Source organism: Mycobacterium sp. D16R24, from assembly GCF_002013385.1.
In the GTDB taxonomy this organism is placed as follows: domain Bacteria; phylum Actinomycetota; class Actinomycetes; order Mycobacteriales; family Mycobacteriaceae; genus Mycobacterium.
This window is the reverse complement of the sequence record NZ_MAEV01000018.1, coordinates 56,080-113,750: the sequence shown is the minus strand read 5'-3', so window position 1 is coordinate 113,750 and position 57,671 is coordinate 56,080. Positions and strand designations below refer to the sequence as shown.

Genomic DNA, 57,671 nt, shown 5'->3' with positions numbered 1-57,671 from the left:
GGTCCGCACGAGTGAACGCCGCCCGTCTGCTGCGATGACCAGTGTGGCCCGGATCTGCAGTGCGCCGTCCGGGCCGCTGGCTCGCACACCCACCACGTCCTCACCGTCGTGGATCAGTTCGATGGCCTCAACTCGTGGTAAAAGTTGAAATCCCGGGTATCGGCGAGCGGCGGAGGCGATGAAGTTCAGCACGTCCCATTGCGGCATGAACGCGAGATAGCGGTACTTGCCGGGCAGCGCCCGAAAGTCGGCGAAGAGCAGTTGACCGGAATCGGTTGCTATTGGGAGTGTTTCAGCCTTGGCGTGGGGCAGGTCGAGGAACTGGTTGATCAGCCCCAGCTCATCCATCGCCTGCAGAGTCGACGGGTGAACGGTATCGCCGCGGAAGTCGCGGAGAAAGTCCGCATGCTTCTCCAGAACAGTGACATCCAGACCGAACCGGGCCAGCAGTAGACCAGCCATCAGCCCCGCCGGACCTCCGCCGATCACGCAGACATCGACGGCTACGCCAGGCATTCGGGCACCTGCCCATCGTTGTAGCTGACCATGTCATCGAACGCCGCGATCACGTCAAGGGGTGCCCCGAGCTCACTATCCCGTAGTGCCGCGCCCTGTTCGACATAGGCCCGGTACAGGTTGCCCACCAGCCGTTCTGAGTCGATCAGCCCCGCGAACTCGCCCAGCTCGGCACGGCGTGCGACCTCGAGCGGTCCAACACCGTCGGCAGACCCCTCGGCGGCCAGATGCTGGATCCAGGTCAGATAAGCAATGGTCTGCGCGAACACCTCGGGCCCCGTCAGCGGGCCATGACCGCACACCACGGTTTCGGCACCCAGTTGAGCCAGCTCACCGATGACGCGCAACGCACCCTCGACCGAGCCCATCAGATTAAAAGGGGTCGCACCCGAGAGCACGATATCCCCGGCGAACAGGATCTTGTCCTGCGGAAGCCACACCACCGCGTCGTTCGTGGTGTGCGCCGGACCGAGATGAATCAACTCGGCTGCTCGGTCGCCGATGTGTAGGTGGAGCCGATCGCTGAAGGTGACCGACGGCAAAGTGACTCTGACATCACCCCATTCGACCTCGGGCCACAGTTGGGTGAGCGCCAGGCCTGCCTCGTCCATCTCTATCCGAGCACGCTCGTGGGCGATAATTGTCGCCTGCGGGCCAAACAGGTGGTTACCGAAGTGATGGTCGCCGTGAAAGTGGGTGTTGACCACGGTGCGGCGCGAGCCCGGAGCCAATCCGTCGACCGCCGCCACCAGCCGCCGGTTACGGCTCTCCGTGGCCAGGGTGTCGATGACGACCGCGCCGTCCGGGCTCACCACGATTCCCGAGTTACTGAGGCACCAGCCCCCGGGTAGCTGCAGATACGCGTAGACGCCGTCCGCGATCTCGGTGATCCGGTCGGTGCCCCGTGCCGCCAGCCCGGAGGTCAACTGAGGTTTTCCGCGAGAGACTCTGCCCAGTAGCCGGCGTGGGCGAGGGTCGCTTTACTATTGGCAACCAGCGCATTTCGCAAGTACTGCTGTGCGTCGCCGATGCCCTGGCCAGCACCCAGCACCGGCGCTATTGCCGCCGGGTTGATGGCGACCATATGCCGCGAGGTGGCAACGGCGCCGTCTGGACCATCGGTGAACTCCCACACCCCGCTGTGCCCCAGCAGCAGCGCAGGCGGCAGTTGTTGCTTGTACACAATCTTGTTCGGGCTGAAGCACAGCCGCACCGACCGGGTGGTGTGGCTACTGCCGTCGCTGGTGACGGTATCCATCTCCATCTCCTGCACACCGTCTACGGTCTCCACCAGGTCGACCCGACCAACGTGTGGCAACCGCTTCGGCCACAGGTCACTGCGTTCCACGAATGTGTAGATATCGGCGGCGTGTCCGGGCAGCTGCACGATGTCTTCGAATAACTGGATGATTTCCCCAGGCAGGTAACCACATTCGGCCACCAACCCCAAGGCAGCCAGTTCCTTTTCGCTGTTGTTGTTGACAGCTGTGATGATGGATGCCTGCGCAGCATCGTCCCCGGCGACCGTGAAGTGATGGTCCAGCACCACTGTGGTGCGCCCGCCGGGCAGGCCGGTGAACTTCCAACTGCCGCCCATCGAGGTAATGGGCGCGGCGCTGCGCTCCTGGGCGAACTCGACGAGCATGGCCTGCGGGTCAAAGTTCCTCCGCGAGACCCAATCCCGCACTGCACCATTGACTGTCGCCCAAATGTGGAACCGCTCACTGGTGTCACTGTGCTCGAGCAGGTCCACGTATACAGTCGGGCCGAAAATGACCGGCCACCGGGTCACGTCCGCCACCAGCGAGTAAACCACCTCCGCGGGGGCCGCGATTTCTCGCGAGTGCGTCAAGGTATGTGTCACCTGATGTGTCATGCCACACCGGCCAGCTGAGAATTGATGACATCCAGCATCTGCTGCGGCGTGGTCAGGTCAGCCAGGTCCTCTTCGGCGATATGCACCCCGTACTCCCGCTGTAACCGGGCCGCGGTTTCCATCAGGGCCAACGAGTCGTAACCGAGCTCTTCGAACTCAATCGTCGCGCTCTCGGGACTGATCTCGGTGTCGTCATCGCCACCGGCGCAAGCCACCAGGATCTTATGCAGCTGAGCAAGCGTAACTTCGGCCATTTCTCTTCTCCTTCTGTAATTTTCGTGTTCAACGACGCACGACGACGGCGGAGTTGAATCCCCACCGGCCCCGCGCGAGAATCAAGGCGGCCGACAGTGACGCCTCACGTGGTTGACCCTGCACAAGATCGAGCTGATAGCGCTCGGGAACGTCGGTGGTACCGACAGTCGGCGGGACGACGCCGTCCCGCAGGGACAGCAGGGCCGTCGCCACATCCAGCGGACCACCGGCCGCATAGAGCCTGCCGGTCATCGACTTTGGCGCCGTCACGGGCACGCCCCGAGGCGAGAAGACCGCCGCGATGGCCTCGGCTTCCGCGGCGTCGGCGCCGGTCACACCGGCCGCGTCGGCGAAGACCACATCGATATCGGCCGGTGTCAACCCAGCGTCGGCAATCGCCATCTGTGCAGCACGGGCCAGACCGCCGGGTAGGCCCGACCCCGGGGCCGGGTCGAATGTCGAGGCATATCCGGCGATTTCCCCGTGGATGTTGGGGGCATTGCGAGCCGCTGCGGAATCTGCGTCTTCGCAGATGAGAATGCAGCCCCCTTCGCCGGGCACATATCCGTTCGCCCGCTGGTCGAACGGCAGGTAGCCCTGTGCAGGATCGGTTGCCCTCGTGACATCGCCGGTCGAGATGTGCGAGGTCCAGCCCCACGGGTCAAGAGCAGAATCCGCTCCTCCGGAGACGACCAGCGTGGTGCCACGCCGCACCGTACGGCGCGCATGCCCCAGCGCATCGAGCCCGCCCGCCTGTTCGGCAACCAAAGCACTACTGGGACCGCGCATTCCGTGTCGAATCGAGATTTGGCCGGTATTGACGGCATAGAACCAGGCAAACGATTCATACACACTGACGTGCTCGGAGCCCTGGGACCATAATTTCTGGAACTCCCGGTGGGTGAACTCGAAGCCGCCCGAAGCGGTCGAGGTGACCACACCCATCTCATAGTCGGTGAATTCCTCCGGGTCTACTTTGGCATCGCCCAGTGCCCACTCCGCGGCCACGAGGGCCAGCCGGGTAGAGATGTCGGTCTGCGGCAGCAGCCGTCCCGGCAGCAACTCCTTGGCGTTGAAATTGGTGAGCTGCCCCGCCAATGTGCTCGTGTACCCGGAGACGTCGAATCTGTCGAGCGTCGAGATACCGGTGTGTCCTGATACTGTTGCTTCCCAATAATTTTCGGTGCCCAGGCCATTTGGGGCCAGGATTCCGATGCCGGTGACCAGTACGCGTGTCATGCCGATGCCCCCAACATCTCGGTCGGGCGACTCAGCACCATCGCGGTCTGGAATCCGCCGAAGCCACTGCCCACGGTGAGCACGTGTTCGGTGTGGTGATCGCGTGCCGTGATCGGGACGTAGTCGAGGTCGCACTCCGGGTCGGCCTCGTGCAGATTCGCAGTCGGTGGGACTACCTGGTTCTTGATCGCCAACAGAGACGCCGCGATCTCGACGGACCCAATGGCGCCCAGCGAATGTCCGACCATGGATTTGATCGAACTCACCGGCGTGCGATAGGCGTGCTCACCCAAACTGCGCTTGAACGCCGCTGTTTCGTGGCGGTCGTTCTGGCGGGTACCCGATCCGTGGGCATTGATGTAGTCGATCTTGGTCGGGTCGAGCCGTGCTTCGTCCAGGGCGATCGTGATGGCTTCGGCCATCTCCCGCCCGTCGATCTTCAGACCGGTCATGTGGTAGGCGTTGCAACGGGTGGCGTATCCCGATACCTCCGCGTATATCTGGGCACCGCGGGCGCGCGCATGTTCAAACTCCTCCAGCACGAACATCGCTGCGCCCTCAGCGAGCACAAATCCATTGCGAGAGCCGTCGAAGGGGCGAGAGCCCGTCTCCGGGGTGTCATTACGCGTGCTCGTTGCCTTGATCGCATCAAAGCAGGCCACGACAATCGGCGTGATCGGGGTATCTGCGGCACCGCTGAGCATCACGTCGGCGCTGCCCTCACGAATCAACGCCACGGCATGCCCGACCGAGTCCAGCCCCGAAGTGCATCCGTTGGACACCATCGTCACCGGGCCCTGTGCCCCCACTGTCCAGGCCACCTCGGCCGGCATCACGCTGGGAATCATGTAATCGAACATGTGCGGCGACAAGGCCTTCTGGTCGGAAAGCCAGTTTCGCCCCGAATCCGACAGCACTAGATACTCCTGCTCCAAGCTGGTGGCCGCGGCCACTGCGCTGCCCAGGCTTACCCCTAGTCGATAGGGGTCGAGGGTGTTCACATCCAGGCCGCTATCGGCTACCGCCTCGCGGGTGCAGACCACCGCGAACTGAGTGGCCCGGTCCATGCGGCGAATCTCCTTGTGTGACAGGCCCTCCTGTTCGGCGTCGAAGTCGGCCTCACCGGCGATCCGGGACCGGTAGGGCGAAGCATCGAAGTAGGAGATGCCCCGGGTTGCGGTCCGTCCGGCGGCCAACAGTTTCCAGAACTCGTCGGCGCCGCGACCGCCCGGTGCGCGGACACCGATGCCGGTGATGACTACTCTTCGCTCCATCTCCCACCTCTCATGTGTATCGGTATTGCTGTCCGATACATTGTGAGGAACGGCTACTCAAAGACCGCTCAAGCAGTTGCATTCGCGATGAAACGGCCGACTCAGCGTAAAAAAATCCACCAGCATTGCTGGTGGATTTGGCCGTGCTAATTACTTATCAGGAAACCTGCGATGTCAGCCCGGTGACAGTGTGCGGAATTAGGCCCGTAAGGAACCTGCCGTGCTCGGTTCTCATTCTTTCAGCCACCGTATCATCGGACGAGGCCAAGATATCGCCATGCAATCTCTGCAATTTCACACAGGGCTCCAACCCGAGCCCTGCCGCAAGTGTTTTTCTCGCCAGCTGGAATACCCCGAGCGCCTTGTCACGCCACCCCGCGAGACAAAGCGCGTACATATAGTATGCGTACAGCCGCTCGTGATACGGAAAGCGGGACACCCATAGGGCAAGGTCGATCGCGGCTTCGCGATATCGTTCTAGACGCAATTGAGCCTCAATACGCAATTCCAGATTGGCCAGGAATATGCATTCGACCTGATCCTTCTCGGATGCGAGAAGGCGCCCCACCTCGATATCCACAAACGCGGGACCGGTCCATGTTTTCTCGGCATTGACAAACAACAGAACTGCCTGATGATCGTTTCCGGACTCTTTAGCGCACCGTGCGGATTCGATGAGACTTTGGTATCTACGCAGGTCAAGATTGATATCCTGTGGACTGAACAGGTAGCCCATGTTCTTGGTCTGCAACATAGACGACGCAACCTGAGCGACGCTCATATCAAACTCTTTAGCAATTGTCTTACGAATGCTGAGGATGTATGTCTGCACAACAGTTGTTGCACTCTTTGGTGGCTCGTCATCCCATAGTTCGTCGATGAGCACGGCGGCCGGCACAAAACGCCCAGTCCTTGCCAGAAGCATGGCAAGAACTTGACGTTGTTTCTTCGCCGATGGTGTTGCATCCCGCTCACCAGATGGCGAAGAAGTGGTCAGTGACAACGGACCGAGGATATTAGCCTCTGCGCGTACAACCATTCTGCATTACCTCCGCGTGGTACCATTCAGGGGCACGCCAATGTGCTGCTTGTCTATATTTATTGATGGTCTCTCAGTATCTTCCCAGCTTAACTGGTCGCATACACATCCGCTTAGTACGAGAGTTACTGTACGATTAACATCACATGATCTCGGTGATAATATGTGACAGACTTCGTTACATATGACATATTATCGCCCTACCTGTTGCTAAGTTCCGACCCGCCGTCCGCCGTAATAATCTGGCCTGTCATATAACTGACTTTCTCGCTAGCCAGAAATACCAGCATCTCCGCTATTTCCAATGGTGTACCTATTCGGCCAAGCAACGATGATTCGGCCTCCGTGCGACTCAACGGACTCAGGCCGGCGATCAAGTCGGTTTCGACGAGTCCCGGTGCCAGGCCATTGACTAAGATTTCCGGCGCCAGCTCCTTCGCGAGCGCCACGGTAAAGCTATTCAGTGCGGCCTTCGACGCCGAGTACGCCATGCCCCGTGCGGTGGCCATGGGCAAGTTGCCCCGCATGGAGGAGACATTCACGATCCTCCCACTGCCATCGCGGGGCATGTGCGGCGCCACTGTTTGACAAAAGTTAAACACGCCAATCAGATTCGCAGTCAAGTGCCGATCCCAGTCCTGCCTCGTCAACTCGGCGAACGCCCGCGGCGCCGCGACCCCGGCACAGTTCACCAGGGAATCGATACGGCCATGAGCACGAACGACTTCCTGAACCGCGCTGCGGACATCGTCATGATCGCCGACATCAGCGACGACGTGCAGGGCATCCATCTCTGCTGCCCTCTCACCGAGTGCGGCAGAAGCGGTACGTCCGTGCAGAACTACCTCGGCGCCGGCAGCCTTGGCAAGGCGCGCCGTCGCCAACCCGATCCCTCGCGAGGAGCCGGTGATGAGAACAACCCGACCCCGCATAACACCCCGTCCTTGAGCTTCCCTATTTCCTCCGCAGTTCGTCGCATCCAATGTCCCTTCGATAACTCAAGAACCGCTCAAGCACGTCCATCCGCCGACGGAGGTGTGTGAGGACCATTGACATACGGTTAGCGTGTCTGCCGGGACAATGCCCCCGCGAACTCGATAAGCCTGTTCATCTGTGCCACACCCTGGTTCGAATACTTTGAGAAACGGAAGTCCTCGACGCTGTGGCGATGCTCTTCCAACGATGTCTTCACACTCCGGTACGTCGTAGACGTGTAGATCGTCACGTGGACCGCGGTGAGGACCCGCGATCCATCCGCCTCCACGTCATATTCGGTAACCAGCGACTGATCGCTGATTTCCGAGAGCGGAAAGGTGCGCATCGTCACCGACAGTGTCGGGTGCGGAGCGCGCCCCCCATGCCCCGCACAGTGGCCGTCCTTACCGAACCACAGGATCATGCGGCCACCTTCGATCAATGCGACTTCGCACCAATGCATCTCGCCCCAGTTGTGCGTCTCGGTACCTCGGCTCAGCACGAACGCAGACACCCGCTCGAAGTCGACGACACCACGCAGCTGGTCGATCACCAGGTCTGCGTTCGGGGTAAACACCTCAACGGCGCTCTCCAGCCGCGGCACGGTCGCCCAATCTGCACCGGGATCAAACATGCTGAGCCACCGCCCGTCCGAATTGCAGGAGCCGTTCCATCTGTGCGAGCCCACCGTCGACGATCGACTTGGCGAAGTAGAAATCGTCGACCACCCATTCCGTCTCCGAGATTGAGACGGCACGTGTCTTGTCCGGTATCGCCGTGGATAACCAGAGTTCGACGGCCAACAACGAGCGCACGCCGTCAATATCCTGGTACGTGGTGCGCAACTCTTGCCCCGTGATGGCGGACAACGGCACCGTGCGAACCGTCGAGGTGAATTCCACGGTGTCGTACCGTCGGGACTTGTCCTCGCCGTGCCACATGATGAGACGACGACCGTCGACAAGCGCCACCTCCTGCCACAGCCCTCGGGAATCTTCGGTGGGTTCACGATCCAGGGTGAAGACCCGAACATCCGACAGGTTGACGACGGCAGTCAACTCATCAACGGCCACATCGGGATCGCGAAGCGCGATGGCGGCTGCCTCGACCAGCCCCGGGTAGGGGGCCCAATCGTGATAGTCCGGTGTGCCGATTCCACGCAGAGTGGCATCGACAGCACCGACGATGGCACGCCACTGGCTCGCATCGCCGTCCTCCCAAAGGTCCGCTAGTTCACTGCCGGTGCCGGTCACTCGCGCGATCGCCGCACTCGCCAGCAGTCCGAGGGCATGCGCTTGGGTTTGCTTGACGCGGATGTTGGCAACCTCTTCCGACCAGGGCACCACTGCCGGATCCACCGCGTCTGAACATAAAAGAGCAACTACCGCAGCGGCAGCCACGGCGGATGCGCCCTCGGGCGCCTCGACATACTCTCCGGTCGCCAGTCGTAGATATCGAGCCAGTTCCAGCTCGATATCACCGCTCTCTCTTAGGTCACTCAAAAAGTCTGCGGCATCGTCGTTATCAAACGGCCCTTCACCCCACGTACCCATGCAGCTAATCGTGGCAGAACACCTCGCATCATGCATTCCGGGGCGGGATCCCTACCCTGATCGGGCAATCTTTCGGTTGCTCACCTCGTGATCCACAACAGGCCGTTAGGCTCGACCCGTCACCGAGAGAATCGAGACCGCGATGACCGAAGCATCGGGCACCGAGCAGTCATTCAACGAGGCCAACATCGCCGAGTTCCGCGCCAACGGGGGCAAGGTCGGCGGCCAGTTTGAGGGGTTTCCGCTCCTGCTGCTGACCAGCACGGGCGCAAAATCGGGCGCACAACGCGTGAATCCGTTGGCCTACTTCGATATCGACGGTACGGCCTACATCGTGGGTTCCTCGGCGGGCAGGCCGAAGAATCCCGCCTGGGTGGCGAATCTGCGCGCCAACCCCAGCGTCGAGGTGGAGATCGGCGCGAACCCGAAGTCCAACGCCACGGCCGTCGAACTCCCCCGCGCCCAGCGAGATCGGGTATTCGAGATCGTGAAGCAGCGCGCTCCCGGATTCGCCGAGTACGAGACGTTGACCGACCGGGTAATTCCGGTGTTCGAGATCCAGCTCGGCTGAACTACTGCGCCGCTCTCGTGTACTGATACACGAGAGTTTCCACATACAGACCGAAAGCCTCTGTCGCCAGCGCACAATGTCGACGTGAGGGAGATCGCGCGGGGGTCCGTACGCCGTGGTGCAAAGCTGGCCAGCTTGCCGTTGGGGGCAGCGGGGCGAGCTGTCGTCGGATGGGGCCGCCGCGTCACCGGAGGTGATCCGGAAGCAATCGCTGCACAGTGGTCGGCGCACAATGCCGAGCAGCTCTTCGCGGTGCTCGGCGGGCTCAAGGGTGGCGCGATGAAGTTCGGCCAGATGATGAGCATCTTCGAGGCCGCAATACCCGACCAGTACGCCGAGCCATACCGGGCGGCACTGACGGGTCTGCAGGCCTCGGCGCCCCCGATCCCGGCTAAACAGGTGCACCGCGTGCTAGCTGAGCAGCTCGGCCAACGCTGGGGCGACCGATTCGCCGAGTTCGACAACGAGCCGATCGCCGCGGCCAGCATCGGCCAGGTATATCGCGCAACATGGCACGACGGCCGGGCCGTAGCGGTGAAGGTTCAGTACCCGGGAGTCGATACCGCCTTGCGGTCGGACCTGCGGCGAGTCGGCCAGATGAGTCGCCTCATAGATCCTCTGTTCCCGGGGATAGCCGTGCAGCCGATGCTCGCCGAGGTGCGTAAACGGATGGCCGAAGAGCTCGATTACCGTCGTGAGGCAGACAATCAGCGTGCTTTCGCCTCCGCGTTCACTGGCGGCCCGGCGTTTTTGATACCCAAAGTGGTGGCCTCCGCACCCAAGGTCCTCGTCAGCGAATGGGTAACCGGCCGCTCAATGGCCGACATCATCCGGCAAGGCGATCAAGAATCCAGAAACACCGCGGCCCGGCTACTCTTCGAATTCTGTGGCGCGTCGATGGCGAACCTTGGGCTGCTGCACGCAGATCCGCATCCAGGGAACTACCAGCTCACCGCCGATGGTCGACTCGCGGTGCTCGACTTCGGCGCCGTCACCGCAGTACATCGCAGTGCAGTGGGGTACCTCGACGCCCTTCGACAGGCCGAGCTCGCCGGGCAGATACAGCTGGACGAGCTGTCCGACGACCTGAGAACACTGGTTCTCGACGACGTGAATACCGCAATGGGTGAAGCAGGCTTCAGCCAGGCAGGTGCACAGGTGCAGCCCGAGGACCTACTGGCCTACTTCGGGCCGTTCGCCGAGCCGCTACGCATGCCTCGTTTTCGGTTCGACCGCCAGTGGCTGCAGCAAAACGCAGCGCGGATACCCGGGCTCGCGCGTGGCCAGGACTTCCTTGGCGGCGCAGTGCTCGAAATCCCTACCGAGCACGTGATGATGTTTCGCACCATCGCCGGCTTCGTCGGAGTGGCCTGCCAGTTGGAGGCCGAGATTGCCTTGCGGGACATCGTGATCCGCTGGTATCCAGAATTCGCGGAGCCTAAAATTCCACCCCGGCTCGCAAGCGCTCTGGGTATCGACAGTTAGTTACGCCCTACTCCGCAGAACCGGAGGCCGAACCGCCCCGAATATGCGGGGTCACCAGCATGAGCTGCCCCAAAACGCCGTTCACGAAGGCCGGCGAGTCATCGGTGGAGAGCTGTTTGGCAAGCTCGACCGCCTCGTCGACGGCGACCACCTCGGGTACGTCCTCGGCATGCAGCAGCTCCCACACCGCGACCCGCATGATCGCGCGATCCACTGCGGGCAGTCGGGCCAATGTCCAACCCTGCAGGTGCGAAGCGATCAGCTCGTCGATATGGACGGCATGCTCGGTGACTCCATGCGCGACAGTCACCGTGTAGGGATTCAGTGGTTCCACGTCCGACTTCGACTCCGCCAAGGCACGACGCTCGTCGGCCACCGCTGCGGCCGTCATATCCCGCGCCTCGGCCTCGAACAGCAGATCCACTGCCCTCTTGCGCGCCTTGCGACGGCCTCCCTTGGCAGCGGGCCGGCCGGTCGAGCCGGTTTCAGCCATTCACACGGCCGAGGTAGCTGGCGTCACGCGAATCGACCTTGAGGCGGTCACCGGTGTTGATGAACAGCGGAACCTGAATCTCGGCGCCGGTTTCCATGGTGGCCGGCTTGGTGCCCGCGCTGGAGCGGTCGCCCTGCAGGCCCGGCTCGGTGTGGGTGACCACGAGCTCGACGGTCACCGGAAGCTCGATGTACAGCGCGGCGCCCTCGTTGAAGGCGACCTGCACGGTCATGCCCTCCAGCAGGAAGCGCGAGGCGCCGCCGACCAGCTCTGGGGAAAGGTGGTGCTGCTCGAAATCCTGGCTGTCCATGAACACGAACGAGTCGCCGTCGCGGTACAGGTAAGTGGTGTCGCGGCGGTCCACGGTCGCGGTCTCGACCTTGACGCCCGCGTTGAAGGTCTTGTCGACGACCTTGCCCGACAGCACGTTCTTGAGCTTGGTGCGCACGAACGCCGGTCCCTTACCGGGCTTCACATGCTGGAACTCGGTGATCTGCCACAGCTGACCATCGATGTTGAGCACCAGGCCGTTCTTGAAATCGGCGGTTGAAGCCACAGTCGTCTGTCTCCTTGCGTAACTGTTCAGTACTACTCAATTAATGACGGTGAGTTCCTTGGGGAACCGGGTCAACAGCTCCGGCCCGTCGGGCCGCACCACGAGCGTGTCCTCGATCCGGACTCCGCCCCGGTCGGGCAGGTAGACCCCTGGCTCGACTGTCACCGCCGAGCCAGCAAGCAGTGTACCGGTGGCGCCGGCACCGATACCCGGTGCTTCGTGGATCTGCAACCCCACCCCGTGCCCGAGGCCGTGGCCAAAGTTCTGTCCATATCCCGCAGCGGCGATGACATCGCGGGCCGCGGCGTCGACGCCCTGCAGCGATGCCCCGGGCGCCAGCGCCGCCCGACCTGCCGCCTGCGCGGCCAGCACCAGTTCATAGATCTCCTGCTGCCAGGGTGACACCGAGCCCAGCACCAGAGTCCTGGTCATGTCGGAGTGATACCCGGCAACCAGCGCTCCGAAGTCGATCTTCACGAAGTCGCCATCAGTCAGCACCGCGTCGGTGGGCCGATGATGCGGTATCGCCGAGTGTGGCCCGGCGGCGACGATCGTCTCAAATGACGTGCCGTCCGCCCCGTGCCCGCACATGAGGTTCTCCAGGTCACGCGCCACCTCACGCTCGGTGCGCCCGGGCCGGATTCCGCCGGTCGCGATCAATGCGGACAATGCGGTGTCGGCTGCGGCACAAGCCCTTTCGAGTAAGAGCACCTCGGACTCGTCTTTCACCTCACGCAGTTTCTCCACCCGATTCGGCGCCCGGACAAGCTCGATATCCGCGGCTGCCGCCGTCAGCTTGTCGTATCCGTCGACGGTCACCACATGGCTTTCGAAACCCGCGCGCCCGGTCCCGGCCAGCGCCACCAGCGCCGCGCCGTACCCGCGGTCGATCAGGGCGCGCAGGTCAGGGACCTGTGCGGCAGCCTGTGTGCGGTAGCGGCCGTCGGTGCACAGCACGGTTGCCTGCTCATCCGGCCCGTCCCCAGCGGCCACCCACAGCGCCGCCGCCGACCCGGTGAAACCGGTCAGATAGCGAATGTTGACCAGATCGGTCACCAAAAACGCATCGAGCCCGTCCGCACGCAGCCCCTCGCGGAGCCGTTCCCTGCGGTCGGTATGGCTGAGGACGGTCGTCATAGGTGTCGACGCTACCGCGATACGCTGGGCCCATGCCCGACGGTGGAACACGTTCTATGACGACTCAATGGCTCACCCGTGGCGCCGTCTTCGCCATCCTCATGGTGCTGATCCGTGTGGTGCAGGGATTGGCCATCAGCGTATGGGAGACCCACGGCACCGTGATCAACATCGCGCTGGTCCTGGTGTTCGTCGCGGCGGTGACGGCCTGGGCGATCACCGACGGCCGCGGCGACGCCCAGCGCAATCCAGATCCAGATCGCCGTGAGGACCTAGCCATGTGGTGGCTGCTGGGCGGCATTTTCGCCGGGGCCGTCAGTGGCCTGGTGGTCTGGTTGATCAGCCTGTTCAACGACGGGATCTATGCGGCGAGCATCCTCGCCGAGCTCACCACCACCGCGGCGTTCGTGGCCCTGCTGGTGTTCGCGCCGGCCATGGTGGGCGTATTTGTCGGCCGACTGCTCGTGGACCGCAAGGAAAGGGAGCACGCGGCGCTACAGCAGTCCGATACCGACGTGTTCCAGGCAGTTCAGGAAGAAGTGGACGTCACGAAGTAGCGCAGCGCCAGCAGATATCCCTGGACGCCAAGCCCGACGATCACGCCGGTGGCGAGCGCACTCAGGTATGAGTGATGCCGAAACTCTTCGCGCGCATGCACATTCGAGATATGCACCTCGATGAGTCCGGCGGTCAGTTCGGCGCACGCGTCCCGTAGTGCCACCGAGGTATGGGTGAACGCACCGGCGTTAAGAATCACCGGATCCTTGGCGTCGGCGGCGGCGTGAACCCAGCCGAGAAGTTCGGCTTCGCTATCGGTCTGCCGCACCTGAACGTCCACACCCAATGCGCCGGCCTCAGCCTCAATGAGAGACACCAGCTCGGCATAGGTCACACTGCCGTAGACGGCGGCCTCTCGTTTACCGAGACGGCCCAGATTCGGGCCGTTGAGAATCTGGATCGTCACAGCATCACTCCCTCGCCAGAGCTTGGACTGGCCACCACCGAGTACGCGGCGGCCAGCAGTGACGGATCGGGACCTTCCAATCGTCCCGGCTTGGCCAACCCGTCGAGCACCACGAAACGCAGTATGCCCGAGCGGGTCTTCTTATCGCCCTGCATGGATTCGACGAGTTGTCCCAGCGCGTCGGCGTCGTAACGTATTGGCAGCCCGAGGGCCGAGAGCACCCGCGCATGGCGATCAGCGGTCTCGTCATCCAGACGACCGGCCAATCGCCCCAGTTCCGCGGCGAACACCAAACCGACCGATACCGCCGCACCGTGGCGCCACCGGTACCGCTCACGCCGCTCGATGGCGTGCCCGAGGGTATGGCCGTAGTTGAGGATCTCGCGCAGCTCGGCCTCCTTCTCGTCGGCCGCCACCACCTTCGCCTTGACCGCGATGGAGCGTTCGATGAGCTCGCGCAGCACCGGCTTGGACGGGTCGATCGCGGCCTGCGGGTCGGCCTCGATGAGATCAAGGATCACCTGGTCGGCGATGAAACCTGCCTTCACCACTTCGGCCATCCCGGCGACGATCTCGTTACGCGGCAACGAATCGAGGGTTGCCAGGTCCACCAGCACCGCCCCCGGCTGGTGGAACGCGCCGACAAGGTTCTTGCCCGCATCGGTGTTGATACCTGTCTTTCCACCAACCGCGGCGTCGACCATGGCGAGCAGTGTGGTAGGTACGTGCACCACCTTCACCCCGCGCAGCCAAGTGGCCGCGGCGAAGCCGGCCGTATCGGTGGCAGCTCCTCCCCCAAGGCTGACGACAGCGTCCTTGCGTCCAATCCCGATCCGGCCCAGCACCTCCCAGATGTAGCCGAGCACGGCCAGGTCCTTACCGGCCTCAGCATCGGGAATCTCGACCCGGTGCGCATCGATTCCGGTGTCGGCCAGAGTCTTCCGAATTTCTTCGGCCGTGACGGCAAGAGTGGGCTGATGCAGGATCGCCACCTTGTCGGAACCCTTGAGCGCGCCCACCAGCTCACCCAGCAGACCCGTCCCCACGATTACCGGGTAGGGCGGATTCACCTCGACGGTGATCGTTGTCGGCTCCGCGCTAGTCATTGTCGGCTCACTCCTTGGTTTCGCTTCCGGAAGGGTCGGTACGCGCGGGGGCGATGACGCCCGACGCACGCCGTCGTGAACGCGGACGCCGACGGGGACGTCGCCGCCGCGAGGAGACGGATCCTGTGCTGCCCTCGGGGTTCTCCAACCGGGAGACGATCATCCGCACCACGGCGCCGGGGTTTCGCCGGTCGGTGTTGACCTTGATGGTGGCGACCTCGCGGTACAGCGGCACCCGCTGCGACATCAGGGCGTGATACTTCTCGGCACGATCCGGTCCGGCGAGCAGCGGACGCACCACACTTCCCCCGGTGCGCCGAATCCCCTCCGCGGCACTGATTTCGAGATACACCACAGTGTGCCCGGCGAGCGCTTCCCGAACTCCTGGAGTGAGCACGGCCCCGCCGCCGAGCGAAACCACTCCATCTTGCTGATCAAGCGCCTGCCGAATCACCGATTCCTCGATACGCCGGAATTCCGGTTCGCCGTCGGCGGCGAAGATGTCGGCGATGGTGCGACCGGCCGCTGTCTCGATGCCATTGTCGGTGTCATAGATGTTGACGTCCAACGCTTTTGCCAGCCGACGGCCAATGGTGGACTTACCCGATCCGGGCAGCCCGACAAGAACGGCTTTGGGGCTCATCCCGCTGTGTTAGCCGCTCTTCGCGCAAGCTGCTCATCGGACGATTCCCGGCGCGGTTCCCGCTGCGCCACCGCATCCAGGTACGCACCGACATTGGTCTTCGTCTCGGACAGCGAGTCGCCACCGAATTTCTCCAGTGCGGCACGGGCCACCACCAGCGCGACCATCGCCTCGGCGACCACCCCAGCGGCCGGCACCGCGCACACGTCGGAACGCTGGTGGATTGCGACAGCTTCGTCCCCGGTGGACATGTCGACGGTGGCCAACGCCCGCGGCACAGTGGAGATGGGCTTCATGGCCGCCCGCACCCGCAGCGGCTGGCCGTTCGTCATGCCACCTTCAAGTCCTCCGGCACGATTGGTGGAGCGCAGGATGCCGTCGGGGCCCGGGTAGATCTCGTCGTGCGCGGCGCTGCCACGCCGGCGAGCGGTGGTGAAACCGTCGCCGATCTCAACGCCCTTGATGGCCTGGATCCCCATGATGGCCGCGGCCAGCTGGCTGTCCAGCCGGTCGTTACCACTGATGAAGGAGCCAAGTCCGACAGGCAGGCCCGCGACCACGACTTCCACCACCCCACCGAGGGTGTCGCCGTCCTTCTTGGCGGCTTCAATCTCGCCGATCATCGAAGCCTCGGCCTGTGCGTCGAACGCCCGCACCGGGCTGGCGTCGATGACGGCGAGATCCGCGGCGCCCGGAACCGGCCCGTCGTACGGCTCGGAGTCGCCGATGGAGATGACATGCGAGATGACATCCACGCCCAGGGCCTGCTTGAGGAAGGCCTTGGCAATGGTGCCCACCGCCACCCGGGCCGCGGTCTCGCGCGCACTGGCCCGCTCGAGCACCGGGCGGGCATCGTCGAATCCGTACTTGAGCATGCCGGCGTAGTCCGCGTGTCCGGGACGCGGCCGTGTCAGTGGCGCGTTGCGCGCGATGTTCTCCAGTTCGGCGGGGTCCACGGGGTCCGCAGACATCACGGTCTCCCACTTGGGCCATTCGGTGTTGCCGATCTCGATGGCCACCGGTCCGCCCAAGGTCAGACCGTGTCGCACGCCGCCGACCATGGTGACCTGATCGGCCTCAAAGGCCATGCGCGCGCCTCGGCCGTAGCCCAGGCGGCGACGCGCCAGCTGCCTGCCAATGTCCTCCGATGTCAGTTCGACACCAGCGACCATGCCTTCCAGGACCGCGATCAACGCGCGTCCATGCGATTCACCTGCCGTGATCCAGCGCAACACGTGAGCCATTGTCCCATGCGGGCACATCGGTCTTCCAAATCGATCGGGACAGTGGGTGATTCTTTGTCAGATGCCGGGTGCCAGGGTGAACAACCCGACGGCCAACGCGGTCGCCAGACACATCGACGGTCCGTGTGGAACCGACACTCCCCGACGTCCGCAGGCGAGGAGCAGCACGCCGACCAGGCCGGTGAAGAGCGGCGCACCGATCGCCGCCACAAACCACGCGTCCAATCCACATGCCCCCGCCAGGCCGCCGGTGCCGAAGGCGAGCTTCACGTCCCCGGCCCCCATCGCACGCGGCGACAGCAGGTGCGCCACCAGATACACGCCGGTCAGCGCCGCCGCACCCACCACCATCGGCAGACTGCGGTCGAGTACCGCCACCGCGACAACCACCGCGGCCGCGGGCAGCGTGAGCCAGTTCGGCAGCCTGCGGTACCTGATGTCGAAATACGACAGCGCCACCATCCAGCACAGCACCGCCACCCCCGCCCCGAAAATCATGTGGGGAATGTAACGCCGCGCGGCTAGATTTGGAGTAGTGACGAGGACATCGAGGACATCGAGGACACAGTGGAGCGCGCAGGAATACAGCCGATTTGGTGACGAACGCAGTCGCCCGTTCTACGAACTTCTTTCTCGGGTGCCGGCCTCGGATCCGCGTACCGTCGTTGACTTGGGTTGCGCCAGTGGAATCTTGACCGTCGACTTGGCCCGCCGATGGCCCGACGCTTCGGTGCTGGGACTGGACTCCTCCGCCGAACTGCTGGCCACCGCACCGGCCGACCTACCCGCCAATCTGCGTCTCGAACGAGGCGATATCGCGGACTTCCGGGCAGACGGAGTAGACGTGCTGTTCACCAATGCGGCGTTGCAATGGCTTCCGCAGCACCGCGAGCTCATCACCGGGTGGGCACAGCAGCTCAATCCGGGCGGCTGGCTGGCCTTTCAGGTTCCGGGCAACTTCGGCGCGCCCTCGCATGCGCTGATGCGCCAGGTGGCCGAATCGCCGCGCTGGGCATCGCGATTGGGTGGGGTGCTGCGTGGAACCGAGAGCACTGACGGGGCCGAAGGTTATGCGCGCCTGACGCTTTCCGCCAGCCTGGTCCCGGATGCCTGGGAAACGACATATGTGCACCTGCTCGCGGGCGAGGATCCGGTGTTGCGATGGGTGCACGGCACCGGACTGAGGCCTGTCGTGTCGGCGCTCTCGGTCGTCGAATTCGCCGAGTTCGAGGCGGAATACGCCGGACTGCTGCGCCAGGCATATCCGCCTTCCGGCGACGTCACACCGTTCGGATTCCGCCGGATCTTCTGTGTGGCATCCAAGCCGGAAGTGGGTCGATAGAATCGGGCGGTGCCGGATACCAATGCCAAGGAACGCTCGCTCACCGGGCATGAGGCACGTTGGGAGCGGCATAACTCCGCCCGACAGACCCGCATCGTGGAATCTGCCGTCGCACTGCTCGACGAAACGCCACCCGGCACCGAGATTCCCGTGCAGTCAATCGCCAAGCGGGCAGAACTGGCCAAGTCCGTGGTGTACCGGCAGTTTGAGGGCCGCGAGGACCTCGATCGACGTATTCGCTCGTATCTGATGGAGGACTTCGATACGACAATCTCGTCACAGCTCGACGTCACCCGAGGTTCCATCAACGACATCGCCACCAGAACCATTCGGGCGGTGCTGGATTGGATGACCGACTACTCGCATCGCTACGAGTTCATGGGATCGGGTACCACGGACGAGGATCCCGCCGTCGATGCGGTCAGTACGGTCAAGGTGCGCATGGAGCAGCGTGTCCGCGGAGTCTTGGTCCCGATCACCGAGCTACTCGGAATCGACTACAGCCCCTTCGAATCGGTCACTTATGCGGTCGTGACGATGGTCGAAGGAACCCTCTCCCGATGGTTACGGGAAACCGACCCCGTGCGCAGTCGCACCGAGATCGTCGACGACCTCGCCAACTACGTCTGGTATGTGCTGGACGGGGCTGGGCGCTCGATGGGCGTGTCCTTGGATCCGCAGACCGAATTGATGGCCGCGATCGCCGAACTGTCAGGCGCCAACCGCTAGCGGCGCGCCCATGTGTGAACGGTCGGGCTCGCTGCGGTAGCGCGACGGACGGCCATCGATGTGCATCAGCTTCCACAGCGGGCGCACCCACCACGGCCGCATTCCGATGTCCTCGGTGAGCTTGCGCATGTCCCCGAAGTACTCGGAAAGGGTGTGACGCGCATGCGCGCTACGCCAGAAGGCCTGCCTGAAAACCTCACGCGGGATGCCGAACTCGGCGGCGAAGGACCGCGGCGGAATCATGATCTCGTTCGCCAGTAACTTCATGACAACTGGGAACAAGAGGGTGCAGAGCGCGCGCTTGCGCGCGCTCATCAACGGCATGTGTACGCGCAGGAATTCACCCGCGAAGGAGATATGCCGCGCCTCTTCGGCGACGTGGATTTCCATCGTGCGCCGAACAGCACGCGGTAGATCGACGTCCTTGCGGATCAACGACTTCTGATAATGGTCGATGGGCTCCTCGCCGCCGAGGATTCCGATGAAGAGCACCACATGGGCCCAGCCACCCGCCACGCCGATGATCGGTGACAACCTGCGGAACCACTTACGCATACCGGGGACGTCGTCACCGATGCGGTTGACCAGCTCCTGGAACATCTGGATGTGGTTGCACTCTTCGGTCATCTCGTGGAGGCAGTAGCGGAACTCCGGCGAGCCGTTCGGCAGCTTCATGAGGTACTGCATCATGCCGCGGATCAGAATGCTCTCGAAGGCAAGCCCCACCTTGACGCTATTGGCCAGTCGCCAGCGGCCGATCTCGATCTGGCGGTCGAGCGGCAGATCCCGGTACCACTGCGTGGCGCCGAGGGTGTCCAGCTCCGGGTTCAGCACCCAGCGCGGATCGTTGCGATCGATTTGGTAATCGGGCGCATCCCAGTCGATGTCTGTGAAGGGATCGAAGTGCAGACGCACCGAGCCTTCGGACAGCGTGTGCAGGGTCTGCAGGTACTCCGCGTCAAAATCGCTCGGCCCGGGGACGGTGTATAGCGGCATTGCTTCCTCCTCGAATTACCATCCAATTTACTGGGACACGGCATCCCATGCAAGACCTGATGGGACCAAAAGTCCCATGAATTTGATTCCCGCAGGTCTTACCGCCATTCGCGAGTCTGAATCTCGCGACGGCCACTGGTCGGCACAGCCGAATTTCTGACCGTTCAGCGCAGGGCGGCGGTCATCGCCGCCCGCGGCGCGGGCTGCCCGGTAAACAGCTCCACCTGGGTAAACGCCTGGTTCAGGAGCATCTCCAAACCGCCGACCACCACTGCTCCGCGGCGGTGCGCCGCCGCTGCCAGTTCGGTGGGCCACGGGTGGTAGATAACGTCGAGAATCGCGGGAGCCGCCGCCAGGGACTCCGCATAGGCGGTGGCGGCTTCTGCGGGCACGGTGCTCACCAGCACGCCCGATGACGCGCACACCGACGACAGGGCCGCATCATCGAATCTGGTCACCGATGCCGGCACACCGACCCGTTCCGCCAATTCGAGAGCACCCTGCGCCCGGGCGGCATCACGGGCCACCACTGTCAGGGACCGCACACCCATCGCCGCGAGCGCGACGATCGCCGGCCGCGCGGTGCCGCCGGCACCGACGATCACCGCTGCGTGCCCGGAGGGATCGATCCCGGCGGCACGCAGCGCCCCGGATACGCCGTCGACGTCCGTATTGTCGGCATGCCAACCATCACGCGCGCGAACCAGCGTATTGGCGGCGCCGATCAATCGCGCACGCTCGGTGCAGCTCGAGGCGGATTCCAGGGCGGCGAACTTGCCGGGCATGGTCACCGAGAAACCCACCCATTCGGGCCCGGCACCGCCCACCACATCCGGCAACTGCTCGGCCGTGCATTCGATGCGTTCGTAGGTCCAATCGGTCAGGCCTAGCGCGCGATAGGCCGCCAGATGCAGATCGGGCGAGCGGGAATGCCCGATCGGTGATCCGAGGACCGCGGCACGGCGAACGTCAGCCGTGCTCATGCTCTTCACCCGAGAGGCTCATCGCGCACTGTCCAGGATGCCGTTTTTCTTGGCCAGCTCGATATTGGCCAGGTGTTCGTTGTAATCGGCGGTGAACAACGTGGTGCCCTCTGCATCGATCGTGACGAAGTACAGCCAATCCCCCGGCTCCGGATGCTCGGCCGCCTGTAGCGCTTCCGGGCTCGGCGAAGAGATCGGGGTGGCCGGAAGACCCTGCGACACATAGGTATTCCAGAGCGTCTTGTTTTCCCGGTCGTGGTCGGTGGTCGCGATTTCTTGGCGGTCCAACGGATAGTTCACCGTGGAGTCGAATTCCAGCTTCTGATGCTTGGCCAGCCGGTTGTAGACCACCCGCGCCACCTTGGCGAAATCGCGAGGCTTGGCCTCTCGCTGCAGCAGTGAGGCCACTACCAGCACCTCGTAGGGCGACAATCCGGCCGCGTCGGCCTGCAACAGCCCCAGCCGCTGGTACTGCGCCGTACTCTCCCGGATCAGGGAGGACAGAATCTGCTCCGGCTCAGCCATCGGGTCGAAGTCCCACCGCCCCGCGGCGATCAACCCCTCGATGCGGCGATGGTCGTCGCGTACGGCGTTGACCCCGTTGGACGCCCACTCCGGGACCGCAAGCTCGGCCTGCGACGCCGTCGTGGCGGCCTGTCGCAGGTCCGATGCGGCCACACAGTGCTTGTTGCCGTCCAGATCCACACAAGAGGCACGCGCGATGAGGGTGAAGATGCCCTCGGTGATCGCGCCATTGGCCACCGCGGAGACATCGTCGACCTGACGCCCCTCGGGAATGACAAGCAGACCGACTCGGTTGTCTTGCTCGGCCAGACGTGCGACGGCTTCCTTACCCGGAATCTTGGTGCGCAGCTTGTAGAAGCCGGGCTGAATCGCGGCGATGGCCTGATTGCCTTGCGCGGCATCGGTGAACGCACTGGGGGTGGCCACCACGCCCTCATCCTTCAGGCGCTGCCCAATGACCTTGGTGGTGTCGCCGGGATGTACCTCGAATACAAAGTCCTTGACTCCGGACCCCGAATAGTCGGTCACGGGGGCATCGGCACCGAACAGGCTGTCCCACAATGTGGCTCCGCCGACGACGGCCGCGACCGTGATGATGATGACCAACGCAAGGCCTGCGAGTCCGGCGTTGCGCCGACGCCGGGCCGCTGCCCTGCGCCGCGCCCGTTCACGACGAGTCTCCCGAGGGCGAGGACCGACCGCGACCGGTACGGCCCGGCGGCCGCCTCCCCAGTCGTCGTCGGGCTCCTGGCGATCGTCCCAGTCGCGCCAGTCGCTCAACGCGTGCCCCCTTCACTGCCGCACCGGCGCCGCTGCTCAAGCCAATCCTGCAGAATGGCCACCGCTGCCGCCTGGTCGATGATGCCGCGCTGCTGACGAGACCGTACTCCTGCCTCACGCAGGGAACGCTGGGCGGTAGTAGTAGTGAAACGCTCGTCCACTAAGCGCACCGGTACCGGGGCGATTCGCACGCCCAGCTCACGGGCGAACCCCGCCGCGTCGCGCGCGGACGCCCCCGTTCCCTCACGCAGGTTGCGCGGCAAGCCGACAACGACCTCGACCACGCTCATCTCCTCGACCAACTCCACAATACGGCGAAAATCGCTGTCTTCCTTTGTATCCCGCGGAACCGTCTCCACTGGAGTGGCAAGAATTCCGTCGGGGTCGCTCGATGCGATGCCGATTCTGACGGTACCCACATCTACTCCGAGACGACGTCCTCGGCCCGGGTCGTCAGGCCCGGGCCGATCCGGGGTGGGAGCTTCGCTGTCGGGCACTCGATTCAGGCCTGGCGGATCTGTTCACGCAGCGCCTGCAGCGCCGCGTCAATGCCGGACGGATCCTTACCGGATCCCTGCGCCGTGTCGGACTTACCGCCGCCTCGACCGTCCACGGCCGATCCGATGGCGCCCACGAGGTCGTTGGCACGCAGCCCCGCATCTTGAGCGGCCTTATTGACCGACACCACGAAGGGCACCGAGCCGTCTCCGGCCGCGATCAGGGCCACCACCGCCGGGTCACTGCCGAGTCGGCCCCGGATGTCGCCGATCAGGCTGCGCAGGTCACCCGCGCCGGTGCCATCGGGTAGCCGGTGCGCTACCACGGTGACGGTGCCGACCGAAGTGCCCAGGCGTTCGGCGTTGTTCACCAATGTCGCGATGGAGGCCTTCACCGAGGCCAAACGTGTTTGCTCCAATTCCTTTTCGGCCACCTTGAGCCGATCCACCAGGGTGGCGACCCGGCCCGGAACCTCATCGGAGGGCACCTTCAGCGTCGAGGACAGCGCCGCCATCAGGGCACGCTCCTTGGAGAGGTACCGGAACGCGTCGAGCCCGACATAGGCCTCCACGCGGCGGACCCCGGAGCCCACCGAGGACTCCCCCAGCAGCGTCACGGGTCCGATTTGGGAGGAGCTCGCCACGTGCGTCCCTCCGCACAGCTCCAGCGAGAACGGTCCGCCGATATCGACCACACGCACTCGGTCGCCGTAGTTCTCGCCGAAGAGCGCCATCGCGCCCATCGACTTGGCCTGGTCCAGGTTGGTGACGAAGGTGTTGACGGGGTAGTTGGCCTCAACCGCCTTGTTGGCAACGTCCTCCACCTCTTGCCGCTGTGCCTCTGAGAGCGCTCCCTGCCAGCTGAAGTCGAAACGCAGATATCCGGGCCGGTTCAGCGAGCCTGCCTGAACGGCATTGGGACCCAGCACTTGCCGCAACGCGGCGTGCACCATGTGCGTGCCCGAATGCCCCTGAGTGGCGCCGTGGCGCCACTGCGGATCCACCGAGGCCACCACCTGATCACCCTCTACGAACTCACCGGATTCCACCGTGACCTTGTGTACGAACAGGGTTTTGGCGATCTTCTGCACATCGGAGACCTTCGCCTGCGATGTCACGTTGGTCCCGTCTCCGCGAATGGATCCGATGTCGGCGATCTGGCCACCCGATTCGGCGTAGAGCGGGGTGCGGTCCAGCACAATTTCCGCTTTGGTGCCCGCTGAGGCAACCGGCACCCGGGCACCGTCGACAAAGATGCCCAGAATCGTGGCCTGCGAATCCAATTCGTCGAACCCGGTGAATTCCGTGGGCCCCGCGTCAACAAGTTCGCGGTATGCCGTCAGGTCCGCATGGGCGTGCTTGCGCGCAGCAGCGTCGGCCTTGGCGCGCTGCCGCTGCTCGTTCATCAGATCCCGGAAGCCGCTCTCGTCCACAGAAAGCCCGGCCTCGGCCGCCATCTCGAGGGTGAGCTCGATGGGGAATCCATAGGTGTCGTGCAGGGTGAACGCATCGCTACCCGAAAGCGTGCTTCTTCCGGCCGTTTTCGTCTTGTCCGCGGCGTCCTCGAACAGCTTCGAACCGGAAGCCAGGGTGCGGTTGAAAGCGGTCTCCTCGGCAACGGCGATTCGGCTGATGCGTTCGAAGTCGGTCACCAACTCGGGGTACGACGGTCCCATCTCGTCACGGACCACAGCCATCAGCTCGCCCATCATGGGCCTTTCGACGCCAAGCAACTTGGTGGAGCGGATGATCCGGCGCAGCAGGCGGCGCAGCACATAGCCGCGGCCTTCATTGCCGGGGCTGACCCCGTCACCGATGATGATCGCCGCCGTTCGCGCGTGATCGCCGATGACGCGGTAGCGCACGTCATCCTCGTGGCTGCCTTGCCCGTACCCGCGCGGGGCGACTGCTGCCACGCAGTCGATGACAGGCCGCACCAGGTCGGTTTCGTAGACGTTGTCGACACCCTGCAGCAGACACGCGATGCGCTCGACACCCATACCGGTGTCGATGTTCTGGCGCGGCAGCGGCCCGAGGATCTCGAAGTCCGTCTTGGAGGTGCCCTCGCCACGCTCGTTCTGCATGAACACGAGATTCCAGATCTCGATGTAGCGGTCCTCGTTGGCCTCCGGGCCACCCTCGATGCCGTAGTCGGGGCCACGGTCGTAGTAGATCTCTGAACACGGGCCGCACGGGCCAGGAATACCCATGGACCAGTAGTTATCGGCCATACCGCGGCGCTGAATCCGATCCAGCGGCAACCCGGCGATTTCCTGCCACAGCCCGATGGCCTCATCGTCATCGAGATAGACGGTGGCCCAGAGCTTCTCCGGCTCGAAACCGTACCCACCCTCGGAGACCGGATTCGTCAACAGCGTCCAGGCCAGCTCAATCGCCTCGCGCTTGAAGTAGTCGCCGAAGGAGAAGTTGCCGGCCATCTGGAAGAACGTGTTGTGCCGGGTGGTGATGCCCACCTCGTCGATGTCCGGCGTGCGAATGCACTTCTGGACGCTGGTGGCTGTGTTGTACGGCGGCGTGCGCTGCCCCAGGAAGAACGGCACGAACTGGACCATGCCGGCATTGACGAACAGCAGGTTGGGGTCGTCGAGAATCACCGAGGCGCTCGGTACCTCGGTGTGACCGGCCTTCACGAAGTGGTCCAGGAATCGCTTCCGGATCTCGTGTGTCTGCATGTCGTCCTTGCGTGTAGCTGGGGGAATCTGACCGGACCACCCTACCGGTGCGCCTACCTACCGCCGGTATACGCCAAGGTCAGGAGGTACCGCCACCGAGTATCTGCTCCGTCACAATTCACCGAGCTAACCGGAAAGAGACACTCAACACACATGAATGGGCACTGACTCCGATCGCAGCAAGCGCGGCCCGTGGCCAGCTAAGGCGCGTCGCGAATCGAGCTGTCGACGGCACCACCGATGGGCGCGGTCGCCAGACCGGTGAAGGGCCCCAGGAAGGGGCTCAGCAGGATGCCGGCTCCGGCCTCCGCGGCATTACCGGCGGCGCCCGCTCCGACGTCGCGGCCGTACTGCTCCACCCACGGGTCAACCGGCGCGGGTGGCGGCGGCCCTGGATCTTCGAGGACGGGCTCAGGTCCCGGTTCGGGTTCCGGATCTGCCCACGCCACGGCGGGCGCTGCCATCACCGCGAGCGATGCCAGCAATCCCCCCGCGACCACACGCATACGTAACACCATGTCATCCAGTATGCCGAGTGTGCGATTTGTGTCGTTTTTCTGGCCAGAACCGACAAAATCCGCACACTCGATCACAACTCAGCGCTTCAGCCCACGCCGAATGATGGCGCGCAGTTTGTCCAGTCGCGACCCGATGTCACGTTCATTGCCGTGATCGGTGGGCTGGTAGTAATCAGCACCTACCAGCTCATCGGGCGGATACTGCTGCGCCACCACACCGTCGCGGTCGTTGTGCGGGTACACGTATCCGACAGCGTTGCCCAGTTTTGCGGCGCCGCTGTAGTGGCCGTCGCGCAGATGCGGCGGCACCAGCCCGGCCTTCCCCGCCCGGATGTCACCCATCGCCGCCCCTAGTGCTGCGGGAACCGCTCCTGACTTGGGCGCGGTCGCGAGGTGGATGGTGGCGTGGGTCAGGGTCAGCTGCGCCTCCGGCATCCCGATCAGTTGCACCGTCTGGGCGGCCGCCACGGCCAACGGCAACGCGGTGGGGTCCGCCATGCCGACATCCTCACTGGCCAGGATCATCAGCCGCCGGGCGATGAAGCGCGGGTCCTCCCCAGCGATCAGCATGCGCGCCAGATAGTGCAGCGCGGCGTCCACATCGGAGCCCCGGATCGACTTGATGAAGGCGCTCACCACGTCGTAATGCTGGTCACCGTCGCGGTCGTAGCGCACCGCGGCGCGATCCACCGACTGCTCGACCACTTCGACGGATATGACCGAGCCCGCGCCTTCAGCTGTTTCGGCGGCGACTTCCAGCGCGGTCAGTGCGCGCCGCGCATCGCCCGCGGCCAGCTGCGCCAGCAGGCTCAGCGCCTCGGGGTCCACGGTCACCGCACCACCGAGCCCGCGCTCATCGGCAATCGCCCGCTCGAGCACCTCGCGAATATCGTTGTCGCCCAACGGCTGCAGCTGAAGAATCAGCGAGCGTGAGAGCAAAGGCGCCACCACCGAAAAGGAGGGATTCTCCGTGGTGGCGGCCACCAGCAGCACCACCCGGTTCTCGACCGCCGCAAGCAGCGCATCCTGCTGTGTCTTGGAGAACCGGTGCACCTCGTCGATGAAGAGCACTGTCTGGCGGCCATGGACGGCGGCACGGCGCGCATCGTCGATGACCGCTCGCACCTCTTTCACGCCCGCGGACAGCGCCGACAACGCTTCGAACCTGCGCCCGGTGGCCCCCGAAATCAGGGATGCAAGAGTTGTCTTCCCTGTGCCCGGCGGTCCGTACAAGATGACCGAGGCCGCTCCGGAGCCGTCGACGAGGCGACGCAATGGCGAGCCCTGCTTGAGCAGGTGCCCCTGCCCCACCACTTCATCGAGAGTCGCGGGGCGCATTCGGACAGCGAGGGGCGCGTTCGACGCCACCCCCGCATCCACAGGGGCCACGTCGAATCCGCCCCCGGGCACGTCGAACAGGCTGTCTGACACGTCTCAGGCTTACCACGTGGGTCCGACGGGTTCAGTGCAGCCCGTCACTGGTCAGGCAGCGTGACGAAATCGATCAGTTCCTCGACACGGCCGATCAGGGCGGGCTCCAGGTCTGTCCAGGTGCGCACCTTGCCGCGGATCCGGCGCCAGGCCTCGGCAATCTCGGTCTGACTGCCATGCGGCCAGCCCAGTGCCTGGCAGATGCCGTGCTTCCATTCGATGTCCCGCGGCACGGTGGGCCAGGAATGCAGTCCGATCCGCTCGGGCTTGACCGCCTGCCAGATGTCGACGAACGGATGCCCCACCACGAGGGTGTGCTCGCCGTAGGGGCCCTTCTGCACCGTTTCGGCAATGCGTGATTCCTTCGACCCCTTCACCAGGTGGTCAACCAGCACCCCGAGCCGACGCCCCGGACCGGGCTGGAATTCCTTCACGATGGCCGCGAGGTCGTCCACCCCGCCCAGGTACTCGACGACCACACCTTCGACGCGCAGGTCGTGACCCCACACCTGCTCGACGAGCTCCGCGTCGTGACGGCCCTCGACGTAGATTCGGCTGGCCAACGCCGTGCGTGCCTTAAGACCTTGTACCGCAACCGATCCTGATGCACTCCTGGACGGCTTGGTGGGTGTGTGCCGCAGCGGCTCCTTGAGGATCACCGGCTTGCCGTCGATGAGATATCCCGGCCCCACCGGGAATCCGCGGACGCGTCCGTGCCGGTCCTCCAGATCCATCCGGCCGTACTCGATCCGCACGACCGCACCCACGAAGCCCGTCTGGGCATCCTCGACCACCAGGCCCTTTATCGCCGCGACCTCGGTCGATTGAGGACGCCGCGGAGCATGCGGGTTGCTGGACAGGATGTCGGTGCCATAGCGATCAGCCACCCGGCGATGGTAGGAACGCGTCAGCGCCGCGTCCGGCTACGACGCGCCCCTGTGACTAGACCGTGATCGGAACGGCGTGCGCGTGGCTGCGGGTGGCCACCACCGAATCGGCGAGTGCCCCCTGAACATAGAGGTCACGGGTGCGAGAACGCTGCACCTTTCCCGAGGAGGTTTTGGGCAGCTGACCCGGCTGCAACAACACGACATCGGCCAGCGCCAGCCGCGTGCGATCGGACACCGAACGCCTGATCTTCGTGACCTGCGCGGCATTGTCGTCGTCTTCGGCCTTACCGGACCGTTCGGCGGCGATCACCACCCGTTCGGTGACGTCTCCCGGGACGGAGAAGGCCACGACATTGCCCTTCCGAATTCCGGGCACGTCCTCTACCGCCCATTCCACTTGTTGCGGGTCATAGTTGCGCCCGTTGACGACGAGGATGTCCTTCTTACGCCCGGTGACGTACAGGTTGCCGTCCACGATGAACCCGCGATCGCCGGTGCTCAGCCACCCGTCGACACTGAAGGCATTGCGGGTTGCCTCCTCGTTCTCGAAGTATCCGGCCGCGACCGATGGTCCGTGAAACTGAACATCGCCGACACGTCCCTGCTCCAGCTCTCGCCCGGCGTCGTCGACGATCCGCACGCGGTGCCGGTCGTCGAGAACCTTCCCACAGCTGACGAAGGTGAGGACGTCATCGCCCACGGCGGCGGGGACCACGAGACCCTCATTCCGGTATGCCGCACCGGATATGGGCAGACGCTCGAAGCGGCTGGCGAGGCTGTCGAAGGTGATCGCGAGGGTGGCCTCGGCCATGCCGTAGGCAGGCATCACGGCCTCTTGTGTGAGTCCGTGCGGCGCGTACGCCTCGATGAAGGCATCTAGCACTTCGGCGTTGATCGGTTCGGCACCGCAACCGAAGACCCGCATGCTGGAAAAGTCCCACGCGGTCTCCCCCGTCGCGGGCGGCGCGGCCTTCTTGATCGTCAAGGCGAACGCGAAATTCGGTGCGAAAGAAACAGTTCCGCGATGGCGGGATACCGTGTCGAGCCAGATGCCCGGGTCACGCAGGAAGGCCAGGGTGGGCAGATACGTTGCCTGCAGCCCGAATAGCACCACACTCAGGAAATGTCCGATCAGTCCCATGTCGTGGTACAGCGGAAGCCAGCTCACCAGGCGCTCGGTGGGATACTTCTGCGCCTCCAGGCAGTGCAGATTGGTCAGGAATGAGTGCGCGTTGGCCCACAGCGAGGCGTCGGTCACCCGGACGGCCTTCGGTTTTCCGGTACTGCCACTGGTGAACTGCAGGAAGGTGACCTGATCTGTGGCACGCGGGGCGGCATCCACGTAATCGCCACCGGCAGTGATCGTCTCGGTATGCACGACGGCGGCCACCTGGGCACCGAATCTGGCCGACAGGTTCAGCACCTCATCGACCCACTGCGGTGCGATGAGTCCACGAGATCCGCTGGAGGACAACACTGATTCGAGAAACTCCAGGTACGCGTCCTGCTTACCCAGACTCGTCGGCGGGTACAACGGCACGGGTATGGCACCCAGCCACACGATCGCGAGGAACCCGGTGACGAATTCACGGGTGTCCGGCACCACCAGCGCCACCCGATCACCCGGCGCGATGCCCTGCGCCGCCAATGCGCCGGCACCGCGGGCCACATCACCCAGCAGCTCAGCGAAGGGCACCAACACCTCGCCGCGGTCGTCGCCGATGAATGTCAATCCGCGGGTGGTTGACGCGGCATTGGCCTGAAGCGCCGTGACCAATGACCGCGGGTTATCGATATCGAACATCGTCACGCTCCGTTCAGGTGCTGGGTTGCGGGGTTGACAAGGTTCGCAAGGATTTTCACGGTGCGATCGATCTGCTCGAAACTGTGGCTGGCCGTGACGAAGAAGCGCAGTCGTGTCTGATCGTTGGGCACGGCGGGGTACAGGATCGGATCGACATTGATGCCGGCTTCACGCAGCCGCGCGGCCAGCAGAAGCGATCTGCGCGAATCGCCCACCACGAACGGGATGATCGGTGTTCCGCTGCTGTCGCCGAAGGAGAGACCGGCGCCCGCGAATGCCGCACGCATGTAGTCGGCGTTGGCATGCAGCGCGGCAACGCGTTCCGGCTCTGCCTGCAGAATCTCGATCGAGGCGAGCGAAGCCCCGGCCGAAGCCGGTGGCAGCCCGCAGCTGTAGATGAAGCCGGGCAGGCTGTATTTGAGGTAATCGATCAGCTCGCGCGATCCGCCGAGGTAGCCGCCGCAGCTGGACAGCGATTTCGACAGGGTGCCCATCCAGATGTCGACCTGAGAACGGTCCACGTCGAAGTGTTCGCCGATGCCGCCGCCGCCCGCACCGAGAACCCCGATGGAGTGCGCCTCGTCGACCATGAGCAGTGCGTCATGCCTCTTGGCCACCTCGATGAACGCCGGTAGGTCCGCGATGTCACCGTCCATGCTGTACGCGCCTTCGATCACCACCAAAGCTCGGCGGTATCGGTCGCGAACGGTACCGAGCAACTGGTCGAGATGGGCGGCGTCGTTGTGTTTGAACGGCCGACGCGTCGCACCGGACAAACGGCAGCCCTGCATGATGCTGTCGTGCGCCAGCGCGTCATGCAGCACGATGTCCTGCTCACCGATAATGTGGCCGATGGCAGTGACATTCGTGGAATGACCGCCGACGAGGGTGACGACGTCCTCGACCTTCAGCAGCCGCGCGATGGCCGCCTCCAGTTCGCGGTGCACCGGCTTCTCCCCCGAAAGTAGCCGACTCGCGGAAACCGATGTGCCGTAACGACTTAACGCCTCTTGCGCGCGGGCGGTGACCCGCTCATCTCCCGACAGTCCGAGGTAGTTGTAGCTCGAGAAGTTGATCAGCACACGATCGCCCACGCGAGTGGTGTCGTTGACGACCTGCTGGTGCACCGTGAAGTACGGGTTCTCGGTGCCCTCGCTGTCGAGGTCTTTCAGCCGTTTGTCCAGCGCCTGCCACTCCGGGAAATCGGTGATCGTGCACTCACGCGTGACCCGCTCGGCAAGCACCTCAGCGGAGGGCTCGGGTTTCGCGACAACAACTGCGGTTTCGCCCGCTGCCAGCGCCACGACATTGCCCACCGTGAGTTCCTTGGCACTGAAGTCCTGCAGCGCCAAGTCGGGGTTGCCCTTTTGCAGGGTCTTGAACAGTTCCGTCAGCATCAGCGAGTCGAAACCCAGATCACCGACGAGGAGGTGTCCGGCGGTGAGCGCCGCCGCGTCATACGATCCAATGCGGGCGATCTCGTTGAGCGCATTGCTGTTTCGATTCACGGGGCTGTTTTGATTCGCGGGTTTACGCTGCGGGTTCGCCGCCGTGGGAGGTGCCGACGCGGCGGGTATCGCAGGCACGGCCTGAGCAACCGGCGGCAGTTCGATGGTTTGGTTGCCCAACACCGTGGTGAGTAGCGCGGTCTGTTCGCGCCACAGCGAGATGATGTCCTGCACGAGGGGTGATTCCTTCCCGATAGGCGCGGATTGTGTCCGCTTCGCCGGAGAGCTGTCCTGAGGGATCGCCGCGAGGGTGCGCCGCGATTCACGTTTCTTCACCGGCCAGAGTGACTTGGCGGGAACCGGCCGCGTGGTCAGCAGTGCGCCCGGGTGATCGGACGTGCCGTCCAGACCGGCGGGCACGCCGACCGACCGTAATTGGGCCAGTATTCGATTGAGCAGACGTGCATGCTCGTCGGTGTCCACCGACACCAGATGATCCATGGGAGCGCCCGCGGACCGTGCGAGGTTCAACAGGGCACGTCCCGCACCGATCTGAAGAAAGACGGTGTCCGCGTCCCCCAGGGCACCGAGGGCCTCGGAGAAACGCACCGATGCGAGCGCGTGCTCACGCCACCGTGCGCGGATCCCCTCCGCATCGGTATACGAGGACGCCGAGATGCACGATATGAATCGTATTTCCGGGTTCCGGATAGGCAATTCTGCAATCAGCCCCTCGATGTCGCGGTTCGCCGGTTCCAGCAGCGGACTGTGGAACGCATGCGAGACGTTCAGCACCTTGTATGGAACATCGGCGCCAGTGAGTAGCGCACTGGCGCTCGCTAATCCGTCGGTGGTTCCGGCGAGGACGATCTGATCCGCAGCATTGTGGTTGGCCACCCACACCGACCGGACACCCTCGACGAGGGCGCGCAGCGTGGCCTCGTCACTTCGGCACACGATCATCCCACCGGCTGGAATGTCGGCATGGGCAATCGCCTCTCCCCGCCGTGCGGCGAAACGCACCGCCTGCTCGTCGGAGAGCACTCCCGCGGTGGCGGCCGCCGCGAATTCACCGACGCTGTGGCCCAGTACCACGTCGGGAACGACTCCGGCGCCGGCCAGATACTGCGCGACGGCCAGCTGTGTGATCAGCAAAGCCGGCTGGCAACGGTCGGTGCTGGCGAGCGCCAGCGCGGCGGCCGGTGTGTGCTCGGCCGGATACATCACGTCGAGCAGCCCGGGGCTGTGTGCCGCGGCGGCAAGACGTTCGATGGTCGCATTCACCTCCGGCACTGCGGCTTTCAACGAGGCGAGCTCGTTGACGGTCTGTGCTCCCTGACCGGCGAACAGGAAGCAGACCCGCGGGATCGCAGCGGCCGGCTTGGCCGACCGATACCAGACGTCATCGCCTATCCGCGTGGGAATTTCACCGCCCGCCTTGAGCACCGCGAGCGCGGCACGCAAGTGTTCGTGGAGCTCCAGGATGGAGCCGGTCACGATGAGCAACTCCACTCCGCGGTCCTCCCGGCGCGTGAGCGTCCGGGCCACCTGCCCGAGGTCCAGGTCGGGGGTGGCGTCGATATCGTCCAGCAGATACTGGCAACGCACCTCGATATCGCGCGCGTTCTCACCGCGAATCGGTATCACCCAGGAGTCCCGTGGTGTGCCTGCGCGCGCGACGTCACGTGGCTGACCCGCCTCCAGGAGCACGTGCACATTGGTTCCGCCGAATCCGAACGCGCTGACACCCGCCACGTGCGGCCGTACCGGCACGGCGGGCAGCGTGGTCGCCGTTTCGGCGATGCGCCAACCGCGTTCCTCCAGGTTCAGCGCCTCTCGCTTCTCGCGAATGTTCGGCTGCGGCGGAATGATCCCGGTACGCAACACCAGCGCCGTTTTGATCAGACCGATCAGCCCGGCCGCGGACATGGCATGCCCCACATTGGCTTTCGCACTGCCGAGATACCGCGGTAGATCCCCGCGGTGCGCCAGGCAAGAGCTCAACGATTCGACCTCCACCGCATCACCGACCGGGGTGGCAGTACCGTGCGCCTCGACATAGTCGATCTGACCGGGATCCAATCCCGCGTCCGCAAGTGCGAATTCGATCGCGGCGCGCTGCCCCGCGGCTTGCGGCTCCATCGGCCCGGCTCCGGCACCGTCGTTGTTGCATCCGACGCCACGCAACCAGGCATGTACCTCGCCCCGCGCGGGCAGGGTGTCCTCGCGGGTCAGCACGATGACGCCCACTCCCTCACCCAGCACGAATCCGTCTGCGCTCGCGTCGAAGGGGGCGCAGACACCGGACTTTGAGACGGCACCGATCTTCGAGAACATCACCAACGAATCGGGCACCAGATTGAGGTGCACTCCGGCAACGATCGCCACCTCGCATTGCCGTGACCGCAGCGCGAGCACAGCGTTGTTCAGCGCCACCAGTGATGACGCGCAGGCGGCGTCGACGGCCATCGACGGACCACGCAGATTGAATGCCCTGCTGATCATCGCGGCCGACATATTGAGCAGCGAGCCCGGCATCGTGAACGGTCGCACCACCGGAACGTCGGCGGTCAGCGCCCGCGAATCGATGTCGGAAAGATTCGAGGAATCCCCGAATTCACCGGCGCCCAGCTGCACTCCACGCAGCGGCGCACTCACCACCACCTCACGGAAATCGGATGTCGAGATACCGACGTACACGCCGACGCTGCGGCCCGCGAAGCTCTCCTGATCGAAGCCGGCGTCCTCCAACGCCTCGCGCGTGGTTGTCAACAGAATGCGGTGCTGCGGATCCATGACTTCGGCCTGCCGCGGCGAAATCCCGAAGGTGAGCGGATCGAACCGGTCGATACCGCTGACCGCGGCCATGACGTCGGTGTAGGTGGTGTTGGGACGCTTACCGTCCGGATCGAAGAACGGCCCATGCTCCCAGCGCTCCCGCGGGATCTGTCCGACAGCAGTCTCGCCTCGCAGCAGCATCTGCCAGAAGGATCGGACATCTCCGGCCCCCGGTACCTGGCAGGCCATCCCCACGATGGCCAGCGGCTCCGACGGACCGTTCCCGCGGTGCGCGTCCATCAGCCGGCGAGCTCAGCGGCCAGATGTGCGCGTACGACTGCGGCCAGGTCGGCGATCGTCTTCACCCTGACCAGCTCACGTGGCGGCAGGCGGACCCCGGTGACCTCTTCGATATGCGTCAGGAACTCGAGGGTCTGCACCGAGCTGTAGCCCAGGTCCGCGATCTCCGATTCTGGGGTGAGCTCGGGGAGCGCCTCTGTGGCCACCGACTGCAGGGCCTCGAAGACGAGGTCAAGCTCCTCGGAGAACACAATGTTGTTCGATGTCACCAGTCACCTCAAATATCTACGCGCGGATGATGTTTCGCAGCGATTGACAACGCTGTCATGGCGAACAGCGTTGAGGCTATGGAGATATGAGGTGCGCTATAAACCCTGCACGTCCTGATGTGTCAAGTCAACGACATGATCGGCCTTGTATGTCAGGTTGGATGACGTACAGGTGTGATGCTCGACACGTTCGGGAATGTATCACCGTTCCGTTCGGCTGAAAGATATTCGCGCACAGCCTGTTCGAGGACCTGTATCGCTGTGGACATTGTCTGCAAGGAGATGCTCTCGTCATAGACCGCCCAACCGTCATCTCCCGGGCCGAAGGTCACCGCGGGTATGCCCGCATGCCGGAATCGGATGGTGTCGTTGAACGCGGGTTTTGTGTAGGTGCGGACAGACTCGCCGGTCACCTGCCGATAGGAGCGACGTATCGCCGTTACGAGCGGATCGTCATCGTCCACGCGATGCGTGCCTGCGACAAAGGTCGGACCGTCGACGTATTCGACTGCGGCGGTGATGCCCTCCGGACTCTCCTCGGCCAGACGCCGGTGGAACGCAGCGAGCAGCTCCCCGGCCGCCACCTGTGGTCCCACGTTCACCGCCGCGATACGCGCCGTCGCACTTAGGGGTGTGAACTGTGCCATTCCCGCTTCCCCCGCACCCAGGCCGACCACCGACACCGGCCAGTCCTGCACTGGACGGGTTCGCAGGCCCGCGAGAAATTCTGCGAGGAACTGCGCCGGGTTGACGCCGGTATCCGGTCGCCAGATGTGGCTCGAATGGCCATGTGCGGTGATGTCCAGCAGTGCGTGCCCGGTTTGGGCTACCGCCAAGGCTATTCCGCTGTCGTCGCCATCGCGCCACGCGGTGGGTTCGACGGTGATGGACGCGTCCGGCCGCAGGCCCTGTTGCTCCAACAGGTACTGGGAGCCCTCGACGCCATTGCGTTCCTCATCCACTGTCAGTGCGACCAACAGCGCGCCATGCAGCGGCGGGTCGTCCACGATGCGCTTGGCGGCCGTCAACAATGCCGCCAGGTTGGCACGGGTGTCCGAGGTGCCTCGCCCGTAGATACGGCCATCTAATTCCACTGCCGTATAGGGACTCTCGGTGCATATCTGCCAGCGGCTGGGCGGCCCAGACGGATAGGTGTCCAAATGATCGTTGAGCATGAGTGTCGGACCATCACCGAACCGTTTATAAGCCAGCACATTCGGTCGATGTGGCGAACGCCCGACCAGCTCCACTGAGAAGCCCCAGCCTTCCAATAGGTCGGCCAGCGGGCGGGCGATACGTTCTTCCTCGGGTGTCCGTGCCGGGCCATCGAGGCTGTTTTCACACCACGGCTGCCCCTTGGCCACCAATTCGGTGGTGAAGCGCGCAAGCTCGCGAACATCGGGTGAGACCAGCACATCGGTCACGGCCGCACCTCCGTTTCGATGAGTGCGCGCAGCCCGTCCTGGTCTCTGCGTTGTGCTACCCCAAGGGTGGTCAACAGTCGCGCCCGATGCGGCGAGACGCCATCGGCGAATTGTGCTCCGTGCGCGGCCAGTCCGGCTCCCCCGCCCGGATAACCGTAGGTCGGGGCGACGCGAGCGTCCACCGCCCGCGTGGTGATCACGACAAGTGTGCCACCGTCGATCAGGTCGCGTGCCGCCGCCGCCTGCCTCGGCGAGAGGTTTCCCGAACCGTTGGCTGCAACCACGATCACGGATCGTCCGTCGCCGGCTGCCCGTAGCAGCGCGCCATCGTCACCGAGCGCCCCGATCACCAGCGGTACCGGCTGCAGTGCGTCTTTCGGATCACCATGGGCAGCAATGCGCTCCGGCCTTCGATGCCATCGGACTATGCCGCTGGCCACCGTCCCGATCGCGCCGCGACCCGGGGCATCGAATGCATCGCGCACCACCCCGGAGACCTTCACGACCTCCCGGCCGGCAAGCACCTTTCCCGCGAAAACCACCACGGGATCGACATCGGCTCCCGATGCGGCTACCGCGAGCGCATCTGCGAGATTGGCGCGCCCGTCGCTGTCCGAGCGGGCGCCGGGAATCATCGAACCGGTCACCACCACTGGCACCGACCAGTTCTCGCGATAGGAGAGCCACGCGGCGACCTCCTCGATGGAGTCGGTTCCGGTGGTCACCACAATCCCGTCGGCACCCCGGGCCACAAGCTCGCGGGCACGCCGCACCAGCCGTTCCAGCAGATCAAAGTCCACCTCAGAGCCGCCCACCAACGCCAGGCTCTCGGCAGCGCTGAAACCCGATACTGCCGTGGTCAATTCGGCGGCATCGGCCACCGGAACCGCTCCGGCGTCAGTCTCGTGCATAGAGATGGTTCCACCAAGTCCCAGTAGCACGACACCGCTCACGAGTGGTTCTCCTGTACGAACGACGGCACAATCACGCTCTGATAATCGGGCAGCTTCTGATCTGCCGGAATCCGCCCGATACCCTGCGCCCACCGCGCACGATCCGCCAGATCAGGTGCCAGCTCCGCACCGATACCGGTCTTGTATTCGAACTCCGCGGTGACTACCCCGATCAGTTTGGCGTCGAGTCCCACCGCCTTGGAGACAGCGGCGAGCGCCTCGGGCCTGCGCTCGGTCAGCGGTCCGTCGGCCCGGGCCACCGCCGCGACGAAGCGGGACACGGCAGACCTCTTGGAATCGACGGCATCTGCGTTGGCGAGAAAGAGGCTGTGCTGGTTGTACTTCTGGGCACCCTGCAGCTCGATGACATCACCGTCGAGCGCGTCGACCGCCTTGCTCAACGCGGGCTGGAATACCGCGATCGCATCAACATCCCGATTGGCTATCGCTGTCACAATCTCGGCAGGTCCGGTGTGCACGAGGTCGGCCTCCACGTGCGCGTCCGACAGGAACTTACTCGCGAAGAAATGGGCGCTGCTGCCCAGCGGAACGGCAATCTTGCGGCCCGCAAGGTCGGCGATCGAATTGATTCCCGCCGATCGCCGCGCCACGAATCGGCCTTCAGGCCAACGGGATCCGTCGGCTATCACTCGGATGCGTGGATTCTTCAACACGGCCGCAGATGTCGGGACGTCGCCGCCGTTCGCGATGTCCACGGCGCCTCCGGCCAGCGCTTCCAGCGCAGCTGCGCCTGTCGGAAAGGGCACGATCTTGACGTTCACGTGCTGCTGCGTGAAGTAACCGAGGTCACGGGCCACCGGCACCTGAGCCCAGGACGGGTCCACCACCCAGCCCAGCGTGAGAGATTCGGCATCGCCGCTCCTGTCCCCCGCACAGCCCACCACGGCGCCCAATACGACCAGAGTCGTTGCTATCAAAGCGGATAGCTTCGTGAAGTTAGGCAAGGCGCTCATGCTGTTTCCTCTCCGATGGATACCGGGTAATCGTCGGTGTGAAGCAGATCGTGCAGCCGCCGGCGTAGCCCGGCGTACGCGTCGAACTCGGCCAGTCGGCTCGCCGGACGCGGTCTGGGCAGCGGGTTGGCCAGGTGAGCGGCGATCCCCCCACTGCGATTCATCACCACAATCGAGGTCGCTATCCGGATCGCCTCGTCCACATCGTGAGTGACAAAGACGATCGTCGTCTCGCTGCGCCCCCATAACGCGATGACCAGGTCCTGCATCTGCTGGCGGGTGAGTGCGTCGAGTGCGCCGAACGGTTCGTCCATCAGGAGCACCCGCGGGCCGTTGGCCAACGCCCGCGCGATACCGACGCGTTGGCGCATACCGCCTGACAGTTCGTGTGGCAGCTTCGAGATCACATCGGTGTCGAGCCCAACGGCACGAATCAACTCGCGCGCCTTGGCGTGCCGTAGGCCACGTCCGAGCTTTCCAGCCCGCAACGCGAATTCGATATTGCTGCCCACGGATGCCCAGGGGAACAACACATCTCGCTGAAACACGACACCCCGCTCGCGACCCGGTCCAGTGACAGCGGTGCCGTCGAAGCGCACAGAACCCTCGGTCGGCCGAACGAATCCCGCGATTGAGTTGAGTACCGTGGACTTTCCGCATCCCGACGGTCCCAGAATCGCGACGAACGCGCCGCCGTCGATGGTCAGATCGAGATCCTCCACGACTGCCGAACCGCCCTCGTAGCGCACCGTCAATCCGGCGATGTCGATGCCGCCTGCCGTCATGCCTGCTCCTGCGCCCAGCGCACGCGCCGCCGGGTGAGCCGGTGGAAGATCTGGTCGGCGAGTGCTCCGACGACCCCCAGCGCCACCAGGCATGCGAACAACCGCTCGGGCTGGCTGAATAGCCGGGCCTGGTCAAGCCGGAATCCCAGACCTTCAGCCACCCCGGATTGTTCCGAGGCCACGATCAGAATCAGTGAGGCGGCGATGCCTTGACGCAGCCCCACCAGGACGAAGGGCAGCGATGCCGGAATCACCACATGGCTGAATGTCTGGTAACGCGACGCACCGACGGATGCGGCGACCCGCAGATAGTCATCCCGAGTCGATGACACGCCTGTGTGGGTGTTCACCCAGACCGGAAAAAAGACGCCCAGGCTGGTGAGAAAGAGTTTGGACTCCTCACCAATCCCGAACCACAGAATGGCCAACGGAACCAACGCGATCACCGGAATTGGCCGCAGCACTTGGATGGTCGGTTCCAGCAGCGCCCGAGCGATCCGGCTCCGACCGGTCAGGGCTCCAACCGTCACGGCAATGACGGATCCGAGGAGGAAACCCTGCAATGCCCGCCGGAAGCTCGCCGATGCGTCGGTGAGCAACGTGCCCTCCAGATACATCTGACGCGCGGCCGCCACCACGGCGCCTGGCGACGGCAACAGTCGAGCCGAGAACAGCTCAAGGCGCACCGCGATATCCCATCCGGCGACCACCAGCGCAAGGCTTATGAATGGCAGAACGAGAACTACCATCCGACGGATCTGATTGTGCGACTGCACTTTACGCGATATCGGTCGCCGTAAAGCGGCGCGTCTGATACGGGCAGAGGGTGCCTCGAGGAGCCCCGGACCGTCCGTCGACGCCGATACCATCTGCCTCCCTACGGACCGCGCTGATTGGGAGCGACGCTAACAGCGGATTCGGTTGCCGTTCAGTAGCTCACGCTGCAGGCACCGGCACGAGGCGTTGTTTACGCCACCGGCGGGAGAGGGTGACCTGCGCGGCGATGACCGGTGATGCGCAATGCGCCACCCCGGCCGCTCTCGGGCATGATTCGATCAGACTGACCGAATGAAGTTCGAGCTCTAGCTCAGTCCTCGGTAAAAGTCTCGCCGCGTAGCGCCGCGATGACGTCTGCCGCATGGGCCGCCACGACAAGGTCACCCACACGCTCGGCGGCCGCATGTAGTTCCATCCAGCGCCCAAGAAGCGCGGGATGGCTGGGCGCGGGGTTTCCCAGGGCCACTGTGTCATCGTCGAGGTCAAGGTCGATGGTGAAGTACTCGTGGGTGGCGAGCCACACCCACATCAATCGCGCATCCAGGACGCGTCGCGCAAGTGTCTCATCATCGGCCAGTGCCGGGGCGATCGACACCACATCGGAGCGCCACGCTTCGGTCATCGCATCGTCGAGCTCGGCGACTTCCCCGCGTTCGGTGGCGCCGAGGAACTCCGGATAGACAGTGAGTGCGTGCGCGATGTCCAGCACGATGTCGCGGAATCCGCCCCACTCGTAATCAAGGATTCGGACACCGTGTTCGGTGACCAGGATGTTGTCGGGCGCAACCTCGGAAGGGCTAAAGGCTCGAACGCCACCCCTCCCGAAGAGTTCTGCTGTTTGCTGTAGGCGCGGAATCAGTGCTGGCGGCACCTCGAGGGAGTACTCGCTCCTCAGGATCTGCTGCAGTGGGGCGATGGTGTCCGCTCCGCCGAGGCGCTGCTGTGTCGGGTCGACATCGGCCTTCTTGACATCGAGGCGCCGGAGCAGCGCAGCAAAGTCACCTTCGCGCCCCACCGTGGCGACATGCATCCGCCCCAAGGCTTGCGCCCACGCCATCAATGCGTGGTTTATCGCAGCACGATTGCGCTCTGCGAGCAGCTCGGACATGGTGGGCGCGGATCCCAGGTCGGTGAGCACGATGAGCCGTTCGGCGATCGAGTAAGCAACCAGCTCCGGGCCGGGCCGATGCTTGGCGGTCAGGGAGTTTGCGAACTGATACGACACGACCTCGCGCAGCACGGCGGCATCCGATCCGCCCTCGGGGACCTGCTTGATCACCATGGACTTCGGCAACGCAAACGGGTTCTGCACCGCACGGACCCGAATGACGATCGCAGGCCCGCTGCCACCGAGATCTTCGGGTTCAGCCAACGTCACGGTCGCCCCCGCGCGCTTGGAGAGCAACTCCTCAGCTGTGGCGATAACCTGCGCGACGGGGTCTGCCAATAATGTCGTCATTACCGCCTCACCTTACCCCGTCTTTATAAGACTGTGGGGCGGCACACACTCATCTCAGAATTCACATTCATGCATTTGCCAGTGTTGGTCGCAGACGTTGCCCTTGCGCGTCCTGACCGATCGGTCTAATTTAAGACCATGCGGTCTGCAGAGACGTTGACGTTCACAGAACGGGCCCGACGGGCACAGATAGTCGCCGGCGCCATCGAGGTGCTCGCCGAAGCTGGGTACCCACAGACATCGCTGGCGAAAATTGCCGAGCACGTCGGAGTGGCCAAGAGCGCGGTGCTGTATCACTTCACGTCGAAAACCGAGGTCATCGAATCCGTGATGCTCGAAGTCTTCACCCGCGCGGCCACCGTCATCGTGCCTGCAGTGCACGCAGAGACCACCGCACTCGCACGTCTCACGGGCTACATCAGAGCCAATATCGAATTCGTGGTGAGTAACCGAGTGGCCGCGATCGCCCTACTGGAGATCATCACCGGTTACCGCAGCCAGGATGGTCTGCGGTTCGACCAGGCAGCGGCCGGCGCAGCACCCCCCGCCGAGTTCGCCGCGATGGATCCAGAGGCGATTTTCACCGATGGTGTCGCGACCGGTGAGTTCGAGTCGGTGTCACCCCGGTTCATGAAGAACGCCTTGCGGGCGGCGCTTGATGGCGCCGTGTGGGAGCTGGGACGCGACCCGGACTACGACGCCATCGGATACGGAGAACAGCTCGTCGACATGTTCACCAAAGCCGTCGGTGCAGCACCATGACAACGATCGTGATCAGCGCATACGGCACCCGCGGGGACGTGGCGCCGCTGACCGGGCTGGGAAAACGGCTGCGCGACAGCCTGTCTGCGCACGTGGCCATTGCCGCGCAAGAACCCTACGCACACCTGGTACGTACGGCCGGTCTGGAATTCCGGCTGTTACCCGGCGATACCGAGGCGGCAACCCGCGACTCCGAGCATGGTCAGGCACTTGTGGACGGCACACGGATGCGCCCCTCGGGGGCAGCTCTCGCCGAGATGCGGGCCGGACTTGCGGGAGTCGGCGAGGCCATGGCCGAAACGGCGCACGATGCCGATGTGCTGCTGGCCGAGGGCCCAGTTGGCACCCTGCTCGGATATCACGTTGCCGAGGCGCTCGACATACCCAGCGCGGGCCTCTGTCTTCAACCGGCCTGTCCCACTGCCGAATTTGCGCCACCGCCCCTGACCGTCCGGTCGTTTGGCACCTGGGGTAACCGGCTGGTGTGGCGCCTTGCCCAGTCCGGGGAACGGATCTACACGCCGCTCATCGATGGTCTGCGCCACCATCTCGGACTGGCCCCCGCATCGCTGCGCCGCTATCACAACATCCGAGCCACGCGCTGGCCCATCGTGCACGGCTACAGCCGTCACGTCGTCCCGCGCCCCCTCGACTGGCGACCACACTGGCATCTGACCGGCTACTGGTGGCCCGATCATGATGAAACTTGGCTACCGCCAGGAGAACTGAGTGAATTTCTCGACAACGGCCCCGCTCCCGTCTTCGTCGGTTTCGGCAGCACCGCCACCGCCAGAGGGCAAGAGCTGTCGGAAACCATCGCCCATGCGATACGTGTGGCCGGGGTGCGGGCGGTGGTGCAACGCGGGTGGGCCGGACTCGCCGGCCTGGGCGATGACGTCATCACCGTCGACGATGTTCCGCACTCGTGGCTGTTTCCACGAATGGCCGCTGCCGCACACCACTGCGGCGCCGGTACGACTGCGGCCGCGCTGCGGGCCGGCATCCCCTGCATACCCGTCCCGGGCATCATAGACCAACCGTTCTGGGCCCACCGATTGTCTGAACTCGGCGCCGCCTGTACACCACTGCCGCGTACGTCGCTTCGCGCCGACGAGCTCTCGGCATCGATCACAGAGGTGATCACCGAGTCACGGTATCGCCAAGAAGCCCAACGTCTCTCACGACTCATTCACGGCGAGGACGGTATCGGGGCGGCGGTGGACATCATCGCCGCAATGTTGGATGCCACGACGATGAAAGGTGCACATCATGGCCACTGAACTCCTCATGGGCAACGCACTACTGGCCGGAGCGATCACGCTAGCCGGCGGTGCGATCGGCGCAGGTATCGGTGACGGCATGGCGGGAGCACAGCTCATCGCCGGGGTAGCCCGCCAGCCGGAATCTCAGAACCGCTTGTTCACACCGTTTTTCATAACCGTCAGCCTGGTAGAGGCCACCTTCTTCATCAATGTCGCGTTCATGGCCCTGTTCGTGTTCGCCACCCCGGGCGGGTAGTCACCCGGCCGCGGCATCTCCCACGGCCATGACGATCTCGTGGATCAGGCGCATCTTCTCCAGCACCGGACCGCGCAGCACGAACGGGTACAGATCGTCGCGCCCCATGGAGCGGTTGACCATGTTCAGCGACCACGCCAAGGGCAGCCACATCTCGATGATGGTGTCGAATCCGCTGGGGCCCAGCACCCTGCGATCGAAGGTGCCGCCCGCGGGCGCCAGCGCGAAGGCAGCGGCGGTGTCCAGCGTGTCCCGGACATGCAGGTAATGCGCGAAGGTCTCCGCCCAGTCCTCGGCGGGATGCATGGTGGCATAGGAGGAAACGAAACTCGCCTGCCAGCCCTCGGGCGCACCCTGCTGATAGTGCCGATCAAGTGCTGCCTGGTAGTCGGCATCCGGATCGCCGAACAGCGCGCGAAACCTCTGCTCATAGTCCGCAGAGGTTTCGACGAGCCGGTAATAGAAGTAGTGCCCGATCTCGTGACGAAAATGCCCGAGCAGTGTGCGATACGGCTCATCCATCGAGATACGAAGCTGCTCACGGTGCACGTCATCGCCCTCGGCGAGATCCAGCGTGATCACCCCGTTGTGGTGTCCCGTCATCACCTGCTCGTCTTCACTGGACAGCAGATCGAAGGCCAGTCCGAACTCGGTGTCGACGTCTCGCCCCGTCACCGGTAATCGCAGCTCGGCGAGCTCGGCAATGAGCCGGCGCTTCGCCTTCTCTGCCTCGGCGAAAGCCGGCAAGGCCGTGCCGTCAGAATCACTGGGCCGAGTGCGCGTCAGCACGCAGGACGCGCACAACGTATCCGTTCCAGTGCCATCCACCAGCCAATTGCATTCGGCTACATGCAGGTTCGCGCACAGGTGATGATTGTCCGAGTCAACGAATCCGGGCCCGTCGTCCTGGGCGATGACCAGCAGAGCCTTGTCCCCGAGCGAGAACCCCACATGGCTGCCACAGGCCAGGCACACCGAGTTCTCGAACGCCAGATGCTGGCCACACTGCGGACAGATGAAGTCACGCACGAGCGGGGCTCTCCTGACACGGTGCCACGTCCACAGAGACCTTGATCGTGCTGCTCTCGGAATCGGTGTAGATGATGCCGCGCAAGGGCGGTACGTCCGCGTAATCACGACCCCACGCGACGGTGACATACCGCGCGTCGGCCATCGTGTCATTCGTCGGGTCGAACGCGACCCATCCATCGGGCGGTACCCACACCGCCGCCCACGCATGGGTGGCGTCGGCGCCGACCAAGCGAGGCTTCCCGGGCGGCGGATTGGTTGCGAGGTAACCGGATACGTAGCGCGCCGCGAGCCCCTGGGTGCGCAGCGCGGTGGCCGCCATGCGGGCGAAATCCTGACAAACGCCCTCCCCCGCGGCCAGTACTTCGCTGACCTTGGTGGAAATGGTGGTGGACCCCGACCGGTATTGGAAGTCGCGATAGATCCGGCCCATCAGGTCCACAACAGCTTCCCCGAGCGGGCGCCCGGCGGTGAAACTCACCGCGGCATAGGCACGTACATCATCGGTAATCTCGGGGGGCACCAAGTCCAGCACGAACTCGGCGGCGAGTGCGCCGGCCCCGGTCGATTCCCCGTATGCCGGGCGGGCCAGCTCCCACGCCTGCTCCCACCCCGCAGCGGGAGGCCGCGGAGTGCTGACATCCACGATCGAGCGGGCGGTCACGCTGAGCTCCCGGTGCGGGGTGGTGACGTGGAAGTACGAGCTGAGGTTTCCGTATACATCCCTGCCGGTGGAACTGTCCGAGGGCTCTGGTTCGACGATCAGTTCGTTCGATTCACAACGCTGCCAATCGGTGTCACGCGGCGTGAGGTAGCCGCGCCCATACGAGCTGGTGACGTCGTCGGAGTACTTGTACAGGGTGCGGTGCGTCACCTGGTACTGGATCACGGATGCGGCGCCCGCCGGGGGACCATCGGTCACGGCAATCTCCGCCTCGGGTCGGGGCCCCACAGTGGCTGCATACCGGTCGGCATCGACAGGTGCGTCTTGGTGACCACGGAAGACAGTTCGCGCAACGCCTGATGGACGTTGTCGAGGGTATCTGCAAGTGTGTCGCGCTGGCCGTCCTCGCCCGCGACCTCCAGATCGGCAGGATCGATCCGCCGCAGCTGTGTCACCAAGTCCTCCACCAACCGCTCCGGGCGTGAGGTTCCCGAGGCACTCGGCAATGACTTGAGGTCGGTGCGTAACGACTCCACTTGATACAGAAGCGATCTCGGATTGACGGCATCGAACAGCAGCAGATCAGCAACAGCCTCGAGACTGATCTTGCCCCGAGTGCGGCGGCGATACATCACCGAGGACTCGCACGCCACCAAGGTGGACTCGGTGACGGACTGCTCGGCCGCACGGCCGCGGACCGTCGTGAGCGTGGAACGCAGCAGGGCCGTCAGGCCGAGACCGCGCTCGATGCGCTTGCCGATATCCATGATCGTCCAGCCGATATCGTGCACCGTCGACTCCGCCGCCAGGCCTGCCAGGGCGAGAAGTCCTGCCAATACCTGAGTCTGGGTGGCGGCGAGCACCGTATCGTCGGCACGGGTGGGGCTACCGCCGGACCGCGTGGAATCGTCGTACTCGACCCCTGCTGTCGCGATGGCCCGGTCCATGCCGCCGAGCACCATCCAGGTGTCATTGGACATCTGATCCCGAACCGCGCGGGCCGCCAGACCAAGCCGTTCCACCGATTGCGCCAGGGACCCGACTCGCTCCTTGTCCACCGTCAATGACCACAACTGGGTGCCCAGATCCTCGGAGCCGGTGTCGGTACCGGTGATGTCGCCAAGTGCCTTCAACAGCACCGGGACGCATTCACTGGCCTCCATGAACTGCCGATACCGGTACTCGTGGAACCGTTCCCGGGTGACGGACAACAGCCGGACCAGATTCTCCGCACGCTCTCCATACCGCCCCAGCCAGAACAGATCGGACAACACGCGCGGTGAGCTGACCGCGTCGGCGCCCGCCAATCGACCGGTGGGTAGATCCAGCGATGCCACCGTCAGTGCCCGCTCGGTCTGATCGCGATCCGGCTGCTGAACCCAAATATCTTTGGCAGCAATACTGTTGAGAGTCGATCCCGAGTATCCGGAAGCGGCGACGTATCCGAGACCGCCGATCATCGGCGCGTAACCGCCGCGCTGTGCCACCGTGAACAGTCGCATACCGATCGGCGCCGCGGTGAGGGCGCCGGAGCGCAGATACGTGGGGGCCACCGACAGCTCGGGAAGTTCCTGACCGACCCAGCGCCAGGGCGCCGCCTCGATGCGCGCCCGCAATGTCTCCAGGGTCTGCACTGACTGCAATGGTCCGGTGTAAACCTCTTCCCCCACTGTTGATTTGACCAGCAGCGAGCCCACGTTCGCGAGCAGATGCGAGCGCTCCGCATCGATGCCGCCCCACCAGATTTGACCTCCGGACAAGGCGAGCGGCTCGTCGAACAGCCGCTGCGACAGCTCCGGCAGGAAACGAGCCAGGCCCGGGTTCTCCAATACCCCGCTGCCCAGCGAGTTGACGACGGTCACCGCGCCCCGGCGAAGTACCTCGACCAAGCCGACGACTCCCAGCCGTGAGTCGGCGCGCAGATCCAGCGGATCGGAATAGGCGGCGTCGACGCGACGAAGTACCACGTCCACCCGGCGCAGGGTGCCCAGTGACCGCATCCACAGCTTGCCGTCACGCACCACCAGATCCGCGGACTCGACCAGCGGAAAACCCAGCACCGATGCGAGGTACGCCTGATCGAAGGATGTCTCCGAGTGGATACCGGGACTGAGCACCACCACCGACGGATCCTCGATCGACTCCGGAGCGACATCGATGAGTGCCAGGCGAAGTGTTTGTGCGAACGATGAGGTCGGCCTCGGCGCCACCTTCTCGTAGAGATCGGGGGCGGCGTGAGCCACCACGCGGCGGTCCGCCATCGCATACCCGGCGCCCGACGGCGCCTGCGTCCAATCGGCATTCACCCGAAACTCGCCGGTGCCGGTGCGGCCGACATCACTGCCGAGCAGAAACAGCTGATGCCTGCCGGGCAAGGCCATGCCGTGAGCCGCGCGCACATATCCGGGATGTGCGAACAGCAGCTGTGGCGGCAACACTCCGGAACTGATCAACTCCTGCGGCCCGTACAGGTCGCTGAGGATGGCGTCCAGCAGCGTGGCCCGCTGCGTCAGACCAACCTCCAGGGCGTCCCAGTCGTCGGAGTCCACAAGCAGCGGGAGCCCATCCAGACGCCACGGCACCGGATGAGTGGGCGCATCGGGCGCCGGCACAGATGTCGAGACGCGCCCGGGATCCATGTAGGTGATGCCGTCGCTGTCGACAAGGGTGCGGACGCGATCGAGCAGGCGGTCCAAACCGGGACGGCCACGTTGCGCGATGGCGTCGGCCAGGTCGGTCCAGGCCGGGCGGACGCTGCCGTCGGGCGCCAGGAACTCGTCGTAACCCGCCTGGCTGCCCCGCCGTCCAACCTCGAACAGTGACCCCTGGGCACGAATACTGCGGTACTGCCCGATCAGCGGGTTATCGGCAAGAGAGAAGTCGGGTCCGACGGGAGCCCCCGAAGCAGGTGCTGCCACCGGTCGTACCTTCCTTCCCGTTACGCTGCCGTTCCTACGCCCAATCGACCGCCTACCTGCGCCCCACCGTTCTCGCACGGCGCAGATCAAGGATGCCGGGCGCCACGGCATCGGTAGACATGCGGGCTTGTTTCTCGCGCAAGTCTGACAAATCGACTCGACCGGTGGTGTAACCGGTGGCATCGAAGCGCCTCCCACGGCGTGCCTCGGCGGCCACCGCATTGACGGGCGGGTCGTCGTAGGACCGGCCACCTGGGTGCGACACGTGGTACGTACAGCCGCCGCGAGACAGCGCGTTGGCCGTGTCGATGAGCTCGAAGCGCAGCGGGTCGTCAACGGTGATGCTCGGATGCAGCGCACTGGGCGGCTGCCAGGCGCGGTACCGGACGCCGGCCACCTGAACGTCCGGGTTGGCGGTCGAGAGCAGCGGGATGGGCTCGCCATTGCACGTGACCACATATCGGGACCGGTCGGCGCCGATCACCCGCACCTGCACACGTTCGATCGAGGAATCCACGTATCGCGCGGCACCTCCGGCGGTCGCCTCTTCCCCCAGCACCCGCCACGGTTCGATGGCCCCGCGCAGTTCGATCTCGATGCCGTCGAACACCGCGGTGCCAATCCGTGGAAACCGGAACTCGGTGAACGGATCGAGCCAGCTGGTTTCGAAGGCGATGCCGTGCGCACGCAGCTCGGCAGCAACCTGAGCAATGTCGTGAATAATGAAGTGCGGCAACAGGTAACGGCCATGCAGGTTTGCGCCATGGCGAATCAACGGTGTGCGCAGCGGCTGCTCCCAGAACCTTGCCACCAGCGCGCGTACCAGCAGCGACTGAACCATTGCCATCTGGAAATGCGGCGGCATCTCGAATCCGCGCAGCTCCAGCAGGCCCAGACGCCCGCGGGCGCTGTCGGGGCTGTACAGCTTGTCGATGCAAAACTCCGCGCGGTGGGTGTTGCCGGTGATATCGGTCAGCAAATGCCGCAGCGCCCGGTCCACGTGCCAAGGAGCGGCCTTTGCGGAAGGATCGCGATCGGGTGCCTTCGTCAATCTATCGATCTCCGCGAAGGCGATCTCCAACTCGTACAGCGCCTCTTCGCGGCCTTCGTCTACGCGAGGGGCCTGCGATGTGGTGCCGACGAACCGTCCCGAGAACAGGTAGGACAACGCGGGGTGATGCTGCCAGTAGGTCAGCAGCGACACCAGCAGATCGGGGCGACGCAGCAACGGTGACGTCGCCGGGGTCCGGCCCCCGAGCGTGATGTGGTTCCCGCCGCCGGTGCCGGTGTGGGTGCCGTCCACGTCGAATGATTCGGTGGTCAGCCGCGCCTTCCGCGCCTCCTCGTACAGCACCTGCAGCTGACGGGACTGTTCTGCGAAACTCCCGGTGGGGGTCACGTTGACCTCGATGACCCCCGGATCGGGCGTGACACTCATGACTTCCAGCCGAGGATCCGGTGGCGGTCCGTACCCTTCGATCACCAGCGGGCAGGTGACTGCGGCCTCGATGCGCGCGATGAGGTCCACGAAGTCATCGAGGCTTTGCACCGGCGGCAGGAACAGATACAGCAGCCCGTCGCGAATCTGGGCGACCAGGGCCGTGGGGGGTGCTCCGTCAGCGGGCACGACGACGGCGTCCGCGCCGGAACGTTGTGCGCCAAGTTCGGCGGTGGCGCTGAGAGGGTCCGCCTCGGTGGGGTGCGGCGCCGGCTGCCAGGAGATGGAGTCCAGTGGGAGCCGCAGACCTGCCGGGGACTCTCCTTGCGTCAAGACAATCCGTCCGCGGCGCAGTGTCCAGTCGGCGCTTTCCCAGCGGCCGCCGTCCTCCCCGCGGTGCAGGGGCAGCACGTACGCGGCCGGCCCGGTCACCTGATCGTCCAGGCGGGCCAGTAATTCTGAACGTCGGTCTTCCGAGTCTTCCTGCGGTACTGGGTCATCGGCCGCCGCGACGGGATCTCCCTCGGGACGCCGAACGGATGCGGCGAGTCGACTCAACGGATCCTCATACGCCGCGCGAACCTGACTCTCGGGCAGCCCGATATCACCCGCCAGAGCGAGCAGGAGCGCGCGGTCGGCGCCCTCCGGGGTAGACCACTGACGGTCCTCGGCCCAGGGGTCGGCGAGGAGCTCGGGGTCAGACCACAGTGGCTGGCCGTCGCGCCTCCACTGCAAACCGATCTGCCACCGCGGCAGGGGTTCGCCGGGGTACCACTTTCCCTGGCTGCGCTGAACCAAACCTGTTGGTGCCCAGAGCGCTTTCAGGCGTGCGGTCAGGTCGGAGGCACGTATCCGCTTCTGGGGTCCGTCGGCCGCCGTCGTCCACTCCTCGGCGACCTGGTCGTCGACCGACACGAATGTCGGCTCGCCGCCCATCGTCAACCCCACTCCGGCGGTATCGAGCCGGGTGTCGATCTCCGCACCCAATGCGGTGACAGCCTCCCAGACCGCTGTCGTGTACGGCAGCGTGACTCGTGGATCTTCGTGCACCCGGGTGACGGTGTTGGAGAAATCGAGGGTGGACTCGCACATATCGGTTGCCCCCGAGATGGCGGCGGACGTCGACGGATGTGGAGTCGCCGAGAGCGGAATATGCCCTTCGCCGGCGAGCAACCCCGACGTGGGATCCAGCCCCACCCATCCGGCACCGGGGATGTACACCTCGGCCCAGGCATGCAGGTCGGTGAAATCCGCGACCGGCCCTGAGGGACCGTCGATTTCGATGATATCCGAGGTCAGTTGCACCAGATATCCGGACACGAAGCGGGCGGCAAGCCCCTTCTGCCGCAGGATTGATACCAGCAACCAGGCGGTGTCACGGCAGGAACCGATACCCACCGCCAGTGTCGTGTCCGGACTCTGGACGCCAGGCTCCAACCTCACCGCGTAACCGACATCCGAGCACAGCGCCTGGTTGAGCGTGACGAGGTAGTCGATGATGCGCGTGTTGGGCGCCATCGTGAAGTTGGACACCCAGGCCTGAACCAGTTCACCGGGACCCGAACCGGGCACGGATTCGTCCACCAGCTTGAGGTAGGGCTCCAGATCCGCCGCCAACGCCGCCGGATAAACAAACCCGACGTGTTCGGCCCACTCCTCGATGAAGAAGTCGAACGGGTTGACCGATTTCAGATCCGCGATGAGTCCGACGGTGATCGATAGCCGCCGGGTCCGCTCCGGAAACACCACGCGGGCAAGGAAATTACCGAAGGCATCCTGCTGCCAGTTGATGAAGTGATCGTCGGGGGCGATGCGCAACGAGTACGCCTCGATGGGAGTTCGGGTATGCGGAGCGGGGCGCAATCGAATCTCGTGCGGATGCACCTGCACGAGTCTGTCGAATACGTAGCTGGTCCGGTGCTCCAGCGCCACCTTGATGCCCATCGGCTGATCCCACCATAACCTGGCCTCACCCGCATGGCCTGCGATTCAGGGCACAATGAACCTGTGGCCACCTGGGATGACGTAACAGGCGCCGCATCGGGGCTTCCCGAGGCGCTCGAGACCTCCCCACGGGTGTGGAAGGTGCGCAAAAAACTGTTCGTCTGGGAACGGCCGTTGCGGAAGAGTGATCTGGCAGCCCTGGGAGATTCGGCCCCCGACGGCGACATACTGGGCGCCCGCGTCGGCGATGAGGGCGTCAAACGCGCACTGATCGCCGAGGAACCGCAGGTGTACTTCACCACGCCACATTTCGACGGTTACCCGATCGTGCTCGCCCGGTTGGATGCCATTCCGCCGCCGGACCTCACCGAACTCATCACCGAGGCCTGGCTGTGCCAGGCGCCGAAGACGCTGGCGCTCAGGTTCCTCGACTAGCCGCGGCGCAACTCGAAGATCGGGATGGCGCGGTCCGTCTTCTCTTGGTAGTCGGCGAACACGGGAACCTGCTCGACAACCTTCGGATACAGCGCATCGCGCTCGCCCAGCGAAAGCTCGTGGGCCACCACCTCGTATCCGTCGGTTCCGATGTCGATATGCGCATGTGGATGTGCGCGCAGGTTGTGCACCCAGGCAGGGTCCTTATCGGCGCCGCCGAACGAGCCGACGATGTAGATCTTCTCGTCGATGTCGAAGTAGGCCAGCGGATTCAGCCGCTGCTGTCCACTCTTGGCGCCGGTATTGGTCAGGAGCAGGATCGGTACACCGGCGAACTGTCCGCCGACCTCTCCGCCGTTGGTGCGGAACTCCTGAGTGATGCCGTCGTTGAATTCGTTGATCACCGCAGCGGGCTGCTGGTTGAAGGGTGTGTCATCGGTCACCACACCAGAGTGCCACTGCTGCGCCGCGTTCTCAGGTTGCGCTGACAGGATGGCTGGATGACGGTGGCCGCCTCTTCGTCCCGACGCTGGTTCGGTTCGACCGAGATCCTGGTGGTGGCACTCATCGCGATGGCCCTGGCGGCGAGCTGGTTACGCGGGATTGTCGATGGCAACGAAAAGCTGGCGACCGCCGGGACGGTGTTCTGCGGGGTGTTCGTTCAAGCCGTCCCGTTCCTTGCACTCGGGGTGATCGTGAGTGGGCTCGTCGCGACATTCGTCACCCCGGAACGGCTGGCGCGGTGGCTGCCGAACCGATCCGTCGCCGCGGTGGCAGTGGCGGGTGTGAGCGGTGCGGCGCTGCCCGGCTGTGAATGCGGTTCGGTTCCGGTAGCGCGCCGACTGTACGGACCGGGATCCGTCGGTGCGGCCGCACTCACCTTCATGTTGTCCGCGCCGGCCATCAATCCGGTGGTGTTGGTCGCTACCGCGGTCGCGTTCCCCGGCCAGCCCAAGATGGTGCTGGCACGCGCGGTGGCCTCCCTGCTCACCGCCATGGTGATGGGCATGGCGTGGTCACGGTGGGGACGGGACAGCTGGGTCACTCGCAAGCTGCCCACCGCGCACGCCGGATCGTCTTCGCGCTGGACGACATTCACCGAGGCTGCGCGGCACGACTTTCTGCAGGCGGCCTCGTACCTGGCAATCGGCGCGGTAGCTGCGGCGGCTTTGCACGTGCTGGTTCCGGCCTGGGTGTTCGAGCATCTCGCGGGCAATCTTGTGGTGGGTGTGGTGACAATGGCGCTGCTGGCCGTGGTGCTGGCGTTGTGCTCGGAAGCCGATGCCTTCGTCGCCGCGAGCATCACGATGATGCCGCTGATTCCGCGGCTGGTGTTCCTCGTGGTGGGGCCGGCCGTCGACGTGAAGCTGATCGCGATGCAGTCCGGCATGTTCGGACGGCCCTTCGCGGCCCGATTCGCGCCGCTGACATTCGTGGTGGCCACCGTGGTCGCGACGGGTGTCGGACTGGCGGTGCTGGGGACCTCATGAGGCGCGACACGGAGAACACACTGCTGATACTGCTGGGGGTCAGCGTGGCAATGATCGCGGTGACCGGAACCTTCACTCGCTACGTCAAGCCCGGGCTGCTGCCGTGGCTCGCCGGTTCAGCGGTCATCGTGATCGGGCTCGGTCTGGCCGCCATCTTCCGCGATGTGCGTCGCGGCCACACCGACCATGACGATGACCACGACGGCCACGGAGGCCACACCCACAAGCACGGCGCCACATGGTTTTTGGTGCTGCCAATAGTTCTGCTGATCTTCATCGTGCCCCCCGCCCTCAGCGCGCGCTCCATCGCGCCGGCCAACATCGGCGCATCAGCCAACACGCCCCGGCGGGCCTTTCCCCCACTGCCACCCGGCGACGCGCCCTCGGTGCCCCTGCCGGAGGTCCTGATGCGCATTGCCGCCGGTTCCTCGGACACGCTGAGCGGTCGCACCATCACCGTCACCGGGTTCACGTTCAAAGAGGGCGAGCACACCGACCTGGCCAAGATCGTCATCGTGTGTTGTGCCGCGGATGCCCAGCTGGCGCGGCTGCATATGACGGGTCCGGCGGCCGCGTCGGCATCGGCGCTTCCGGAGAACACCTGGATCTCGGCGACCGGCATTGTGCCGGGCGGTCAGAGCTACCGCGGCCCGTCGTCGATTCCCGTCATCGACGTCACCGGCATCACCCGCACCGATCCACCGAAGAGCACCTACTGAGCGGAGGCACGTTGCGGTACAAGGCATACCTGTTCGATGTGCAGGGCACGCTGCTGGATTTCTTCGAACCCGTGTCGCGCGCGGTTGCCGAGCACGCTCCCAGTGTCGACGCCGCCGGTTTCACTCGTGCCTGGCGCGCGGACTATTTCGACCGCGTCGCCAACCTGGCCCAGTCTGTGGACGACTGGACGCGGGTACAGGATCTGTACGCGCACGGCTTCGCTGACGTCTGCGAGACGTTCGGGCTGCCGCGCCCGGACGCTGCGACCGCCGAGCTCGTCGCGTCCAGCTGGCAGCGCCTGATTCCGTGGCCGGACGTACCCGCCGGCCTGTCGGGGCTGCGTGCACGGGCCGTCGTCGCGACCCTGTCCAACACCGATATGGCCACCATGGTGAATCTGTTCAAACGCCTGGGCATTTCGTGGGATGCCGTCCTCACCGCAGAGGTATTCGGCAGCTTCAAACCAGACCCGGTGGTGTATCGGCGCGCGCTCGGCTACCTCGGCATCAAGCCCGGTGACGCGGCGATGGTGGCCGCACATCCGTATGACCTGCGCGCCGCACGAGAGATCGGCATGGGGACTGTCTTCGTCTCACGGCCCTACGAGTACGGCGATCCCGCACTGGCTCATGGCGATCCCGACGAGGAGTTCGATCAGCGGGTCAGCGATATCGGCGATATCGCCTAGCGCAGCCCGCGCGGCCGCACCAGCAGCACCAACACCCCGGCCAGGACGATGCCGAAAAGGTTGACCGCGAGCTGCAGCACGGACAGCCCAGCGATTTCCCATTCCCCCACTGTCGCCGCCACCACCGCGAATCCCGCGGCCGGCACGGTGGTCACCGAGATGAAAACGCCCACCAGCGCCGCCGATTTCGCCGACATCAATGAGAGCATGCCGGCCGCGCCCGCCAACAACGCGACCACCAATGAGAACGGCCCCACCTGGAATATGAAGTCGACTTGCTGCAGCTCACGCACACTCTTCAAGGTGACCCAGCCGGCGCCCTCGGCGACCAGCGCCCCGATGGCAGTCACCGCCATCGCCACCGGAAATCCCGCCACCAATGCCAGCAGCGACCGTCGCGCCAGCGACCATTTCCGCCGCACGATCGAAACTGCCAGCGCGGCAAGAGGACCGAACTCGGGTCCAACCACCATGGCGCCGACGATGGTGACCGGCGAATCGGTGACCACGCCGACTGCGGCGATCAGGCAGGCCAGGCACAGGAAGGCCAGGAACGTCAGGTTGAGAGTGGATTCTTCGCGGGTGCGCCCGATCAGCTCATCCCAGATGACGGCATCGGCGGGGTCACCTTCGGCATCGTCCTCGGCCTCATAGGCGGTCTGCGAGATCACCGTATCGAGCACCTCCGCGGTGATTGATCCCCGCTTGTCGATATCGATCGCCTTGAGCCCGTCGAGCACGTCGTTGGCCGTCTCGCGAGCAACGTCGGCGGTGATCACATCACCCGCAGGACTGATCGCCACCCCGGGTACACGCACGATATGCGCGACCCCCGTTGTGGTGGAAAGGAACTCCACCACCTGATCGGAGAGATCGGCAGGTGCGATGACCCGGACGTGCAGCACGTGCGCTACGCGTCCGGCTTACCCGGTTTATCGGCCTTATCGGGTTTTGCGTCGATTCCGGATTCCTTGCGCTGCGCCGCCGTGATCGGTGCCGGGGCATCCGTGAGCGGATCCACACCGCCACCGGACTTCGGGAAGGCGATGACTTCGCGGATGGACGATGTGCCTGCGAGCAACGCGGTCACGCGGTCCCAACCGAAGGCGATGCCCCCATGCGGCGGTGCACCGAAGGCAAAGGCGTCCAACAGGAATCCAAACTTGTCCTGGGCCTCTTCATTGCTGATGCCCATGACCTTGAACACGCGTTCCTGGACATCGCGGCGATGGATGCGGATCGATCCACCACCGATCTCGTGCCCGTTGCACACGATGTCGTAGGCGTAGGCGAGTGCGGACCCCGGATCGGTATCGAAGGTGTTCGCGGACTCCGGCTTCGGTGAGGTGAAGGCGTGATGCACCGCGGTCCAGGCACCGGAACCGACCGCCACATCACCGGCGGCGGTGGCGTCATCGGCGGGCTCGAACATCGGCGCGTCCACCACCCAGGCGAATGCCCAGGCGTCGGGGGCGATCAAGTCGAGCCGTTGGGCAACCTCGCCGCGGACCGAACCCAGCAGCGCCCGTGAGGATTTGACGGCACCAGCGGAGAAGAAGATGCAGTCACCCGGGCTGGCGCCGACATGCGCTGCCAGCCCATCGCGTTCGGCGTCGGTCAGGTTCTTGGCGACGGGGCCGCCGAGGGTGCCGTCCTCCCCCACCAGCACATAGGCCAGACCCTTGTGACCGCGCTGTTTGGCGAACTCCTGCCAGCCATCCAGGGTACGGCGCGGCTGATCGGCGCCGCCGGGCATCACCACCGCACCCACATAGGGCGCCTGGAACACCCGGAAGCTGGTGTCGGAGAAGTACTCTGTGCATTCCACCAGCTCCAGACCGAACCGCAGGTCCGGCTTGTCGCTGCCGTAGCGGCGCATCGCCTCGGCATAGGTGATCCGCGCGATGGGTGTGGGCACGTGATATCCGATCAGATCCCACAGCGCGACCAGAAGCTCCTCGGCCAGCGCGATGACATCGTCCTGGTCCACGAAGCTCATCTCGATATCGAGCTGGGTGAACTCGGGCTGCCGGTCGGCGCGGAAATCCTCGTCGCGGTAGCACCGCGCGATCTGGTAATACCGCTCCATACCCGCGACCATGAGCAGCTGCTTGAACAGCTGCGGGCTCTGCGGCAATGCGTAGAAGCTGCCCGGCTGCAGACGCGCCGGCACCAGGAAGTCGCGCGCACCCTCCGGGGTCGAGCGCGTCAGCGTCGGAGTCTCCACCTCAACGAAATCGTGGCGGGCCAGCACACCGCGCGCCGCGGCGCTCACCTTAGAGCGCAACCTGATTGCGTTGCCCGGACCTTCGCGACGCAGATCCAGGTAGCGGTACTTCAGGCGCGCTTCTTCACCCGCGGTCTCATCCAGCTGGAAGGGCAGCGGCGCGCTCTCGTTGAGCACAATGAGCTCGGCGGCATTGACCTCGATGTGGCCGGTCGGGATCTCGGCGTTGGCGTTGCCCTCGGGCCGGACCTCCACCACACCGGTGACCTCGACGCAGAATTCGGCACGCAGCCGATGAGCCTGCTCGAGCACCGCGTCATCACGGAACACCACCTGGGACACCCCGGAGGCATCACGCAGGTCAATGAAGATGACGCCGCCGTGGTCGCGCCGTCGAGCCACCCAGCCGGCAAGCGTCACGCGCTGTCCGGCGTCCGACTCCCGCAACGTACCCGCGTCGTGAGTGCGCAGCACAAAAGATCCCTTCGACAGTGCTTGTTTTACAAAAGGCCAGTGTTTAGACGTTTGAGCCTAGCGGCCCGCGTTCGCTGCCTTGT

At 64.6% G+C, this 57,671-nt stretch carries 53 protein-coding genes and 1 pseudogene (1 of these 54 running past the window's edge); 12 read left to right on the top strand and 42 right to left on the bottom strand.

What is annotated here, in order from left to right; genetic code table 11:
• From B4383_RS16725 to B4383_RS16680, 10 genes are all read right to left on the bottom strand, one after another.
• Window positions 1-516, bottom strand: partial view of an FAD-dependent oxidoreductase gene (locus tag B4383_RS16725; protein ID WP_078287966.1) — the 5' end (the start) only. Its footprint begins 723 nt before the window's first position; only the first 516 of its 1,239 coding nucleotides appear in the window; the start codon lies at window positions 514-516; its stop codon lies off the left edge, out of view.
• The gene (locus B4383_RS16720; RefSeq protein WP_217697284.1) at window positions 504-1,442 is read right to left on the bottom strand and encodes an MBL fold metallo-hydrolase; all 939 of its coding nucleotides are present in this window, start codon (window positions 1,440-1,442) and stop codon (window positions 504-506) included. Before B4383_RS16720 ends, B4383_RS16725 begins: the two co-directional genes overlap by 13 nt.
• The gene (locus tag B4383_RS16715; RefSeq protein ID WP_217700189.1) at window positions 1,439-2,368 is read right to left on the bottom strand and encodes an aromatase/cyclase; all 930 of its coding nucleotides are present in this window, start codon (window positions 2,366-2,368) and stop codon (window positions 1,439-1,441) included. Before B4383_RS16715 ends, B4383_RS16720 begins: the two co-directional genes overlap by 4 nt.
• A 20-nt stretch (window positions 2,369-2,388) precedes the next feature.
• Window positions 2,389-2,646, bottom strand: a complete 258-nt coding sequence (locus tag B4383_RS16710) for an acyl carrier protein (protein WP_078287964.1) — start codon at window positions 2,644-2,646, stop codon at window positions 2,389-2,391.
• A 28-nt stretch (window positions 2,647-2,674) separates the two neighbouring features.
• On the bottom strand, window positions 2,675-3,886 hold the full coding sequence (locus tag B4383_RS16705) for a ketosynthase chain-length factor (RefSeq protein ID WP_078287963.1): 1,212 nt from the start codon (window positions 3,884-3,886) through the stop codon (window positions 2,675-2,677).
• On the bottom strand, window positions 3,883-5,160 hold the full coding sequence (locus tag B4383_RS16700; RefSeq protein WP_078287962.1) for a beta-ketoacyl-[acyl-carrier-protein] synthase family protein: 1,278 nt from the start codon (window positions 5,158-5,160) through the stop codon (window positions 3,883-3,885). Before B4383_RS16700 ends, B4383_RS16705 begins: the two co-directional genes overlap by 4 nt.
• Window positions 5,161-5,317: 157 nt before the next feature.
• Window positions 5,318-6,163 (bottom strand): AfsR/SARP family transcriptional regulator, encoded by an 846-nt coding sequence (locus tag B4383_RS16695; RefSeq protein WP_176126743.1) that lies wholly within the window; start codon window positions 6,161-6,163, stop codon window positions 5,318-5,320.
• 236 nt (window positions 6,164-6,399) lie between these two features.
• Window positions 6,400-7,131 carry an SDR family oxidoreductase gene (locus tag B4383_RS16690; RefSeq protein ID WP_078287960.1) on the bottom strand — a complete coding sequence of 244 codons (732 nt, stop codon included), beginning with the start codon at window positions 7,129-7,131 and terminating at the stop codon, window positions 6,400-6,402.
• A 128-nt stretch (window positions 7,132-7,259) separates the two neighbouring features.
• Window positions 7,260-7,808, bottom strand: coding sequence for a hypothetical protein (locus B4383_RS16685; protein WP_078287959.1), 549 nt, complete (start codon window positions 7,806-7,808; stop codon window positions 7,260-7,262).
• Window positions 7,801-8,727, bottom strand: a complete 927-nt coding sequence (locus B4383_RS16680; RefSeq protein WP_176126740.1) for a DUF4259 domain-containing protein — start codon at window positions 8,725-8,727, stop codon at window positions 7,801-7,803. Before B4383_RS16680 ends, B4383_RS16685 begins: the two co-directional genes overlap by 8 nt.
• 142 nt (window positions 8,728-8,869) lie before the next feature.
• Here B4383_RS16680 and B4383_RS16675 point away from each other — a divergent pair, with 142 nt between their 5' ends.
• Entirely contained in the window at window positions 8,870-9,298 is a 429-nt protein-coding gene (locus B4383_RS16675) for a nitroreductase family deazaflavin-dependent oxidoreductase (protein ID WP_078287957.1), read from the top strand.
• 84 nt (window positions 9,299-9,382) lie between these two features.
• On the top strand, window positions 9,383-10,783 hold the full coding sequence (locus B4383_RS16670) for an AarF/ABC1/UbiB kinase family protein (protein WP_139360827.1): 1,401 nt from the start codon (window positions 9,383-9,385) through the stop codon (window positions 10,781-10,783).
• A 7-nt stretch (window positions 10,784-10,790) separates the two neighbouring features.
• On the opposite strand, the gene nusB is transcribed toward B4383_RS16670, so the two are convergent.
• The 3 genes from nusB to B4383_RS16655 are packed head-to-tail and all read right to left on the bottom strand — an operon-like array spanning window position 10,791 to window position 12,969.
• The gene (gene nusB / locus B4383_RS16665; RefSeq protein ID WP_078287955.1) at window positions 10,791-11,276 is read right to left on the bottom strand and encodes a transcription antitermination factor NusB; all 486 of its coding nucleotides are present in this window, start codon (window positions 11,274-11,276) and stop codon (window positions 10,791-10,793) included.
• On the bottom strand, window positions 11,269-11,832 hold the full coding sequence (gene efp, locus B4383_RS16660; RefSeq protein ID WP_078287954.1) for an elongation factor P: 564 nt from the start codon (window positions 11,830-11,832) through the stop codon (window positions 11,269-11,271). Before efp ends, nusB begins: the two co-directional genes overlap by 8 nt.
• Window positions 11,833-11,868: 36 nt before the next feature.
• Window positions 11,869-12,969, bottom strand: coding sequence for a Xaa-Pro peptidase family protein (locus B4383_RS16655; RefSeq protein WP_078287953.1), 1,101 nt, complete (start codon window positions 12,967-12,969; stop codon window positions 11,869-11,871).
• Between the two features lie 32 nt (window positions 12,970-13,001).
• Here B4383_RS16655 and B4383_RS16650 point away from each other — a divergent pair, with 32 nt between their 5' ends.
• Window positions 13,002-13,526, top strand: a complete 525-nt coding sequence (locus tag B4383_RS16650; RefSeq protein ID WP_217697282.1) for a B-4DMT family transporter — start codon at window positions 13,002-13,004, stop codon at window positions 13,524-13,526.
• On the opposite strand, the gene aroQ is transcribed toward B4383_RS16650, so the two are convergent.
• The 5 genes and pseudogenes from aroQ to B4383_RS16625 form a co-directional block, all read right to left on the bottom strand.
• Window positions 13,499-13,933, bottom strand: a complete 435-nt coding sequence (aroQ, locus tag B4383_RS16645) for a type II 3-dehydroquinate dehydratase (RefSeq protein ID WP_078287952.1) — start codon at window positions 13,931-13,933, stop codon at window positions 13,499-13,501. The two genes, B4383_RS16650 and aroQ, sit on opposite strands and share 28 nt — an antisense overlap.
• Window positions 13,930-15,039 (bottom strand): 3-dehydroquinate synthase, encoded by a 1,110-nt coding sequence (aroB, locus tag B4383_RS16640; RefSeq protein WP_078287951.1) that lies wholly within the window; start codon window positions 15,037-15,039, stop codon window positions 13,930-13,932. The genes aroQ and aroB overlap by 4 nt, the downstream gene beginning before the upstream one ends.
• Before the next feature lie 142 nt (window positions 15,040-15,181).
• Window positions 15,182-15,682: pseudogene (locus tag B4383_RS16635) on the bottom strand (shikimate kinase); the annotation flags it as partial.
• A complete protein-coding gene (gene aroC, locus B4383_RS16630) occupies window positions 15,679-16,917 on the bottom strand; it encodes a chorismate synthase (RefSeq protein ID WP_078288215.1) in 1,239 nt (412 codons plus the stop codon). The gene aroC and the pseudogene B4383_RS16635, both read right to left, overlap by 4 nt.
• A gap of 66 nt (window positions 16,918-16,983) precedes the next feature.
• Window positions 16,984-17,424 (bottom strand): A24 family peptidase, encoded by a 441-nt coding sequence (locus B4383_RS16625; protein ID WP_078287949.1) that lies wholly within the window; start codon window positions 17,422-17,424, stop codon window positions 16,984-16,986.
• 37 nt (window positions 17,425-17,461) lie between these two features.
• On the opposite strand from B4383_RS16625, the gene B4383_RS16620 reads away from it, so the two are divergent.
• Entirely contained in the window at window positions 17,462-18,268 is an 807-nt protein-coding gene (locus tag B4383_RS16620; RefSeq protein WP_078287948.1) for a methyltransferase domain-containing protein, read from the top strand.
• A gap of 9 nt (window positions 18,269-18,277) precedes the next feature.
• Window positions 18,278-18,997 carry a TetR/AcrR family transcriptional regulator gene (locus B4383_RS16615; protein WP_078287947.1) on the top strand — a complete coding sequence of 240 codons (720 nt, stop codon included), beginning with the start codon at window positions 18,278-18,280 and terminating at the stop codon, window positions 18,995-18,997.
• On the opposite strand, the gene B4383_RS16610 is transcribed toward B4383_RS16615, so the two are convergent.
• The 17 genes from B4383_RS16610 to B4383_RS16530 form a co-directional block, all read right to left on the bottom strand.
• On the bottom strand, window positions 18,980-19,993 hold the full coding sequence (locus tag B4383_RS16610; RefSeq protein WP_078287946.1) for a diiron oxygenase: 1,014 nt from the start codon (window positions 19,991-19,993) through the stop codon (window positions 18,980-18,982). The two genes, B4383_RS16615 and B4383_RS16610, sit on opposite strands and share 18 nt — an antisense overlap.
• Before the next feature lie 164 nt (window positions 19,994-20,157).
• A complete protein-coding gene (locus B4383_RS16605) occupies window positions 20,158-20,976 on the bottom strand; it encodes a shikimate dehydrogenase (protein WP_078288214.1) in 819 nt (272 codons plus the stop codon).
• Window positions 20,977-20,994: 18 nt separating this feature from the next.
• Window positions 20,995-22,281: an endolytic transglycosylase MltG gene (gene mltG, locus B4383_RS16600; RefSeq protein ID WP_078287945.1), complete on the bottom strand. Its 1,287-nt coding sequence runs from the start codon at window positions 22,279-22,281 to the stop codon at window positions 20,995-20,997.
• A complete protein-coding gene (ruvX, locus tag B4383_RS16595; protein WP_078287944.1) occupies window positions 22,278-22,778 on the bottom strand; it encodes a Holliday junction resolvase RuvX in 501 nt (166 codons plus the stop codon). Before ruvX ends, mltG begins: the two co-directional genes overlap by 4 nt.
• Before the next feature lie 5 nt (window positions 22,779-22,783).
• A complete protein-coding gene (alaS, locus tag B4383_RS16590) occupies window positions 22,784-25,471 on the bottom strand; it encodes an alanine--tRNA ligase (RefSeq protein ID WP_078287943.1) in 2,688 nt (895 codons plus the stop codon).
• A gap of 200 nt (window positions 25,472-25,671) precedes the next feature.
• The gene (locus B4383_RS16585) at window positions 25,672-25,989 is read right to left on the bottom strand and encodes a hypothetical protein (protein ID WP_078288213.1); all 318 of its coding nucleotides are present in this window, start codon (window positions 25,987-25,989) and stop codon (window positions 25,672-25,674) included.
• Window positions 25,990-26,067: 78 nt separating this feature from the next.
• Window positions 26,068-27,420 (bottom strand): replication-associated recombination protein A, encoded by a 1,353-nt coding sequence (locus B4383_RS16580; RefSeq protein ID WP_078287942.1) that lies wholly within the window; start codon window positions 27,418-27,420, stop codon window positions 26,068-26,070.
• A gap of 44 nt (window positions 27,421-27,464) precedes the next feature.
• Window positions 27,465-28,307, bottom strand: a complete 843-nt coding sequence (locus B4383_RS16575; RefSeq protein ID WP_078287941.1) for a DUF3097 domain-containing protein — start codon at window positions 28,305-28,307, stop codon at window positions 27,465-27,467.
• Between the two features lie 55 nt (window positions 28,308-28,362).
• On the bottom strand, window positions 28,363-30,114 hold the full coding sequence (locus B4383_RS16570; RefSeq protein ID WP_078287940.1) for a fatty acyl-AMP ligase: 1,752 nt from the start codon (window positions 30,112-30,114) through the stop codon (window positions 28,363-28,365).
• A gap of 2 nt (window positions 30,115-30,116) precedes the next feature.
• On the bottom strand, window positions 30,117-34,640 hold the full coding sequence (locus B4383_RS16565) for a type I polyketide synthase (RefSeq protein WP_078287939.1): 4,524 nt from the start codon (window positions 34,638-34,640) through the stop codon (window positions 30,117-30,119).
• Entirely contained in the window at window positions 34,640-34,909 is a 270-nt protein-coding gene (locus B4383_RS16560; RefSeq protein WP_078287938.1) for a phosphopantetheine-binding protein, read from the bottom strand. Before B4383_RS16560 ends, B4383_RS16565 begins: the two co-directional genes overlap by 1 nt.
• A gap of 152 nt (window positions 34,910-35,061) precedes the next feature.
• On the bottom strand, window positions 35,062-36,333 hold the full coding sequence (locus B4383_RS16555) for a M20 family metallopeptidase (protein WP_078287937.1): 1,272 nt from the start codon (window positions 36,331-36,333) through the stop codon (window positions 35,062-35,064).
• The gene (locus B4383_RS16550) at window positions 36,330-37,286 is read right to left on the bottom strand and encodes an asparaginase domain-containing protein (RefSeq protein WP_078287936.1); all 957 of its coding nucleotides are present in this window, start codon (window positions 37,284-37,286) and stop codon (window positions 36,330-36,332) included. The genes B4383_RS16555 and B4383_RS16550 overlap by 4 nt, the downstream gene beginning before the upstream one ends.
• Complete coding sequence (locus tag B4383_RS16545; RefSeq protein WP_078287935.1) at window positions 37,283-38,260, bottom strand: ABC transporter substrate-binding protein; 978 nt, start codon at window positions 38,258-38,260, stop codon at window positions 37,283-37,285. Before B4383_RS16545 ends, B4383_RS16550 begins: the two co-directional genes overlap by 4 nt.
• Window positions 38,257-39,045, bottom strand: coding sequence for an ABC transporter ATP-binding protein (locus B4383_RS16540; protein ID WP_078287934.1), 789 nt, complete (start codon window positions 39,043-39,045; stop codon window positions 38,257-38,259). Before B4383_RS16540 ends, B4383_RS16545 begins: the two co-directional genes overlap by 4 nt.
• Window positions 39,042-39,794 (bottom strand): ABC transporter permease, encoded by a 753-nt coding sequence (locus B4383_RS16535; RefSeq protein WP_176138387.1) that lies wholly within the window; start codon window positions 39,792-39,794, stop codon window positions 39,042-39,044. Before B4383_RS16535 ends, B4383_RS16540 begins: the two co-directional genes overlap by 4 nt.
• Before the next feature lie 338 nt (window positions 39,795-40,132).
• Entirely contained in the window at window positions 40,133-41,281 is a 1,149-nt protein-coding gene (locus tag B4383_RS16530) for a kinase (RefSeq protein WP_078287932.1), read from the bottom strand.
• 138 nt (window positions 41,282-41,419) lie between these two features.
• Here B4383_RS16530 and B4383_RS16525 point away from each other — a divergent pair, with 138 nt between their 5' ends.
• From B4383_RS16525 to B4383_RS16515, 3 genes are read left to right on the top strand one after another with little or no spacing between them, the layout of a single operon-like run.
• Window positions 41,420-42,043 (top strand): TetR/AcrR family transcriptional regulator, encoded by a 624-nt coding sequence (locus B4383_RS16525; RefSeq protein ID WP_078287931.1) that lies wholly within the window; start codon window positions 41,420-41,422, stop codon window positions 42,041-42,043.
• Entirely contained in the window at window positions 42,040-43,323 is a 1,284-nt protein-coding gene (locus tag B4383_RS16520) for a glycosyltransferase (protein ID WP_078287930.1), read from the top strand. The genes B4383_RS16525 and B4383_RS16520 overlap by 4 nt, the downstream gene beginning before the upstream one ends.
• On the top strand, window positions 43,313-43,561 hold the full coding sequence (locus B4383_RS16515; protein WP_070939513.1) for a F0F1 ATP synthase subunit C: 249 nt from the start codon (window positions 43,313-43,315) through the stop codon (window positions 43,559-43,561). The genes B4383_RS16520 and B4383_RS16515 overlap by 11 nt, the downstream gene beginning before the upstream one ends.
• Here the strand turns inward: B4383_RS16515 and B4383_RS16510 are convergent, their stop codons facing one another.
• The 4 genes from B4383_RS16510 to B4383_RS16495 form a co-directional block, all read right to left on the bottom strand.
• Window positions 43,562-44,590 carry a putative zinc-binding metallopeptidase gene (locus tag B4383_RS16510; protein WP_078287929.1) on the bottom strand — a complete coding sequence of 343 codons (1,029 nt, stop codon included), beginning with the start codon at window positions 44,588-44,590 and terminating at the stop codon, window positions 43,562-43,564.
• Complete coding sequence (locus tag B4383_RS16505; RefSeq protein WP_286150522.1) at window positions 44,583-45,512, bottom strand: transglutaminase family protein; 930 nt, start codon at window positions 45,510-45,512, stop codon at window positions 44,583-44,585. The genes B4383_RS16510 and B4383_RS16505 overlap by 8 nt, the downstream gene beginning before the upstream one ends.
• Window positions 45,509-48,112: a circularly permuted type 2 ATP-grasp protein gene (locus B4383_RS16500; RefSeq protein ID WP_078288212.1), complete on the bottom strand. Its 2,604-nt coding sequence runs from the start codon at window positions 48,110-48,112 to the stop codon at window positions 45,509-45,511. The genes B4383_RS16505 and B4383_RS16500 overlap by 4 nt, the downstream gene beginning before the upstream one ends.
• A gap of 112 nt (window positions 48,113-48,224) precedes the next feature.
• Window positions 48,225-51,554, bottom strand: a complete 3,330-nt coding sequence (locus B4383_RS16495) for a transglutaminase family protein (protein ID WP_078287927.1) — start codon at window positions 51,552-51,554, stop codon at window positions 48,225-48,227.
• A 63-nt stretch (window positions 51,555-51,617) separates the two neighbouring features.
• Here B4383_RS16495 and B4383_RS16490 point away from each other — a divergent pair, with 63 nt between their 5' ends.
• Window positions 51,618-51,989 (top strand): MmcQ/YjbR family DNA-binding protein, encoded by a 372-nt coding sequence (locus tag B4383_RS16490; protein WP_078288211.1) that lies wholly within the window; start codon window positions 51,618-51,620, stop codon window positions 51,987-51,989.
• On the opposite strand, the gene B4383_RS16485 is transcribed toward B4383_RS16490, so the two are convergent.
• Window positions 51,986-52,432 (bottom strand): nitroreductase family deazaflavin-dependent oxidoreductase, encoded by a 447-nt coding sequence (locus tag B4383_RS16485; protein ID WP_078288210.1) that lies wholly within the window; start codon window positions 52,430-52,432, stop codon window positions 51,986-51,988. The genes B4383_RS16490 and B4383_RS16485 overlap by 4 nt on opposite strands.
• A 57-nt stretch (window positions 52,433-52,489) precedes the next feature.
• Between B4383_RS16485 and B4383_RS16480 the strand changes: the two genes are divergently transcribed.
• The 3 genes from B4383_RS16480 to B4383_RS16470 are packed head-to-tail and all read left to right on the top strand — an operon-like array spanning window position 52,490 to window position 54,887.
• Window positions 52,490-53,479, top strand: coding sequence for a permease (locus B4383_RS16480; protein ID WP_078287926.1), 990 nt, complete (start codon window positions 52,490-52,492; stop codon window positions 53,477-53,479).
• On the top strand, window positions 53,476-54,198 hold the full coding sequence (locus tag B4383_RS16475) for a TIGR03943 family protein (RefSeq protein WP_078287925.1): 723 nt from the start codon (window positions 53,476-53,478) through the stop codon (window positions 54,196-54,198). The genes B4383_RS16480 and B4383_RS16475 overlap by 4 nt, the downstream gene beginning before the upstream one ends.
• An 11-nt stretch (window positions 54,199-54,209) precedes the next feature.
• A complete protein-coding gene (locus tag B4383_RS16470; RefSeq protein ID WP_078287924.1) occupies window positions 54,210-54,887 on the top strand; it encodes a haloacid dehalogenase type II in 678 nt (225 codons plus the stop codon).
• On the opposite strand, the gene B4383_RS16465 is transcribed toward B4383_RS16470, so the two are convergent.
• Together B4383_RS16465 and aspS are read right to left on the bottom strand one after the other, a co-directional pair.
• A complete protein-coding gene (locus tag B4383_RS16465; protein ID WP_078287923.1) occupies window positions 54,884-55,792 on the bottom strand; it encodes a DUF389 domain-containing protein in 909 nt (302 codons plus the stop codon). The two genes, B4383_RS16470 and B4383_RS16465, sit on opposite strands and share 4 nt — an antisense overlap.
• 5 nt (window positions 55,793-55,797) lie before the next feature.
• Window positions 55,798-57,588, bottom strand: a complete 1,791-nt coding sequence (gene aspS / locus B4383_RS16460; RefSeq protein WP_078287922.1) for an aspartate--tRNA ligase — start codon at window positions 57,586-57,588, stop codon at window positions 55,798-55,800.
• Window positions 57,589-57,671: the final 83 nt, after the last annotated feature.

Excerpts from the sequence above, each read along its gene's own strand:
- B4383_RS16710 (WP_078287964.1), bottom strand. The coding sequence starts at position 2,646 with ATGGCCGAAGTTACGCTTGCTCAGCTGCATAAGATCCTGGTGGCTTGC.
- B4383_RS16705 (WP_078287963.1), bottom strand. The coding sequence starts at position 3,886 with ATGACACGCGTACTGGTCACCGGCATCGGAATCCTGGCCCCAAATGGC.
- B4383_RS16700 (WP_078287962.1), bottom strand. The coding sequence starts at position 5,160 with ATGGAGCGAAGAGTAGTCATCACCGGCATCGGTGTCCGCGCACCGGGC.
- B4383_RS16690 (WP_078287960.1), bottom strand. The coding sequence starts at position 7,131 with ATGCGGGGTCGGGTTGTTCTCATCACCGGCTCCTCGCGAGGGATCGGG.
- B4383_RS16685 (WP_078287959.1), bottom strand. The coding sequence starts at position 7,808 with ATGTTTGATCCCGGTGCAGATTGGGCGACCGTGCCGCGGCTGGAGAGC.
- B4383_RS16680 (WP_176126740.1), bottom strand. The coding sequence starts at position 8,727 with ATGGGTACGTGGGGTGAAGGGCCGTTTGATAACGACGATGCCGCAGAC.
- B4383_RS16675 (WP_078287957.1), top strand. The coding sequence starts at position 8,870 with ATGACCGAAGCATCGGGCACCGAGCAGTCATTCAACGAGGCCAACATC.
- nusB (WP_078287955.1), bottom strand. The coding sequence starts at position 11,276 with ATGGCTGAAACCGGCTCGACCGGCCGGCCCGCTGCCAAGGGAGGCCGT.
- B4383_RS16655 (WP_078287953.1), bottom strand. The coding sequence starts at position 12,969 with ATGACGACCGTCCTCAGCCATACCGACCGCAGGGAACGGCTCCGCGAG.
- B4383_RS16650 (WP_217697282.1), top strand. The coding sequence starts at position 13,002 with ATGCCCGACGGTGGAACACGTTCTATGACGACTCAATGGCTCACCCGT.
- aroB (WP_078287951.1), bottom strand. The coding sequence starts at position 15,039 with ATGACTAGCGCGGAGCCGACAACGATCACCGTCGAGGTGAATCCGCCC.
- B4383_RS16625 (WP_078287949.1), bottom strand. The coding sequence starts at position 17,424 with ATGATTTTCGGGGCGGGGGTGGCGGTGCTGTGCTGGATGGTGGCGCTG.
- B4383_RS16610 (WP_078287946.1), bottom strand. The coding sequence starts at position 19,993 with ATGCCGCTATACACCGTCCCCGGGCCGAGCGATTTTGACGCGGAGTAC.
- B4383_RS16605 (WP_078288214.1), bottom strand. The coding sequence starts at position 20,976 with ATGAGCACGGCTGACGTTCGCCGTGCCGCGGTCCTCGGATCACCGATC.
- alaS (WP_078287943.1), bottom strand. The coding sequence starts at position 25,471 with ATGCAGACACACGAGATCCGGAAGCGATTCCTGGACCACTTCGTGAAG.
- B4383_RS16585 (WP_078288213.1), bottom strand. The coding sequence starts at position 25,989 with ATGGTGTTACGTATGCGTGTGGTCGCGGGGGGATTGCTGGCATCGCTC.
- B4383_RS16570 (WP_078287940.1), bottom strand. The coding sequence starts at position 30,114 with ATGTTCGATATCGATAACCCGCGGTCATTGGTCACGGCGCTTCAGGCC.
- B4383_RS16565 (WP_078287939.1), bottom strand. The coding sequence starts at position 34,640 with ATGGACGCGCACCGCGGGAACGGTCCGTCGGAGCCGCTGGCCATCGTG.
- B4383_RS16545 (WP_078287935.1), bottom strand. The coding sequence starts at position 38,260 with ATGAGCGCCTTGCCTAACTTCACGAAGCTATCCGCTTTGATAGCAACG.
- B4383_RS16540 (WP_078287934.1), bottom strand. The coding sequence starts at position 39,045 with ATGACGGCAGGCGGCATCGACATCGCCGGATTGACGGTGCGCTACGAG.
- B4383_RS16535 (WP_176138387.1), bottom strand. The coding sequence starts at position 39,794 with ATGGTAGTTCTCGTTCTGCCATTCATAAGCCTTGCGCTGGTGGTCGCC.
- B4383_RS16530 (WP_078287932.1), bottom strand. The coding sequence starts at position 41,281 with ATGACGACATTATTGGCAGACCCCGTCGCGCAGGTTATCGCCACAGCT.
- B4383_RS16525 (WP_078287931.1), top strand. The coding sequence starts at position 41,420 with ATGCGGTCTGCAGAGACGTTGACGTTCACAGAACGGGCCCGACGGGCA.
- B4383_RS16520 (WP_078287930.1), top strand. The coding sequence starts at position 42,040 with ATGACAACGATCGTGATCAGCGCATACGGCACCCGCGGGGACGTGGCG.
- B4383_RS16515 (WP_070939513.1), top strand. The coding sequence starts at position 43,313 with ATGGCCACTGAACTCCTCATGGGCAACGCACTACTGGCCGGAGCGATC.
- B4383_RS16495 (WP_078287927.1), bottom strand. The coding sequence starts at position 51,554 with ATGGGCATCAAGGTGGCGCTGGAGCACCGGACCAGCTACGTATTCGAC.
- B4383_RS16480 (WP_078287926.1), top strand. The coding sequence starts at position 52,490 with ATGACGGTGGCCGCCTCTTCGTCCCGACGCTGGTTCGGTTCGACCGAG.
- B4383_RS16475 (WP_078287925.1), top strand. The coding sequence starts at position 53,476 with ATGAGGCGCGACACGGAGAACACACTGCTGATACTGCTGGGGGTCAGC.